At 71.6% G+C, this 57,671-nt stretch carries 52 protein-coding genes and 1 riboswitch (1 of these 53 running past the window's edge); of the genes, 7 read left to right on the top strand and 45 right to left on the bottom strand.

What is annotated here, in order from left to right; genetic code table 11:
* On the bottom strand, window positions 1-551 hold the 5' portion of the coding sequence (locus tag ACFV18_RS28620) for an XRE family transcriptional regulator (protein ID WP_380488091.1). 28 nt of this gene lie to the left of the window's left edge; 551 of the gene's 579 nt are visible here — the first part of the coding sequence; the start codon lies at window positions 549-551; its stop codon lies beyond the left edge, outside the window.
* Between the two features lie 125 nt (window positions 552-676).
* Here ACFV18_RS28620 and ACFV18_RS28615 point away from each other — a divergent pair, with 125 nt between their 5' ends.
* Window positions 677-1,522: an EamA family transporter gene (locus tag ACFV18_RS28615; protein ID WP_380488089.1), complete on the top strand. Its 846-nt coding sequence runs from the start codon at window positions 677-679 to the stop codon at window positions 1,520-1,522.
* A 7-nt stretch (window positions 1,523-1,529) separates the two neighbouring features.
* On the opposite strand, the gene ACFV18_RS28610 is transcribed toward ACFV18_RS28615, so the two are convergent.
* From ACFV18_RS28610 to ACFV18_RS28535, 16 genes are all read right to left on the bottom strand, one after another.
* Entirely contained in the window at window positions 1,530-2,624 is a 1,095-nt protein-coding gene (locus ACFV18_RS28610) for a HoxN/HupN/NixA family nickel/cobalt transporter (RefSeq protein WP_380488087.1), read from the bottom strand.
* A gap of 51 nt (window positions 2,625-2,675) precedes the next feature.
* Window positions 2,676-2,872: riboswitch (cobalamin riboswitch) on the bottom strand.
* Window positions 2,873-2,952: 80 nt separating this feature from the next.
* Window positions 2,953-3,645: a DUF6445 family protein gene (locus tag ACFV18_RS28605; RefSeq protein ID WP_380488085.1), complete on the bottom strand. Its 693-nt coding sequence runs from the start codon at window positions 3,643-3,645 to the stop codon at window positions 2,953-2,955.
* A gap of 96 nt (window positions 3,646-3,741) precedes the next feature.
* Window positions 3,742-4,548, bottom strand: coding sequence for an Fpg/Nei family DNA glycosylase (locus ACFV18_RS28600; protein ID WP_380488084.1), 807 nt, complete (start codon window positions 4,546-4,548; stop codon window positions 3,742-3,744).
* 324 nt (window positions 4,549-4,872) lie between these two features.
* Window positions 4,873-5,706 carry an AAA family ATPase gene (locus ACFV18_RS28595; RefSeq protein WP_380488082.1) on the bottom strand — a complete coding sequence of 278 codons (834 nt, stop codon included), beginning with the start codon at window positions 5,704-5,706 and terminating at the stop codon, window positions 4,873-4,875.
* Between the two features lie 73 nt (window positions 5,707-5,779).
* Window positions 5,780-6,229: a type II 3-dehydroquinate dehydratase gene (aroQ, locus tag ACFV18_RS28590; RefSeq protein WP_380488080.1), complete on the bottom strand. Its 450-nt coding sequence runs from the start codon at window positions 6,227-6,229 to the stop codon at window positions 5,780-5,782.
* Window positions 6,226-7,314: a 3-dehydroquinate synthase gene (gene aroB / locus ACFV18_RS28585; protein ID WP_380488078.1), complete on the bottom strand. Its 1,089-nt coding sequence runs from the start codon at window positions 7,312-7,314 to the stop codon at window positions 6,226-6,228. Before aroB ends, aroQ begins: the two co-directional genes overlap by 4 nt.
* Before the next feature lie 71 nt (window positions 7,315-7,385).
* The gene (locus ACFV18_RS28580) at window positions 7,386-7,907 is read right to left on the bottom strand and encodes a shikimate kinase (RefSeq protein ID WP_380488076.1); all 522 of its coding nucleotides are present in this window, start codon (window positions 7,905-7,907) and stop codon (window positions 7,386-7,388) included.
* A complete protein-coding gene (aroC, locus tag ACFV18_RS28575; protein WP_380488073.1) occupies window positions 7,904-9,088 on the bottom strand; it encodes a chorismate synthase in 1,185 nt (394 codons plus the stop codon). The genes ACFV18_RS28580 and aroC overlap by 4 nt, the downstream gene beginning before the upstream one ends.
* 181 nt (window positions 9,089-9,269) lie before the next feature.
* Window positions 9,270-10,094: a shikimate dehydrogenase gene (locus tag ACFV18_RS28570; protein ID WP_380488137.1), complete on the bottom strand. Its 825-nt coding sequence runs from the start codon at window positions 10,092-10,094 to the stop codon at window positions 9,270-9,272.
* 442 nt (window positions 10,095-10,536) lie between these two features.
* Window positions 10,537-11,361: an ABC transporter ATP-binding protein gene (locus ACFV18_RS28565; protein WP_380488070.1), complete on the bottom strand. Its 825-nt coding sequence runs from the start codon at window positions 11,359-11,361 to the stop codon at window positions 10,537-10,539.
* Between the two features lie 78 nt (window positions 11,362-11,439).
* Complete coding sequence (gene mltG / locus ACFV18_RS28560; protein WP_380488068.1) at window positions 11,440-13,428, bottom strand: endolytic transglycosylase MltG; 1,989 nt, start codon at window positions 13,426-13,428, stop codon at window positions 11,440-11,442.
* 110 nt (window positions 13,429-13,538) lie between these two features.
* Window positions 13,539-14,732 (bottom strand): endolytic transglycosylase MltG, encoded by a 1,194-nt coding sequence (gene mltG / locus ACFV18_RS28555; protein ID WP_380488065.1) that lies wholly within the window; start codon window positions 14,730-14,732, stop codon window positions 13,539-13,541.
* An 88-nt stretch (window positions 14,733-14,820) separates the two neighbouring features.
* Complete coding sequence (gene ruvX / locus ACFV18_RS28550) at window positions 14,821-15,312, bottom strand: Holliday junction resolvase RuvX (RefSeq protein ID WP_380488063.1); 492 nt, start codon at window positions 15,310-15,312, stop codon at window positions 14,821-14,823.
* Window positions 15,309-17,975 (bottom strand): alanine--tRNA ligase, encoded by a 2,667-nt coding sequence (gene alaS / locus ACFV18_RS28545; RefSeq protein ID WP_380488062.1) that lies wholly within the window; start codon window positions 17,973-17,975, stop codon window positions 15,309-15,311. Before alaS ends, ruvX begins: the two co-directional genes overlap by 4 nt.
* Window positions 17,975-18,409 (bottom strand): DUF6167 family protein, encoded by a 435-nt coding sequence (locus tag ACFV18_RS28540; protein WP_380488060.1) that lies wholly within the window; start codon window positions 18,407-18,409, stop codon window positions 17,975-17,977. The genes alaS and ACFV18_RS28540 overlap by 1 nt, the downstream gene beginning before the upstream one ends.
* Before the next feature lie 6 nt (window positions 18,410-18,415).
* Entirely contained in the window at window positions 18,416-18,892 is a 477-nt protein-coding gene (locus ACFV18_RS28535; RefSeq protein WP_380488058.1) for a DUF948 domain-containing protein, read from the bottom strand.
* A gap of 252 nt (window positions 18,893-19,144) precedes the next feature.
* Between ACFV18_RS28535 and ACFV18_RS28530 the strand changes: the two genes are divergently transcribed.
* A complete protein-coding gene (locus ACFV18_RS28530; RefSeq protein WP_380488056.1) occupies window positions 19,145-21,220 on the top strand; it encodes an ATP-binding protein in 2,076 nt (691 codons plus the stop codon).
* 84 nt (window positions 21,221-21,304) lie between these two features.
* On the opposite strand, the gene rpsD is transcribed toward ACFV18_RS28530, so the two are convergent.
* From rpsD to ACFV18_RS28490, 8 genes are all read right to left on the bottom strand, one after another.
* Entirely contained in the window at window positions 21,305-21,919 is a 615-nt protein-coding gene (rpsD, locus tag ACFV18_RS28525) for a 30S ribosomal protein S4 (protein ID WP_035860039.1), read from the bottom strand.
* 318 nt (window positions 21,920-22,237) lie between these two features.
* Window positions 22,238-23,587 (bottom strand): replication-associated recombination protein A, encoded by a 1,350-nt coding sequence (locus ACFV18_RS28520; protein WP_380488054.1) that lies wholly within the window; start codon window positions 23,585-23,587, stop codon window positions 22,238-22,240.
* 123 nt (window positions 23,588-23,710) lie between these two features.
* On the bottom strand, window positions 23,711-24,316 hold the full coding sequence (locus tag ACFV18_RS28515) for a hypothetical protein (RefSeq protein WP_380488052.1): 606 nt from the start codon (window positions 24,314-24,316) through the stop codon (window positions 23,711-23,713).
* 72 nt (window positions 24,317-24,388) lie between these two features.
* Window positions 24,389-25,165, bottom strand: a complete 777-nt coding sequence (gene ppk2 / locus ACFV18_RS28510; RefSeq protein WP_380488136.1) for a polyphosphate kinase 2 — start codon at window positions 25,163-25,165, stop codon at window positions 24,389-24,391.
* 164 nt (window positions 25,166-25,329) lie between these two features.
* Entirely contained in the window at window positions 25,330-25,836 is a 507-nt protein-coding gene (locus ACFV18_RS28505) for a GNAT family N-acetyltransferase (RefSeq protein WP_380488050.1), read from the bottom strand.
* A 178-nt stretch (window positions 25,837-26,014) separates the two neighbouring features.
* Window positions 26,015-27,805 carry an aspartate--tRNA ligase gene (gene aspS, locus ACFV18_RS28500; RefSeq protein WP_380488048.1) on the bottom strand — a complete coding sequence of 597 codons (1,791 nt, stop codon included), beginning with the start codon at window positions 27,803-27,805 and terminating at the stop codon, window positions 26,015-26,017.
* Window positions 27,802-29,073 (bottom strand): histidine--tRNA ligase, encoded by a 1,272-nt coding sequence (hisS, locus tag ACFV18_RS28495; protein WP_380488046.1) that lies wholly within the window; start codon window positions 29,071-29,073, stop codon window positions 27,802-27,804. The genes aspS and hisS overlap by 4 nt, the downstream gene beginning before the upstream one ends.
* Window positions 29,074-29,084: 11 nt before the next feature.
* Entirely contained in the window at window positions 29,085-29,792 is a 708-nt protein-coding gene (locus ACFV18_RS28490) for an MBL fold metallo-hydrolase (RefSeq protein ID WP_380488043.1), read from the bottom strand.
* Window positions 29,793-30,017: 225 nt separating this feature from the next.
* Between ACFV18_RS28490 and ACFV18_RS28485 the strand changes: the two genes are divergently transcribed.
* Together ACFV18_RS28485 and ACFV18_RS28480 are read left to right on the top strand one after the other, a co-directional pair.
* Window positions 30,018-30,767 (top strand): peptidylprolyl isomerase, encoded by a 750-nt coding sequence (locus ACFV18_RS28485; RefSeq protein WP_380488041.1) that lies wholly within the window; start codon window positions 30,018-30,020, stop codon window positions 30,765-30,767.
* Window positions 30,768-30,973: 206 nt separating this feature from the next.
* Window positions 30,974-32,203: a DUF349 domain-containing protein gene (locus ACFV18_RS28480; RefSeq protein ID WP_380488039.1), complete on the top strand. Its 1,230-nt coding sequence runs from the start codon at window positions 30,974-30,976 to the stop codon at window positions 32,201-32,203.
* Between the two features lie 659 nt (window positions 32,204-32,862).
* Here ACFV18_RS28480 and ACFV18_RS28475 read toward each other — a convergent pair.
* From ACFV18_RS28475 to pgsA, 17 genes are all read right to left on the bottom strand, one after another.
* Window positions 32,863-33,654 carry a hypothetical protein gene (locus tag ACFV18_RS28475; protein WP_380488037.1) on the bottom strand — a complete coding sequence of 264 codons (792 nt, stop codon included), beginning with the start codon at window positions 33,652-33,654 and terminating at the stop codon, window positions 32,863-32,865.
* An 88-nt stretch (window positions 33,655-33,742) separates the two neighbouring features.
* Entirely contained in the window at window positions 33,743-36,034 is a 2,292-nt protein-coding gene (locus ACFV18_RS28470; protein WP_380488034.1) for a RelA/SpoT family protein, read from the bottom strand.
* Window positions 36,035-36,237: 203 nt separating this feature from the next.
* Window positions 36,238-36,792 carry an adenine phosphoribosyltransferase gene (locus ACFV18_RS28465; protein WP_380488032.1) on the bottom strand — a complete coding sequence of 185 codons (555 nt, stop codon included), beginning with the start codon at window positions 36,790-36,792 and terminating at the stop codon, window positions 36,238-36,240.
* A 24-nt stretch (window positions 36,793-36,816) separates the two neighbouring features.
* The gene (gene secF, locus ACFV18_RS28460) at window positions 36,817-37,917 is read right to left on the bottom strand and encodes a protein translocase subunit SecF (RefSeq protein WP_380488030.1); all 1,101 of its coding nucleotides are present in this window, start codon (window positions 37,915-37,917) and stop codon (window positions 36,817-36,819) included.
* Window positions 37,918-37,920: 3 nt separating this feature from the next.
* Window positions 37,921-39,702 (bottom strand): protein translocase subunit SecD, encoded by a 1,782-nt coding sequence (secD, locus tag ACFV18_RS28455; RefSeq protein WP_380488027.1) that lies wholly within the window; start codon window positions 39,700-39,702, stop codon window positions 37,921-37,923.
* Between the two features lie 153 nt (window positions 39,703-39,855).
* Entirely contained in the window at window positions 39,856-40,254 is a 399-nt protein-coding gene (yajC, locus tag ACFV18_RS28450; protein WP_380488025.1) for a preprotein translocase subunit YajC, read from the bottom strand.
* Window positions 40,255-40,438: 184 nt separating this feature from the next.
* Window positions 40,439-41,512, bottom strand: a complete 1,074-nt coding sequence (ruvB, locus tag ACFV18_RS28445) for a Holliday junction branch migration DNA helicase RuvB (protein ID WP_380488023.1) — start codon at window positions 41,510-41,512, stop codon at window positions 40,439-40,441.
* Between the two features lie 59 nt (window positions 41,513-41,571).
* A complete protein-coding gene (gene ruvA / locus ACFV18_RS28440; protein WP_380488021.1) occupies window positions 41,572-42,183 on the bottom strand; it encodes a Holliday junction branch migration protein RuvA in 612 nt (203 codons plus the stop codon).
* A 126-nt stretch (window positions 42,184-42,309) separates the two neighbouring features.
* Window positions 42,310-43,011: a crossover junction endodeoxyribonuclease RuvC gene (gene ruvC, locus ACFV18_RS28435; protein WP_380488019.1), complete on the bottom strand. Its 702-nt coding sequence runs from the start codon at window positions 43,009-43,011 to the stop codon at window positions 42,310-42,312.
* Between the two features lie 122 nt (window positions 43,012-43,133).
* Window positions 43,134-43,889, bottom strand: coding sequence for a YebC/PmpR family DNA-binding transcriptional regulator (locus ACFV18_RS28430; RefSeq protein WP_380488017.1), 756 nt, complete (start codon window positions 43,887-43,889; stop codon window positions 43,134-43,136).
* Window positions 43,890-43,980: 91 nt separating this feature from the next.
* Window positions 43,981-44,589, bottom strand: a complete 609-nt coding sequence (pdxT, locus tag ACFV18_RS28425; RefSeq protein WP_380488015.1) for a pyridoxal 5'-phosphate synthase glutaminase subunit PdxT — start codon at window positions 44,587-44,589, stop codon at window positions 43,981-43,983.
* A gap of 123 nt (window positions 44,590-44,712) precedes the next feature.
* Window positions 44,713-45,624 carry a pyridoxal 5'-phosphate synthase lyase subunit PdxS gene (gene pdxS, locus ACFV18_RS28420; RefSeq protein ID WP_380488013.1) on the bottom strand — a complete coding sequence of 304 codons (912 nt, stop codon included), beginning with the start codon at window positions 45,622-45,624 and terminating at the stop codon, window positions 44,713-44,715.
* Between the two features lie 155 nt (window positions 45,625-45,779).
* Window positions 45,780-46,325 carry a hypothetical protein gene (locus ACFV18_RS28415; protein WP_380488011.1) on the bottom strand — a complete coding sequence of 182 codons (546 nt, stop codon included), beginning with the start codon at window positions 46,323-46,325 and terminating at the stop codon, window positions 45,780-45,782.
* Between the two features lie 19 nt (window positions 46,326-46,344).
* Window positions 46,345-46,707 (bottom strand): isomerase, encoded by a 363-nt coding sequence (locus ACFV18_RS28410; RefSeq protein WP_380488009.1) that lies wholly within the window; start codon window positions 46,705-46,707, stop codon window positions 46,345-46,347.
* A gap of 27 nt (window positions 46,708-46,734) precedes the next feature.
* Window positions 46,735-47,907 (bottom strand): glycosyltransferase family 4 protein, encoded by a 1,173-nt coding sequence (locus ACFV18_RS28405; RefSeq protein ID WP_380488007.1) that lies wholly within the window; start codon window positions 47,905-47,907, stop codon window positions 46,735-46,737.
* Entirely contained in the window at window positions 47,904-48,809 is a 906-nt protein-coding gene (locus ACFV18_RS28400) for a phosphatidylinositol mannoside acyltransferase (RefSeq protein ID WP_380488005.1), read from the bottom strand. The genes ACFV18_RS28405 and ACFV18_RS28400 overlap by 4 nt, the downstream gene beginning before the upstream one ends.
* Entirely contained in the window at window positions 48,806-49,462 is a 657-nt protein-coding gene (pgsA, locus tag ACFV18_RS28395; protein WP_380488003.1) for a phosphatidylinositol phosphate synthase, read from the bottom strand. The genes ACFV18_RS28400 and pgsA overlap by 4 nt, the downstream gene beginning before the upstream one ends.
* A 127-nt stretch (window positions 49,463-49,589) precedes the next feature.
* Here pgsA and ACFV18_RS28390 point away from each other — a divergent pair, with 127 nt between their 5' ends.
* A complete protein-coding gene (locus tag ACFV18_RS28390; protein ID WP_380488001.1) occupies window positions 49,590-51,605 on the top strand; it encodes an elongation factor G in 2,016 nt (671 codons plus the stop codon).
* Between the two features lie 4 nt (window positions 51,606-51,609).
* Here ACFV18_RS28390 and ACFV18_RS28385 read toward each other — a convergent pair whose 3' ends face one another.
* On the bottom strand, window positions 51,610-52,032 hold the full coding sequence (locus ACFV18_RS28385) for a thiol-disulfide oxidoreductase DCC family protein (RefSeq protein WP_380487999.1): 423 nt from the start codon (window positions 52,030-52,032) through the stop codon (window positions 51,610-51,612).
* A 165-nt stretch (window positions 52,033-52,197) separates the two neighbouring features.
* Here ACFV18_RS28385 and ACFV18_RS28380 point away from each other — a divergent pair, with 165 nt between their 5' ends.
* The gene (locus ACFV18_RS28380; RefSeq protein WP_380487997.1) at window positions 52,198-53,841 is read left to right on the top strand and encodes a hypothetical protein; all 1,644 of its coding nucleotides are present in this window, start codon (window positions 52,198-52,200) and stop codon (window positions 53,839-53,841) included.
* A gap of 75 nt (window positions 53,842-53,916) precedes the next feature.
* Here ACFV18_RS28380 and ACFV18_RS28375 read toward each other — a convergent pair whose 3' ends face one another.
* On the bottom strand, window positions 53,917-54,474 hold the full coding sequence (locus ACFV18_RS28375; RefSeq protein WP_380487996.1) for an HIT family protein: 558 nt from the start codon (window positions 54,472-54,474) through the stop codon (window positions 53,917-53,919).
* Window positions 54,475-54,606: 132 nt separating this feature from the next.
* Entirely contained in the window at window positions 54,607-56,586 is a 1,980-nt protein-coding gene (gene thrS, locus ACFV18_RS28370) for a threonine--tRNA ligase (RefSeq protein ID WP_380487994.1), read from the bottom strand.
* A 257-nt stretch (window positions 56,587-56,843) separates the two neighbouring features.
* On the opposite strand from thrS, the gene ACFV18_RS28365 reads away from it, so the two are divergent.
* The gene (locus tag ACFV18_RS28365) at window positions 56,844-57,617 is read left to right on the top strand and encodes an exonuclease domain-containing protein (protein WP_380487992.1); all 774 of its coding nucleotides are present in this window, start codon (window positions 56,844-56,846) and stop codon (window positions 57,615-57,617) included.
* Window positions 57,618-57,671 lie beyond the last annotated feature (54 nt).

Raw genomic sequence — 57,671 nt, 5'->3', positions numbered from 1 at the left:
ACCACCAGGGTGAGGCGGCAGTCGGTGGTGCCCTCGTTGCGATAGCTGTGGGCGGTGCCGGCCTCGTAGGAGGCGGTGGAGCCGGCCGGGATGAGGTGGGCGCGGCCGTCGAGGACCAGGGTGAGTTCGCCCTCGTCGATCCGGGCGATCTCGACGGTGCCGGCCGGGTGCGGGTCGGAGGCGTGGGTCTCGCCGGGCCGCAGGTGCCAGGTCCACAGCTCCAGCGGGCCGGGGGCCTCGATGCCGTTCAGCAGGATGCCGCTGCCGCCCTCCGGGCCGCTCCACAGCCGCACGGCCTCCTCGGCGGGGATGATCCGCACCACCGAGGTCTCGTCGTAGTCGAGCAGTCGGGCGATCGAGACGCCGAGGGCGTCGGCGAGCCGGACCACGGTGCCGACACTGGGGTTGGTGCGGGCCTGCTCGATCTGGACCACCATGCCGCGACTGACGCCGGAGCGGGCCGCGAGGGCGTCCAGGGTGTGGCCGCGCTCGGTGCGCAGCCGCTTGAGGTTGCGGGCGAGGGCCTGGGTGACGAGATCGGGTTCCGGCACGCTTGAGTCCAATATTTTAGTTGGGTCGGTTCAGTTGGTTGAACTATGCTGCGGCGGCAGGACAGATCCACCGACTGTACTGCGGAGTCCATCATGCTGCCCCCCGCTCCCCGCCCGACGCCCTCATGAGCGCCGCCTTCGCGCTGCTCGCCAGCCTGCTCTGGGGCGTCGCCGACTACGGCGGCGGCGCGATCACCCGCCGCCTGCCCGCGCTCGGCGTGGTGGTGCTCTCGCAGACCGCGGCGGCCCTGGTCCTCGTACTGGCCGTCACCGCCACCGGCGGCTGGACGGACGCCGGGCCCGCGCTCTGGTACGCCGTCGCGGCCGGGGTGATCGGGCCCATCGCGCTGCTCGCCTTCTACCGGGCGCTGGCGCTCGGGCCGATGGGCGTGGTGTCGCCGCTGGCCACCGTCGGCGTGCTGGTGCCGATCGGGGTGGGCCTGTTCCTCGGTGAACGGCCGGGCGCCGTCCAGGGGTTGGGGATCCTGGTGGCGATCTCCGGGGTCGCGCTGGCCGGCGGCCCGCAGCGCGGCGGACCGGCCGTGAGCCGCCGGGTCCTGGTCCTCACCCTCTCCGCCGCGTTCGCGTTCGGCGCGGTGCTCGCCCTGATCGGGCACGCCGGCGCCGACGGCGGCCTGCTGCTGACGCTGTGCGTGCAACGACTGACCAACGCGGTGGTCGGCATCGGCATGCTGGCCGCCGCCGCCGGCCGGGAGCCGCTCGAACTGCGCGGCGCGGCCCGTTCGTTGCCCTCGCTGACCGCCGTCGGCGTCGCCGACGTGGCCGCGAACGGCCTGTACACCGCCGCCACCCAGCTGGGCTCGGTCGCGGTGGCGGCGGTGCTGGCCTCCCTCTACCCGGTGGTGACGGCGCTGATGGCGCGCGGCCTGCTCAAGGAACGCCTGCTGCGGGTCCAGGTGGTCGGCGCCGGGCTGGCCGTCGCCGGAACGCTGATCCTGGCCGCCGGTTGACGTTCCGTCAGAACGTGCCCGCTCCGGAGAACGCCTTGGAACGGCGGGCGATCCGCCAGTAGCCGATCGCCGCCGCCCACACCACCACGAACAGGCCGACGATCACGAAACCCACGTTGTCCAGGCTCAGTCCGGCGATCCAGCCGGACACCGGATCGTCCAGCCCGAACTTGTCGTGCAGCACCGTGACCAGCTCGATGGTGCCGATCACGAAGGCCACTGCGATCGACAGCCCCGTGATGGTCAGGTTGTAGTACACCTTGCGGACGGGGTTGGAGAACGCCCACTGGTAGGCGAAGTTCATGAACGTGCCGTCCAGGGTGTCGAACAGGCTCATCCCGGCCGCGAACAGCAGCGGCATGCAGGCGATCGCGTACCAGGGCACGCCGGACGCCGCGCCCGAACCCGCCATCACCATCAGAGTGACCTCGGTGGCGGTGTCGAAGCCCAGGCCCAGCACCATGCCCACCGGGAACATCTGGCCGGGCCGGGTGATCGACCGGGTCGCCCGGTTCAGCACCCGGGCCAGGAAGCCCCGGGAGTTCAGGTGCTTCTCCAGCTCGGCCTCGTCGTACACGCCGGCCCGCATCGCCCGGAACACCCGCAGAATGCCCAGCAGGGCCACCAGGTTGAGCGCCGCGATCAGGTACAGGAACGCCCCCGAGGCGGTGGTGCCGATGGTGCCCAGCACCTGATGGGTCGTCGAGTCCTTGTCCATCAGCGTGCCCGCCAGCGCGGCCCCGCCGGCCACCAGCGCGGCCATCAGCACCACCATCGAGGAGTGCCCGAGGGCGAACCAGAAGCCCACCGAGACCGGCCGGCGGCCGTCCGCCATCAGCTTGCGGGTGGTGTTGTCGATCACCGCGATGTGGTCGGCGTCGAAGGCGTGCCGCATGCCCAGGGTGTAGGCGGTGATGCCCAGGCCCACCCCGAACACCTGGGTACCCACCTGGTACTTCTCCGGCACCACCAGGAACAGCAGCGTCCCGAACGCCGCCACGTGCAGGGCCAGGATCACCGCCATCAGGCCGGCCGTGCGCCAGGTGTCCTCGCGACGCCAGCGGAAAGCAGGAAAAGGGGAGCCCGGGACGTTTCCGGGCATGGTCGAATCGGACGCGGTCATCCGCGCATCACGCTCCAGCACCTCGTGGATCACTTCGTGAGATGCCGTGGCCGGTCTCCTGGCTGACGGGGTGTTCGGCGTCGGCGCCCGGCCTTCCCGGCCGCGAACGGCCAGTGGCACGAGGTGGGAGCCGACGACTCCCCGATCACAGTGGCGAGGGCCGCTCCGGACTCCTGTGACGGGCACAGTGCACCGGCTTCCCGAACACCACGGCCCGACCACCGTAGAACCGCCCCGGGCGCAGCGGCAAGACCGGACCCGTCCGCGGGTGTCGCAGATCACTCCCACCCGGCCGGTTGACGGCGCGTCACGCCATCCAGAAGAACACGCAGGTCATCCGCTTCTCGTCCAGCGTGGCGCCGTAGTACTCGGTGGCGGTGTGCATCAAGTTGGCGGTGTACAGCAGCAGCCGGTTGTAGCGGTGCGGGACGGCCAGGTCCTCGGTGAACGAGTCCGGCGGGACGAAACGGGTGCCGAGCGCGTCCACCAGGTTGTTGTGCGGGGCGACCACGGTGTTCCCGCCGAGCCGGCCCCCGGGCAGGCTCTGCCGGTAGAAACTCGTCCCGCACCGCTTCGGCACGTTCGGGTTGAGGTACAGCACGGCGGCGTAGCGGCACAGCGAACGCGAATCGGTGTGCGGGCGCGGCTCGCACTCCCCCGCCCCCACCACCTGCACGCAGTTGTGGTTGAACGTGCCGCCCTCGGCCTCGCTCAGCGCCCAGATCCGCGGCACCTGCACGGTCTCCCGCACCAGCTTCTCGACGTGTGCCAACTCGTCCGGCTCCAGGCCGGGCATCGCCCGCAGCCCCGGCCAGGACTCCGGCTTGTGCGGGTACCCCTCGTCCCAGTCGGTGCGGGCCAGGTGCCGGGCGCGCACCGCGTCCGGGTCCGGGAGGACGTCGTCCAGCACCCAGTAGTCGCGGCCCTTGGTGGGCTTGCGGTACGGCAGGACCGGAAGGGCCGGGGTCGGGCGCGGGCCCCGGAACGGTTGCACGGGCATGGACCCGACAATAGGTAGCGCGCTCCGGGGCCCTCGCCCAAGGGCCGGTCAACCTTGCGTCAAGGCTTTGTCATTACCCTCCGTGATGACGGCCCGTCAGGACTGCTGGCAGCGCGGGCACCAGAACAGGTTCCGGGCCGCCAACTCCTCGGTCCGCACCGGGGTTTCACAGACCAGGCAGGGCTGGTCCTGCCGTCGGTACACATACACCTCACCACCGTGGTCGTCCACCCGCGGCGGACGCCCCATCGCCTCCGGCGTGTGCTCCGGCCGGACGGTGTCGATCCGCCCCGCCGCGACCCCCTCACGCATCAGCGCCACCAGATCCGCCCAGATCGCGTCCCACTCGGCGCGACGCAGATCACGGCCCGCCCGGTGCGGACTGATACCCAGCCGGAACAGCACCTCCGCCCGGTACACATTGCCGACACCCGCCAGCACCTTCTGGTCCATCAGCAGCGCCGCGATCGTCGTCCCGCTCCGCGAGATCCGCTGCCACGCGGCATCCCCCACCTCGCCCGGCCGCAACGGATCCGGCCCGAGCCGCCGGTGCAACGCCGCCTTCTCCCCCGGCGTGATCACCTCGCACGCCGTCGGGCCCCGCAGATCCGCGAACCCGCTCTCGTTCTCCATCCGCAACCGCACCTGCCCGACCGGCTCCGGGGCCTCCCCCACCCCGAACTCGTACTTCCCGTACAACCCCAGATGCACATGCAGCCAGTCGTCCCCGAACCCCAGGAACAGATGCTTCCCGTGCGCCTCCGCCACGTCCAGCACCCGCCCGTCCAGCAGCCCGGCCCCCTCCCCGAACCGCCCCTGCGGCGAAGAAACCCGCACCGCCCGCCCCCCGAACAGCTCCCCGTTCAGCCCGGCCAACCGATGCACCACATGCCCCTCGGGCACCCGCGTCAACTCCTCGATCGATCCCGTCCAACCCCCCTATTCTCCCCGCCCCCACCGACACCCCTTCACCCCAGAGGCCCACCGCCCACCCGCGACGCAACCACCCCACCCAGCACAAGCGCGCGGCGGACGCCCGCACGAGGAGAACCTGCACAGCAGAGACCCATGCGGCAGAGACCCACACACCAAGGCCCCGGCCGCCGAACCTCCGCGCAGCGGAAACCCCGCACCACAGCCCCCCGCACAGCCGGTTTGCCCCGGGCGGCCTCGCGCTGTGCTCGTCTCGGGTCGTGTGGTCGGGTGGAGGGAGCTCCCCGCAGGGGGTCAGCGTTGGTGCAGCCGGCTCAGGATCGCCTGGTCGAGCGCCGCGGCCGTCTCGGGGACGGTGAGGTTGGAGTTGTCGATGATGGGGAGGCCGGAGGTGCGCCAGCCGGCCATGCGGCCGTGGATGCGGGCGACTTCGTCGTCGGAGAGGCGGCGGTTGCCGGAGCGTTGGGCGTTGCGGGCGAGGACGCGGTCGAGGCCGGGGAGCAGGACGACGGGGATCATGCCGGGGCCGATGTGGCGTTTCCAGCCGCCGAGGCCGATCGCGGGGCGGTCGGGGAAGACGGCGTCGTCGATGATGCAGGAGATGCCGTTGGCAAGGTAGTTGCGGCAGGCGAAGCCGCAGGTGCGGCGGGCGAGGCGGTACTGGGCCTCGGAGGCGGTGTTCCAGCCGGACTGCGGGTTGGCGAACCCGGCCTGGACCCATTCGCGGACGTCGTCGAGGCTGATGTGCGCGGTGGGGGTGGGGCGGCGCTCGGCCCAGTAGCGGGCGACGGTGGTCTTGCCGGCGCCGGCCGCGCCGATCAGCAGGACGGCGATCGGTCCGACGGGCAGCGGGGCGGCCGGTGCGGGCATCGGCGGTGGCGCGGCAGGGAGTTGGACGGTGCCGCCGCTGGGGAGCAGGAAGTGCCCGGTACCGCCGGGCGCGACGGCCTTGAGCGGGACGGTCGGCCGGTCGGGGCGGGTGACGATCGGTCCGAGGGTGGGGATGGCCTGGGTGGCGGGCAGTGCCGGTGCGGGGTACGGCTGTTGAGGGGCCGTCGGATACGGGGGCGTCCCCGGGCGGGGTGGCACCTGGCCCCCCGGATGGTGGCTCTGCGCGTACTGGCTCACCGTCACCTCCCTGCGCCGAATGTACACGTCGGCCCGGTGGCGGGCACAAGTCCGCCACCGGGCCGCGCAGCGCTCAGCGGGTGGTCAACTGTTCGGCCAGCGCCCGCAGGGCGAGTTCGTACGAGCCGAGGCCGAAGCCCGCGATGGTGCCGGAGGCGACCGCGGCGATGACCGAGGTGTGCCGGAAGGTCTCGCGGCTGTACGGGTTGGAGATGTGCACCTCGATCAGCGGGGCGGTGCGCTGCGCCGCGGCGTCCCGCATCGCGTACGAGTAGTGGGTGAACGCACCGGGGTTGATCACCACGGGAGTCTTGGCGTCCGCCGCCTGGTGCAGCCAACCGACCATCTCCGCCTCGGAGTTGGTCTCCCTGACCTCCACAGCGAGACCGAGCTGCGCACCCAGTGCGGCACAGCGCGCGACCAGCCCCGTGTACGAGGTGGAGCCGTACACGTCGGGTTCGCGGGAGCCCAGTCGGCCCAGGTTGGGGCCGTTCAGCACCAGCACCGGGACGGGGGCGGTCATCCGGAGACCTCCGCGTACGCGGCGACCAGCAGCGACGGGTCGGGGCCTTCCAGCACGGAGGTCTTGGCGAGACCGTCCAGGACGATGAAGCGCAGCAGGTCGCCGCGGGACTTCTTGTCGATCTTCATGGCGTCCAGCAGCTTCGGCCAGGCGTCCGCCCGGTAGCTGAGCGGCAGGCCGACCGAGGCCAGCACGGTGCGGTGCCGGTCGGCGGTGGCGTCGTCCAACCGCCCGGCCAGGCGGCCGAGTTCGGCGGCGAACACCATGCCGATGGAGATGGCCGCGCCGTGCCGCCACTTGTAGCGCTCGTTGCGTTCGATGGCGTGGCCGAGGGTGTGGCCGTAGTTGAGGATCTCCCGGCGGCCGGACTCCTTGAGGTCGCCGGAGACCACGTCGGCCTTGACCTGGATGGCCCGCCGGATGAGCTCCAGGGTGTGCGGGCCCGCGGGGGTGGTGGCGGCCGCCGGATCCTGCTCGATCAGGTCGAGGATCACCGGGTCGGCGATGAAGCCGGCCTTGATCACCTCGGCCAGGCCGGAGACGTAGTCGTGCTTGCCGAGGGTCTCCAGGGTGCCGAGGTCGGCCAGCACGCCCGCGGGCGGGTGGAAGGCGCCGACCATGTTCTTGCCCTCGGCGATGTTGATGCCGGTCTTGCCGCCGACCGCGGCGTCCACCATGCCGAGCAGCGTGGTGGGCACCGAGATCCAGCGCACCCCGCGCAGCCAGGTGGCGGCGACGAAGCCCGCCAGGTCGGTGGTCGAGCCGCCACCCAGGCCGACGATCACATCGCTGCGGGTGAAGCCGGTCTGGCCGAGCACCGACCAGCAGTACGCGGCGACCTCGGCGCTCTTGGCGTCCTCGGCGTTCGGGACCTGCAGGACGATCGCCTCGTAGCCCTGGTCGACCAGGTCCTCGCGGATCGCCTCGCCGGTGGCCTCCAGCGCCTCCGGGTGGATGATCGCGACGCGCTTGGCCTTCGGGCCGATCAGCGGGGCGAGTTCGCCGAGCAGCTGGTGCCCGATCAGCACCTCGTACGGGGCGTGGCCGTCACTGCCCGCGACAGCAATCCGAACGATGTCACTCATTGCTCCCACCTTCGCTTCGCTCGGCGGTCACTTCGTGACAACAGCCGGTCCAATTGGCTCGTTCGCTTCGCTCACTCACAGGGGTTCTTCAGCTCCAGTGCTTCGAGTACGGCGTCGGCGACCTGCTCGGGGGTGCGCCCCTCGGTGTCGACCACGGCGGTGGCGACCTCCAGGTACAGCGGGCGGCGGGCCTCCATCAGCTCGCGCCAGCGGGCCCGGGGGTTGACCGCGAGCAGCGGACGGGGGGCGTCCAGGCCGACCCGCTTGACCGCGTCGGCCAGCGCGACCTCCAGGAACACCACGGGCAGCGGGGCGAGCAGTTCACGCGTGGCGGGGGCCATCACGGCGCCGCCGCCGAGCGCGAGCACGCCAGGGTGGTCCGCGGCGGCGGCTGCGACGGCCTCGCGTTCCAGTCGCCGGAAGTGCGGCTCGCCCTCGTCCACGAAGATCTCCGGGATGGGCTTGCCGGCCGTCCGTTCGATGTCCTCGTCGGTGTCGCGGAACGGCAGGCCGAGCCGCTCCGCGAGGACCCGCCCGACGGTGGACTTGCCACTGCCGGGCGGGCCGACCAGCACAACCGCCGGGGTGCTCATCGGACGATCAGGTTGTCGAGGTACGACTGCACGTTGCGACGGGTCTCGGAGACGTTGTCGCCGCCGAACTTCTCCGCCACCGCGTCGGCCAGCACCAGCGCCACCATCGCCTCCGCGACGATGCCGGCCGCCGGCACGGCGCACACGTCGGAACGCTGGTGGTGCGCCTTCGCGGGCTCGCCGGTACGCACGTCCAGCGTCTGCAGGGCGCGCGGGACGGTCGCGATCGGCTTCATCGCGGCCCGGACGCGCAGCAGCTCGCCGGTGGACAGGCCGCCCTCGGTGCCGCCGGAGCGGCCGCTGGCGCGCTTGACGCCCTCGGGGGTCGGCAGGATCTCGTCGTGCGCCTGGGAACCGGGGATCCGGGCCAGCTCGAAGCCGTCACCGACCTCGACGCCCTTGATCGCCTGAATGCCCATCAGTGCGGCGGCGAGGCGGGCGTCCAGGCGGCGGTCCCAGTGCACGTGCGAACCGAGGCCGACCGGCACCCCGTACGCCAGCACCTCGACCACGCCGCCCAGGGTGTCGCCGTCCTTGTGGGCCTGGTCGATCTCGGCCACCATCGCCTTCGACGCGTCGGCGTCCAGGCAGCGCACCGGGTCCTCGTCCAGCCGGGCCTCGTCGGCGGGCAGCGGCAGCACCCCGGCCGGGGCCTTGGCGGCGGCCAGCTCCACCACGTGGCTGACGATCTCGATGCCGCAGGTCTCCTTCAGGTAGGAGCGGGCGACCGCGCCGAGCGCGACCCGGGCCGCGGTCTCCCGGGCGCTGGCGCGCTCCAGGATCGGCCGGGCCTCGTCGATCGAGTACTTCTGCATGCCGGCCAGGTCCGCGTGGCCCGGGCGGGGGCGGGTCAGCGGCTCGTTGCGGGCCAGGCCCGCGAGCACCTCGGGATCGACCGGGTCGGCCGACATGACCTGCTCCCACTTCGGCCACTCGGTGTTGCCGACCATGATCGCCACCGGCGAGCCCATGGTCTCGCCGTGCCGGACACCGCCGAGGAAGGTCACCTCGTCCTGCTCGAACTTCATCCGGGCGCCGCGACCATAGCCGAGCCGCCGGCGGGCCAGCGCGTCGGCCACCATGGCGGTGGTGACCGGCACTCCGGCCGGCAGGCCCTCCAGCGTCGCGACCAGAGCGGGGCCGTGCGACTCCCCCGCCGTCAGCCAGCGCAAGCTACCCACCGAAAAGCTCCTTCGTCAGCGGCCCGCACGCCGTGAACGGCGGCCGGTCCGGCGTCTCGTCCTGCCCGGCCGCGGAGCGCGACGGGGCAAGCACCGATCCTTTCACGTCCGCGGGTCCTCCGGGCGCCCGGTCCGCGTGGCGGACAGCGAACGTCCGCAATCGCCGTGCCGAAGCCGCAGCTCAGGACGCCAGCGCCGCCTCGCCCGCGGCCCGCATCTCAGCAAGCGGGCCTCGCTCGACACCGGTGAACCGCTCGAACTGCAGCACCGCCTGATGCACCAGCAGGTCCAGCCCGCCCAGCACCGTGCCGCCACGCTCCAGGCAGGCGGCGGCCAGCGCGGTCGGCCACGGGTGGTACAGCACGTCGAACAGCACCCCGGGGGTACCGGTCAGCTGCGCCGCGAAACCGTCGGTGGCACCGACCGGCGTGGTGGAGACAGTCAGCGGCCCGGCCAGCGCCCGCGCCGAGTCCGCCCAGTCGGCGGTGCGCACCGCCACCCCGAGCCTCTCCCCCAACTCCCGCATCTCGGCAGCCCGTTCGGCACTGCGCAGGTACACCGTGACCTCACCGTCGCAGATCTGCCCGAGCGCCGCCAGCGCCGACGAGGCAGTGGCCCCGGCCCCCAGCACCGCCGCCGACCCGACCCGCTCGACGCCGCGCTCCCGCAGCGCGTTGACCAGCCCGGGCACATCCGTGTTGTCACCGTGCCGCCGCCCGTCCGGCCCGAACACCACGGTGTTGACGGCGTCCACGGCCCGCGCGGTGTCGCTGACGATGTCCAGCAGCGGCAGGATCGCCCGCTTCAGCGGCATGGTCAGCGACAGGCCCGCCCACGTGGCGTCCAGCCCGGTGACGAACGCCTCCAGCCCGGCCTCGTCAACCTCGTACCGGTCATAGCGCCACCCGCTCAGGCCGAGCGCGGCATAACCGGCCCGGTGCAGAGCGGGCGAGAGCGAGTGGGCGATCGGCGAGCCGAGCACGGCGGCCCGGTGCGGACTGGTCACGAAACAGCCTTTCGGGGAGTGGGGGGGACGATGCAGGTTGACGTCGATCGGGCCCTCGGACGCGCACTCGAAGCCGCGCCGCCCGTACAGCCGCCGGACGGGGCCGCCCCGCCGCACAGCCGGCCGGACGGCCGGCCCTGCGGCGTCCAAAGCGGAGCACAGCACGACGGCGCCAAGGCTGCGGCCACGCGGCACCGGCGTGCCGGGCCGCTGCCCGCCCGGGCGGCGCGGCAGACACCCGGCCGGCGCCGGAACGCCGGGCACCTCCAGCGCCGAGGTACGCACGGGCCGGTACCCGTCGCACATCCGGCGCCGGACCCGGTGCTCGCCGTCGCGGGCGAGGCGTTCCGGGCCGGGGCGCATCGCCGCCGCCCTCGGCTCGACCATGCCTCCAGGTCCGCATCCGTCGCGGGGCGCAGCGCCCGAGCCGCGGCCCGGACGGTCACACGGCGCCCCGGCGAGTGCGGGCCGTCCACCGGCCCTCGCTGTGGCCGATCCGGATCGGGTGCCGGAAGCACTCGGAGACCAACTCGGTGGTGAGCACCTCGGCGGCCGGTCCGGCGGCGGTGGCCAGGCCGTCGCGCAGCAGCAGCGCGTGGCTGGTGGTCTCCGGCAGCTCCTCCAGGTGATGGGTGACCAGCACGGACGCCACCTCCGGGAAGCGCCGGCGCAGCTCGTCCAGGCTCTCCAGCAACTGCTCGCGCGCGGTCAGATCCAGCCCGGTCGCGGGCTCGTCCAGCAACAGCAGCCGCGGCGCGGGCATCAATGCACGGGCGATCAGCACCCGCCCGCGCTCCCCCTGCGAGAGCGTCGTCCAGGCACTGTCGGCCCGGTGCCCGACGCCCAGCGTGTGGATCAACTCCTCGGCGTGGTCGAGCTGTTCGGCCGTGGGCTTGCGAAACGGATCCGGCTCGATCGACTGCGTGACACCGGTCAGCACCACCTGCCGCACCGTCAACGGCGAGCGCAGCGGATGCCGCGGATTCACATGCCCGAGGTGCGCCCGCAACTCCCGCACATCCACCCGCCCGAGCTGCCGCCCGAGCACCTTCACACGGCCCGCCGTCGGATGCTGAACCGCCCCCAGCAGCGAGAGCAAGGTGCTCTTGCCCGCCCCGTTGGCCCCGAGCACCGCCCAGTGCTCCCCCGCCCGCACCGTCAGCGACACGTCCTTCAGCAGGTACCGCCCGTCGCGGACCACATCCACACGTTCGGCCTCCAGCAACGGTGCCCCGGCCGGGTGCTCCACGCTCTGCGACGTCTCCATGCGCCTCACGCTACCGGCTGCACCCGACCCACCCGCAAAGCCGTATCGCCTGCCGGACCGGTCGGCGGTGTTCTGCGGTCAGGACGTGCAGGTGACGCTCTTGGCGTCGTACTTCTTGCCCCTGCCGATGCACCACGCCTCGGTGTTCTTGGCGTGCTCCGCGCCGGTCACCGCGAACTTGGTCTCCTGCGGCGAGACGGCCAGCCAGAACACCCAGTCGCCCGGCGTCGGGTTGAGGACGGCGTCGAGCGCCTCCTGGCCGGGGTTGCTGATCGGGGTCGGCGGCAGTCCCGGGTTGATGTACGAGTTGTACTTGTTCGAGCCGTCCTTGATCTCCTGATCGGTCAGCTTGGTGCGGCCCAGCGAGTACTGGAGAGTGGTGTCCACGGCCAGCTTGTGCTGGGTGACGTTGGTGGTCAGCCGGTTGGAGATGGCGCGGGCCATCTTGCCGAAGTCCTCGGAGTTGTTGCCCTCGGCCTGCAGAATGCTGGCCTCGGTCACCACCTCGTACGCGTTCTTCAGGCCGATCCTCTGCGCCGCCTCGTCCAGCTTGAGGTCGTTGTACTTCTGGACGGCGTTCGTCACCATCTGCTTCAGCAGTTCCTCGGGCTTCATGCCGTCGGCGACCGAGTAGCGGGTCGGCCAGAGGAAGCCTTCCAGGTTGTTGTTGGCGTACGCGGGCAGACCCAGACTGCCGGCCTGCTCCTTGGCGATCTTGGCGGTGGTGCCCTTGTCGAGCTTCAGCTTCTCGTCGATCTTGGCGTAGATCTCCACGGCCTTCAGGCCCTCGGGAATGACCAGCGCGTTGCCGCCGTTCGACTCCAGCAGTACCTTGAACGCCGCGGCGGCGGACATCTGGTGCTTCATCGTGTAGACGCCGGGCTGGATGCCTCGCCCCTTGGGGTCCTTCTCGTACGCGACGCTGAACGCCTTGATGCTCTTGACCACGCCGGCGTCCTTCAGGGTCTTGCCGATCGCGTCGCCACCCGCGCCGGAGGCGACGGTGATGTTGACCGAGCCCGTGCCCTCGCCCTCGAAGTCCGGCGGCGGGCCGAACCGCTCCTGGTACATGCCGTAGCCCCACCAGCCGGCGCCGCCGGTCGCACCGAGCAGCACCAGGGCGACCACCAGGCAGGCGCCGCGGTTGCGGCGGCCGGACTTCTTTCCCTTCTCCTTGCGCTTGCGCTCGGCCTCACGGGAGTTGTCCTGCTCGGAGAAGAAGGCGGCGGTCCCGCCCTCCTCCTCGGCGTACTCGTCCTCGGCCCACTGCTCGGACTCGCCCGCATGCTCGTCGTACTCGTCCGGCTCGGCCACGGCGGGCGCCGAACCCGGGTTGTCCAGCGCGGCGGCCTCCGCCTCCCAGTCGATCCCGTCCGGACCGGGCCCACCGGCCGGCTCGGCCACCCGGGCCTGCGGCGCGACCTGCGGCTGCACCTGCTGCGGCATGCCCGGCTGCGGCTGCACCTGCTGGGGCATGCCCGGCTGCGGCATGCCCGGCTGCTGAACGCCCTGCTGGGGCATCCCCGGCTGTATCGGCTGCTGCATCCCCTGCTGGACGAACTGCTGCTGACCGCCCTGCGTCGCCCCGCGCTGCTGCGGGTAGCCCTGCCCGCCCATCGGCATCTGCTGCTGCGGAACCTGCTGCTGCATCGGCTGCCCACCCGGGAAGCCCTGCTGCTGGACGAACTGCTGCTGCGCGAACTGCTGTTGACCGCCCTGCGTCACCCCCTGCTGGGGCACGCCCTGCTGCGGATACCCCTGCGGCTGCTGCTGGACGAAGCCCTGCTGCTGCGGGTAACCCTGGCCACCCATCGGCATCTGCTGCTGCGGAACCTGCTGCACCTGCTGCACCTGCTGGACCTGCTGCTGCGGCACGCCCTGCTGCGGAAACCCCTGCTGCGGCACACCCTGCTGCGGCACACCCTGTTGCGGTACACCCTGCTGCTGCGGGTACCCCTGCGGATACTGCTGGCCGAAGTCCTGCTGGCCGTACGGAGGCTGCTGCTGTTCACCGGGGAACCACGCCTGGTCGCCCTGGGCGCCGTAGCGCCCGCTCTGATCAGTCATCGATCCCCTTACCGCGTCCAGGGTGTCCGTCGAACCGGCGTGCTAGTGCCGCCCGTTCTGGGAGACGTTACCGTACCGCAGCGTAGCCAACGGGCGTCACTCCCTGTTGTTCAGGGAACGGAAGGTGAGGGGCCGGAGTCGGTCGGGGACGGGTTCTGTGCGCGGTGTGCGTTGAACTCGTCGACGTTCTTCCGATGTTGGTCCGCGCTGTCGGTGAACCGGGTGTCCCCGGGTTGGACGGTCACGAAGTACAGCCAGTCACCGTCGGCGGGGTGGATCGCGGCGCGCAGCGCGTCCCGGCCGGGGTTGCCGATGGGGGTGGGCGGCAGGCCGGAGTGGGCGTAGGTGTTGAACGGGGAGTCGAGCTTGGTGTCGGCCACGGTGGTGGTGAGGGTGGAGCGGCCGAGCGCGTAGTTGATGGTGGAGTCGAGCTGCAGCGGCATGTTCCTGGCGAGCCGGTTGTAGACGACCCGGGCGACCTTGGTCATGTCCTCGGGGTTGTCGGCCTCGGCCTGGGCGAGGCTGGCGACGGCGAGCAGGCCGTAGGGCGTGACGTTGTTCGCGGCGGCGGCCTCGGCGACGGCGCCGCTGCCCAGCTCGCTGCCGGCTTCCTTCACCATTTCCTGGAGCAGACCGAGTGCCGTGCTGTCGCCGGTGATGGGGTAGCTGGCCGGGAACAGGTACCCCTCCGGGTGACCAGTCGCGTCGGCGGGCAGCCCGAGTTCGGCGAGGTGCTCCTCGACGGTGGCCTTGGTGGTACCGGCGGCCAGGCCGAGCCGGGTGTCGATGGCGGCGTAGATCTGGGTCGTGCGCCAGCCCTCGGGGATGGTCAGGGCGTTGGCGTTGGCGGGGTCGAGCAGCACGTTGAGTGCGGCGCCGGCCGACATCTTCTCCTTGAGGGTGTAGGTGCCGGGTTGGATCCGGTTGCTGGCCGGGCTCTTGGCGGCGGCCTCGGTGAACGCCCGGGTGGAGGCGATGACGTGTTTGGCCGTCAGGGTCTTGCCGATCTGGGTGATGCTGGCGCCCTGGGCCACCGAGACCTGCACCCGGCCGCTGCCGGCGCCGGTGAAGTCGGGGGCGGGTTTCTTGCCCTCGGGCCAGGCCAGGAACACCGCGACGGCGGCGGCCGTCGCCACCCCGAGCAGGCCGGCCACGCTGAGGCAACAGGCCGCGCCGGTGCGCAGGCGGCCGGGGTCGGGCGGTTCGACACCGTACGGCAGACCGGGCGGGGCGCCCTCGGGTTCGAGGACGGGGGCGCCGAGGTGGCCGGGGGTGAGCCCGGGGGCGGTGTACGGGTCGGTCAAGGCGGGGCCTCCCGGCGGCGGGCAGCGATCGGGGCCCGTGCGGACGCGCGTCCGCACGGGCCCCGGATCGGAACCTAGCCCCGGCCGGTCAGGCCATCGGCTCGACACTCTCGCCGGGTGCGCGTCCGCTCACCCGTTCGGTCTCAAGGGCGGCCTGGAGGATCACCACGGCCGCGGCCTGGTCGATCACCGAGCGGCCCTTCTTCGAGGACCGGCCGGAGGCGCGCAGTCCGGCGGCGGCGGTGACGGTGGTCATCCGCTCGTCCACCAGCCGCACGCCGACCGGGGCGACCAGCGCGGCCAGCCGGCCCGCGTAGTCGCGGACCTTGGCGGCGGCCGGGCCTTCCTTGCCGCTCAGCGAGCGCGGCAGGCCGACGACGACCTCGATCGCGTCGTACTCCTCGACGATCGCCTTGAGCCGGGCCTGCGAGCGACCCCCGGCGGGGACGGTCTCCACGGGCGTGGCGATCAGCCCGTCGGGGTCGCAGACCGCGACCCCGATCCGGGCGTCACCGACGTCCACGGCGATCCGCCGGCCGCGCCGGAAGACCTTCTCTTCGACGCTGTGATCCTCACTCACGCGCGCTCGGCCACCAGTGCCCGCACGGCCTCGATCGCCTCGCCGACCGCGGCCGGGTTGCTGCCGCCGCCCTGCGCCACGTCGTCCTTGCCGCCACCGCCGCCGCCGAGCGTCTTCGCCGCGGTGCGGACCAGCTCGCCGGCCTTGATGCCGCGGGCGCGGGCGTCCTCGCTGGTGGCGATGACGGTCAGCGGGCGGTCGTTGGCGACGGTGAACGCGGCGACCACGGCCGGGCGGTTGCCGAGCCGGGCGCGGACGTCCAGCACCAGCTTGCGCAGCTCGTCCGCACCGGTGCCGTCGGCGACCCGGGCGGCGACCAGGGCCACGCCCTTGACGTCCTCCGCGCCTTCGGCCAGGCCCGCGGCGGCCTGCAGCACCTTCTCGGCGCGGAACTTCTCGATCTCCTTCTCGGCGTCCTTGAGCTTGGCGAGCATGCCGGAGATCTTCTCCGGGAGCTCCTCCGGGCGGCCCTTGACCAGCTCGGTGAGCTGGGAGACCACGGTGTGCTCGCGGGCCAGGAACTTGTACGCGTCAACGCCGACCAGCGCCTCCACGCGGCGCACGCCGGAGCCGATCGAGGACTCGCCGAGCAGCTTCACCAGGCCCAGCTGGGCGGTGTTGCCGACGTGCGTGCCACCGCACAGCTCCTTGGAGAAGTCGCCGATGGTGACCACGCGGACCGAGTCGCCGTACTTCTCGCCGAACATCGCGATGGCGCCCTGCTTGCGGGCCTGGTCCATCGTCATGACCTCGGCGGTGACCTCGAGCTCGCGGGTCAGCACGTCGTTGATCTTCTGCTCGACGTCGATCAGCACGCTGCCGGGCACGGCGGCGGGCGAGCCGAAGTCGAAGCGGAAGCGGCCGGGCGCGTTCTCCGAGCCGGCCTGGGCGGCCGTCGGGCCGAGCGCGTCGCGCAGCGCCTGGTGGGTCAGGTGGGTCGCCGAGTGGGCGCGGGCGATGGCCCGGCGGCGCTCGGTGTCGATGGTGGCGTACGCGGACGCGCCGAGCACCACCTCGCCGAACAGCACCCCGCCAGAGTGCACGATGACACCCGGCACCGGCTGCTGCACGTCGCGGATCTCGACGACCGCGCCGGAGTCCAGCCGGATCCGGCCGTGGTCGGCGAGCTGGCCGCCGCCCTCGGCGTAGAACGGGGTGCGGTCGAGGATCAGCTCGACCTCGTCGCCCTCGCCGGCGGCCGGCGACGGGACGCCGTCCACCAGCAGGCCGACCACGGTGGCCTCGCCCTCGGTGGCGGTGTAGCCGGTGAAGACGGACGCGCCGGCGCTGTCGGCGACCTCGCGGTACGCGGCGACGTCGGCGTGGCCCATCTTCTTCGCCTTGGCGTCCGCCTTGGCGCGGTCGCGCTGCTCCTGCATCAGGCGGCGGAAGCCGGCCTCGTCCACCTGCAGGCCCTGCTCCTCGGCCATCTCCAGGGTGAGGTCGATCGGGAAGCCGTAGGTGTCGTGCAGCTTGAACGCCTGCTCGCCGGAGAGCACCACGCCGCCGCCGGCCTTGGTCTCGGTGACCGCGGCGTCCAGCAGGTTGGTGCCGGAACGCAGGGTCTGGAGGAAGGCGTTCTCCTCGGCGACCACGACCGTCTCGATGCGCTTGCGGTCGGTCTCCAGCTCCGGGTACTGCGGGGCCATCGCCTTGATCGAGATGTCGATCAGGTCCTTGGCGACCGGCTCGGTGGCGCCCAGCAGGCGCATGTTGCGGATCGCCCGGCGCAGGATGCGGCGCAGCACGTAGCCGCGGCCCTCGTTGCCGGGGGTGACGCCGTCGCCGACCAGCATCAGCGCGGTGCGGAAGTGGTCGGTGACCACGCGCAGCGAGACGTCCGACTTGTGGTCGGCGCCGTAGCTGTGGCCGGTGAGCTCGGCGGCGCGGTCGAGGATCATCCGGCTGGTGTCGATCTCGAACAGGTTGTCGACGCCCTGCAGGACGGCGGCGAGGCGCTCCAGGCCGAGGCCGGTGTCGATGTTCTTGCTCGGCAGGTCGCCGAGGATCTCGAACCCGTCCTTGCCGTCGCCGTGGCCGCGCTCGTACTGCATGAAGACCAGGTTCCAGATCTCCAGGTAGCGCTCGCCGTTGACCGCCGGGCCGCCCTCCTCGCCGTACGCGGGGCCGCGGTCGTAGTTGATCTCCGAGCACGGGCCGCACGGGCCGGGGACGCCCATCGACCAGAAGTTGTCCTTCATGCCCAGGCGCTGGATCCGCTCGGACGGGACGCCGATGACGTCGCGCCAGATCTGCTCGGCCTCGTCGTCGTCCTTGTAGACGGTGATCCAGAGCTTCTCGGGGTCCAGGCCGTAGCCGCCGTCCGCGACGGAGCTGGTGAGCAGCTCCCAGGCGAACTTGATGGCGCCTTCCTTGAAGTAGTCGCCGAACGAGAAGTTGCCGCACATCTGGAAGAACGAGCCGTGCCGGGTGGTCTTCCCGACCTCCTCGATGTCCAGGGTGCGGACGCACTTCTGCACGCTGGTGGCACGCGAGAACTGCGGCTTGACCTCGCCGAGGAAGTACGGCTTGAAGGGCACCATGCCGGCGTTGACCAGCAGCAGGGTGGGGTCGTCGGCGACCAGCGAGGCCGACGGTACGACGGTGTGGCCGCGCTCCTCGAAGAAGCGCAGCCAGCGGCGGCGGATCTCTGCCGACTCCATCAGTGGGGGTCCTTCCGATCGGTCGTGCGGCCCGGCAGCTCGCGCTGACGGGGCTTGGCAACGATTGCCTGGGGGGTGGTGCGGCGGGTGCCGCGGGACGTGGGCAGGGCGGCGGCCGGGGAGCCCGGGGCCGCCGAGATAGCTCGGTCCCCGCCCGACCCGGCCGCGCCGCTGAGGGTGCGGCGGCGGGGCGGTTCGACGACCGCGGTGCCGTCCAGGCCGAGGTCGGAGCGCAGCTGCTGCTCGCGCTCGACCATGCCGGCCTTCACGTCGCGGGCGAACTGCCGTGCGGCGTCGCCGAGTTGAAGCGCGCCGCGGGCGGCGCTGCCGGACAGCGAGTCGGGCGTGAGGCGGTGCACCGCCTCGTTGGCCTTGTTCATGGCCCAGACGGTGGCGCCCGCGCCGACCGCCATCCAGAAGATCCTGCGCACCATCGCCGGTCAGCCCCTCACGGCCCGGCGGACCCGGGCCAGCAGCCCGCCGCGCGGCGCGGTCGCGGCCCGTACCTCGGCCCGGATCAGCCGGGCCAGTTCCTCGCGCTCACCGCTCTGCTGCGGCACCGCGGGCCCGGCCTGCTGCCGGTTCACGGCCCGGCGCACGCCGTAGCTGAACGCGGCCAGCTTCACCAGCGGCCCGCCGACGGTGGCGGCCACCGTGGAGGACAGCGCCTTGGCGTCGGCCGCGGCGTCCTGGACGTTGGCGGTGATCTCGTCCACCCGCTCCAGCTGCTCGTGCGCGCTGCGGACGGCGGCGTTCGCGTCCTGCAGCAGCGGCACGGCCTGCTCGGTGACGGCGGAGACCAGGACGGTGGCCTCCCGCAGCACCCTGGACAGCCGGACCAGGACCACGGCGAGCAGGGTGACCAGGACCGCCCAGAAGACGGCGACCAGCAGCCCGGCCAGCTCTCCCACGGACACCTTCGCGCGCTCCCTCGCCTGTGCCAGTCACACTCGTGCAATTTCAGGGTGCAATCCCAGGGTTGAACCCTACCGTGACTGCCGACCGCTCCCCGACCGGATATCGGCAGGTCCGCCCCGGCTCCGAACCGGTCGGATGTGCGAACACGGCGCGTAACCTACCGCCCGGTCACCTCGTTGGGGAGTTGGCTCGCGGAGTACGGGCCCACCGGTCGAACGGGTTCCTAGTGACGGGGGCGTCCCTTGGACGGCATGGCGGCAGCGTCGAGAGGGCCGGGCCGGCTGCCCGCCGAAGCCACCGCGTTCGTCGGCCGGGCCGCCGAACTCGACGCCCTTGCCGCCCTGCTGGGCCGCTCCCGGCTGGTCACCGTGACCGGCCCGGGCGGCGTCGGCAAGTCCCGGCTGGCACTGCGGGCCGCCGCCCGGCTGGCCCCCGGCTTCCCGGACGGCGCGCACCTCGCCGAGCTCGGCCGGCTGCGGGACGGGCTGCTGCTCGGCCGCACCGTGCTGGCCGCACTGGGGCCGGCCGGGCCCACCGCCCGCGCGCCGCTGGAGGCGCTGGCCCACCGGCTCGCCGACCGCCGCCTGCTGCTGGTGCTGGACGGCTGCGAGCAACTGGCCGGAGCGTGCGCCGAACTGGTCGACACGCTGCTGCGCGCCGCGCCCGGGCTGCGGGTGCTGGCCACCTCCCGGCAGTCACTGCGGGCGGCCGGCGAGCACCTGCTGCCGCTGGCCCCGCTGCCGGTGGAGCCGGCCCCCGGCCGGGCCGACTCGGAGGCCGTGCTGCTGTTCGCCGACCGGGCCGCCGCCGCCCGCCCCGGCTTCCGCCTGGCCGCCGCCAACCGCGCCGAGGTGGCACTGCTCTGCCGCCGCCTGGACGGCCTCCCGCTGGCCCTGGAACTGGCTGCCGGCCGCCTGCCCGCGCTGTCCGTGGAGCAACTGCTGGCCCGGCTGGACGACCGCTTCCGGCTGCTCACCGGCGGCGGCCGCACCACCCCGGCCCGGCACCGGACGCTGCGCACCGCGATCGGCTGGAGCCACGAACTCTGCACCGCGCAGGAACGTTTACTCTGGGCCCGCCTGTCGGTCTTCGCCGGCGACTTCGACCTGGACGCCGCCGAGTACGTCTGCGCCGGCGACGGGCTGGACCTCGACGACATCCTCGCCCTGCTCGACTCGCTGGCCGACAAGTCCGTCCTGGAACGCCGCGACGGCGAACCCGCCCGGTTCCGGATGCTCGACACCCTGCGCGACTACGGCGGCCACTGGCTGCGGACCGGCGAGGACCACCGGCGGCTGCTGCGCCGCCACCGCGACTGGTACCTGTCCGTCGCCACCTGGGGCGAGGTCGAATGGTTCGGCCCCCAGCAGGCCGAGACCGCCGAACGCACCCGCCTCGCCCACCCGAACCTGCGCGCCGCCCTGGAGTTCTCGCTCGCCGAACCCGGCGAGGAACAGTCCGCCCTGGCCCTGGCCGGCACCCTCTGGTACTTCTGGCTCGGCACCGGCCGCCTCGGCGAGGGCCGCCACTGGCTGGACCGCGCCCTCGCCCGCGCCCCCGAACCCACCGAAGCCCGCGCCAAGGCCCTCTGGGTCACCGGCCACCTCGCCGCCCTCCAGGGCGACGAGGACCGCGCCCGCCCGGCCCTCGCCGAGTGCCACCGCCAGGCCCTGGACACCGGCGACCGGCGGGCCCTCGCCCACGCCGTCCACCGCCGGGGCTGCGCCGCCCTGCTCGGCGACGACCCGGCCCGCGCCGCCGAACTCCTCGACGAGGCACTGCGGCACTACACCGCCCTCGGCGAACTCGACACCCACGTCCTGACAGCCATGGCGGGGCTCGCCCTGGCCCACCTGTCCCTCGGCGACGGCCCGAACGGCACCGCCTGGGCCGAACGCGCCCGCGAGCACTGCGAGCAGCACGGCGAGCAGTGGGCGCACGGGTACTGCCTGTACGCGCTGGCCCGGGCCCGCCGGCAGTCCGGCCGGCCCCGGGCCGCCAGAGACTTCGCCCGCGAGTCGATCCGCCTCGCCCATCCGCTGCGCGACCCCCTCGGCACCGTCCTCGCGCTGGACCTGCTGGCCCTGCTCGCCGCCGAGGACCCCACCCCCGACCCGTACCAGGCCCGCGTCCTCCAAGGCGCCGCACACCGCCTCTGGACGGACCTCGGCACGCCCTTCTTCGGCTCCCGCACCTTCGGCCGCCCGCACCGCGCCTGCGCCCGGCGCACCCGCGCCGCCCTCACCGGCCAGCAGTACGAGGAAGCCTTCCGCCTCGGCACCGGCCTCGACCTGGACGCCGCCGTCCGCCGCGCCCTCGGCGCCTGAGGCCGTTCGGGGGGCGGCCCCGGGGGCCCGGAAACGGGAAACGCCCCCGCGGTCCGAGGACCGAGGGGGCGTTCCGCTCGCGGGTCAGCGCGAGTAGTACTCGACGACCAGCTGCTCGTCGCAGACAACCGGAACCTCGCGGCGCTGCGGCGCGCGGTCCAGGCGGAAGGCCAGGGCCTTCAGGTTGACCTCGAGGTACTTCGGGGTCTGGCCCTCGCCGGCGTTGCCACCCTCGCGAGCCACCTGGAAGGGGACCTTCTCCTTGGACTTTTCCTTCACCGTGACGACGTAGCCCGGCTTCATCTGGAACGACGGCTTGTTGACCTTCGAGCCGTTGACCTCGATGTGACCGTGCACGACCATCTGGCGGGCCTGGTAGATGGTGCGGGCGATGCCCGAACGCAGAACCAGGGCGTCGAGGCGGACCTCCAGCAGGGCGACGAGCGCCTCACCGGTCTTGCCCTCGACCTTCTTGGCGGCCTCGAAGGCACGCGCCATCTGCTTCTCGCTGAGGTCGTACTGCGCGCGCAGACGCTGCTTCTCGGTCAGACGGACCTTGTAGTCAGAGTTCTGCTTGCGGCCACGGCCGTGCTGGCCGGGCGGGTACGGGCGGGCCTCGAAGTACTTGACGGACTTCGGGGTCAGCGGAACGCCGAGAGCACGGGCGATCTTGACCTTGGGGCGCTTCTGGTTCGCCATGTTTCCTTTTCCTGTTCAGATACGGCTGTCACCAGGTGTTGACGGAGGACGCTTCTCGCGGCCCGGAGAAAAACCGTCCGTCGCCGGATGGTCAGCCGCTCTCCGCGACCGGGCACTATGTGCTTGCACACGAGAGGCCCACCGACCGGGAAAGGTGGTGGGCTGCCCGCGACACCGAAAACCGGTGCGCGCCGCTCCTGGAGAACTCCCTTGCGGGAGGCCTCCGTTGGTTGCCCCGCTGGTGCGGCCGGTCGCTCCTCGCGGAACCCCGGGCCCGGGACACACTGCGAACAGTCTACAGGCTGCGACGACCGGGGTTCACTCGCCCTTGAGCCGGGCCCTGGTCCACTCCGCGATCTCCGCGTACCGGGCCTCTCCCCCGCGCTTGGTCGGCTTGTAGTACTCCTTGCCGTGCACCGCGTCCGGCGCGTACTGCTGCGCGGCGATGCCCTCCGGCAGGTCGTGCGGGTACTGGTAGCCCTTCCCGTGCCCGAGCTTCTTCGCCCCGCCGTAGTGCGCGTCCCGCAGGTGCGCCGGCACCGCGCCCGCCAAGCCCTGCCGGACGTCCGCCAGTGCGGCGTCGATCGCCAGGTACGCGGCGTTCGACTTCGGCGCCAGCGCGAGCGCGATCGCCGCCTGGGACAGGATGATCCGCGCCTCCGGGAAACCGATCAGCGCCACCGCCTGCGCGGCCGCGACCGCCGTCGGCAGCGCCGTCGGGTCGGCCAGACCGATGTCCTCACTCGCCGAGATCATCAGCCGACGCGCGATGAACCGCGGGTCCTCCCCCGCCTCGATCATCCGCGCCAGGTAGTGCAGCGTGGCATCCACATCACTGCCCCGGATCGACTTGATCAGCGCGCTCGCCACGTCGTAGTGCTGGTCGCCGTCCCGGTCGTACCGCACCGCCGCCTTGTTCACCGCCGTCTCGGTCGCCGCCAGCGTCAGCACGCCCCCGCCCTGTTCCAGCGCCGCCCCCGCAGCCGCCTCCAGCATGGTCAACGCCCGCCGGGCATCACCCCCGGCCAACCGCACCAGATGGTCCTCCGCCTCCTCCGCCAGCTCCACACTCCCGCCGAGCCCACGCTCGTCGGTGGTCGCCCGGCGCAGCAGGACGCGAATGTCCTCGTCCGTCAGCGACTCCAGGGTGAGCAGCAGCGACCGCGACAGCAGCGGGGAGATGATCGAGAAGTACGGGTTCTCGGTGGTCGCCGCGATCAGCGTCACCCACCGGTTCTCCACCGCGGGCAGCAAGGAATCCTGCTGCGCCTTCGAGAACCGGTGGATCTCGTCCAGGAACAGCACCGTCTCCCGCCCGGTCATCCCGACCGCCCGACGGGCGCCCTCGATCACCGCGCGGACTTCCTTGACCCCGTGCGTGATCGCCGAAAGTTCTACGAACCGGCCCTCCACCGCCTGGCTGATCACATGCGCGAGAGTCGTCTTCCCCGTCCCCGGCGGCCCCCACAGGATCACCGAACTCGTCGCCGCCGGCCCCTTGGCCCCCGCGACCAGCCGCCGCAACGGCGACCCTTCCTTCAACAACTGCTGCTGCCCCGCCACCTCGTCCAAGGTCCGCGGCCGCATCCGCACCGCGAGCGGGGCGCGCCCCGGCTCGGCACTCTGGCGTTCCTCGGCTGCATGCGTGAAAAGGTCGGGCTCGTCCACGAGACGCAACCCTATACGGCGGGAAAACAGGGGCGCGGGGAACTGCGCGAAGGGGAACGCACCACGTCCGCAAGATCGCGACGCAGGACGGTGACCTGCACGTGGAAGCGCCCCGGCGGACCGTTATTGCGGCCGGTGCAGCAGCACGACGTCGAACTCCTCCATCCCGTAGATCACCGTCCCCGAAGCCCTGCTCGCCGCCGCGCGCACCGCGGCCTGGGCCCCGCGCGAGGCATCGAACGCCCCGCGGTCCGCGAAGATCGTTCCGACCACTCCTACCGACCGCCCGCGGTCGATGAGCATGGCGGCCCCCACGTACCCGTCGATCTCCCTGATCGCCGGCAGGCCGCTCTCCTCGAAGCCCTTCACCACCCCGTCCAGTCGCGCCTCGTCGAACGCGAAGCGGGTCAGCCGGAAGCCTCCGTTCTCGACGGCGGGCCCGGGTTCCGCCGCGGCGACGTCCCAGCGGTTGACGGCGACGGTCGCGGCGAACGGCACCAGCAGCGTGTCCCGGCGGTCGGCCAGCGCGGTGTCACTCGCGGCCTCGTGTTCGGGGGTGTCCCACCAGGAGCCCATGGTGAGGGTGCCGAGTGTCCGGTTGGCGAAGAGCCCGTAGCCGCGATAGCCGGGCTGCGCGGAGAGGAGTTCGACGGACTCGCCGCGCAGCGCGTCGAGGCTGTCCTCCAGCAGGGCAGGGTCTCCGGTGGCGTAGACGGTGCGGACATACATGGAGTGCCTCCAGCCGTTGCGGGATCCCCTCCATCGCAAACCCGCCGAACCGCACCGGTCAACCGGGGGCGGTCACCGCGCGAGCAGGGTCGCGGCGTGGTCGAAGACGTACTTCTGGAGGTCGCGCGGCGGCCGCTGGTAGCCGCGCGGTTCGGGCCGGGGAGGGAGGGTGATCGCGGGGCGGACCACCTCGTGGTACGGGACGGAGGAGAGCAGGTGGGCGATCATGTTGAGGCGGGCGCGGCGTTTGTCGTCGCTGTCAACGACGTTCCACGGGGATTCGGGAATGTCGGTGTGGATGAACATCTCGTCCTTGGCCCGCGAGTACTCCTCCCAGCGGGTGATGGATTCGACGTCCATCGGGGAGAGCTTCCACTGCCGCATGGGGTCGTCGAGGCGGTCACGGAAACGGCGTTCCTGCTCGATGTCGCTGACCGAGAACCAGTACTTGCGCAACACGATGCCCGCCTCGATGAGCATCCGTTCGAAGGTGGGGCACTGGTGGAGGAACTGCCAGTACTCCTCCTCGGTGCAGAAGCCCATCACCTTCTCGACGCCGGCCCGGTTGTACCAGGACCGGTCGAACAGCACTATCTCGCCGGCGGCCGGGAGTTGCTCGACGTAGCGCTGGAAGTACCACTGGCCGCGCTGGCGTTCGGTGGGGGCGGGGAGGGCGACGATCCGGGCGTTGCGGGGGTTGAGGTACTCGGTGACGCGTTTGATCGCGCCGCCCTTGCCGGCGGCGTCCCGGCCCTCGAAGATCACGACCATCCGGATGCCGTCGCTGCGGACCCATTCCTGCATCTTGACCAGTTCCTGCTGGAGCCGGAGCAGTTCGGTTTCGTAGATCCCCTTGGGGACGCGCCGAACGCTCTTGGCGCCGCCGGACTTCTTGCCTCGCTTGGGATCCGCCACTTCGCATGCCTTTCGCTCACCGTGCCGCCGACGATCACTCAGGCTACGGGCCGCCGGTGGTCGACGCAGGTCGGCCGACGGCCAGTGGCGGCATGGAGTCAGAGTTCGTCGAACGGCGCGGGGTAGCGGCAGACTCCGTGCGGGACGCGGTCCGCGCCCGGCAGTGTGAGCACCTGGAAGTACATGTCGGGGACGTCGTACGGTCCGCTGATGCGGTGTTCGGAAGCGGGCGCGAAGCCGAACCGGCCGTAGTAGCCGGGGTCGCCGAGGACCACCACGACGCGCTCGCCGGCCTCCGCGGCGGCGGTCAGCGCGGCCCGCACCACGGCGCTGCCGACGCCCTTGCGCTGCCACTCGGGGGCGACGGCGACGGGTGCGAGGGCAAGGCCCTTGCCGTTGCCGATCTTCAGCCGGGTGAGCAGGGCGTGGCCGATGACGACCTCGCGGGCATCGACGGCGACCAGGGAGAGTTCGGGCAGCCAGGCGGGGTCGCGGCGCAGCGCGTCCACCAGGTCCGCCTCTTCGGGGCCTGGGAAGGCCGCCATGTGTACGCGCCGGGTCTCGGCGGTGTCGCTGGGGAGTTCAACTCTGGTTCGTACGGTCATCCTTGACCCTTCTTGCGCCCTGCACCCCGTCGTGCAGCGTTCCGGCCCCGGGCGGTGCGAGCCTACTCCTGGTGGGCGCGCACCGGCCGGGGCCGGAACGAATCGTGATCTTTGTGATGTTCCGTCAGTTTTCGACGGTGCGTCAGACGGCTTCAGGCGCCGCGCGTCGGACGGTGCGTCAGGCGGTGGGCTCGGCCTCCGCCTTGGCGGCCTCCTTGGCCTTGGGCTTGGCGTCCACACCGGCCTCCCGGCGCTGGGCCGGGGTGATCGGGGTGGGGGCGCCGGTCAGCGGGTCGCCGCCGGTGGAGGTCTTCGGGAAGGCGATGACGTCCCGGATGGTGTCGTAGCCGCCCAGCAGGGTGACCACGCGGTCCAGGCCGAGCGCGATGCCACCGTGCGGCGGCGGGCCGTAGTTGAAGGCGTCCAGCAGGAAGCCGAACTGCGAGGCGGCCTCCTCCTCGGACAGGCCGATCGCGTCGAACGCCCGCTTCTGCACCTCGCGCTGGTGGATACGGATCGAACCGCCGCCCAGCTCCGAGCCGTTGAGCACCAGGTCGTACGCGTTGGAGAGCGCGCTGCCCGGGTCGGTGTCGAAGGTGGCGAGCGACTCGGCGGTGGGCGCGGTGAACGGGTGGTGCACCGCGTGCCAGCCCTGGAACTCGCCCTTGTCGTCCTCGATCGGCTCGAACATCGGGAAGTCCACGACCCAGAGGAAGGCCCACTGGGACTCGTCGATCAGGTTGCAGCGGCGGCCGATCTCCAGGCGGGCCGCGCCGAGCAGCTCCTGCGAGGCGGTCTTCTTGCCGGCCGCGAAGAACACCGCGTCGCCGGGCTTGGCGCCGGCGGCGGCGGCCAGGCCGGCCAGGTGCTCCTCGGACAGGTTCTTGGCGACCGGGCCGCGCAGCTCGCCGGTCTCGGCGTCCACCAGGACGTACGCGAGGCCGCGGGCGCCGCGGGCCTTCGCCCAGTCCTGCCAGGCGTCGAGCTGCTTGCGGGGCTGCGAGGCGCCGCCGGGCATCACGACCGCGCCGACGTACGGGGCCTGGAAGACCCGGAACTCGGTGCCCTTGAAGTACTCGGTCAGGTCGGTGAGTTCCTGGCCGAAGCGGACGTCCGGCTTGTCGGAGCCGTAGCGCGACATGGCGTCGGCGTACGTCATCCGCGGCAGCGGGTTGGGGATCTCGTACCCGTGCACCTCGCGCCAGATCGCGGCGATGATCTTCTCGCCGAGGGCCAGGATGTCCTCCTGGTCGACGAACGAGGCCTCGATGTCCAGCTGGGTGAACTCCGGCTGCCGGTCGGCGCGGAAGTCCTCGTCGCGGAAGCAGCGGGCGATCTGGTAGTAGCGTTCCATGCCGGCCACCATCAGCAGCTGCTTGAACAGCTGCGGGGACTGCGGCAGCGCGTACCAGTGGCCGGGCTGGAGGCGGACCGGGACCAGGAAGTCGCGGGCGCCCTCGGGGGTGGAGCGGGTCAGGTACGGGGTCTCGATGTCGAGGTAGTCGTTCGCCTCCATCACCGAGCGGATGATGTGGTTGACCTTCGAGCGCAGCCGCAGCGCGCGGGCCGGGCCCTCACGGCGCAGGTCGAGGTAGCGGTAGCGAAGCCGCACCTCCTCGTTGACCGAACCCGGCTCGTACTCGGCGACCTGGAACGGCAGCGGCGCGGCCTCGGACAGCACCTCGATGGACTCGACCACGACCTCGACGGCGCCGGTCGGAATGTCCGGGTTCTCGTTGCCCTCGGGGCGGACCCGGACCTCGCCGATCACCTTCACGCAGTACTCGGAGCGCAGCCCGTGCACCGACTCCAGGTCGCGGACCACGACCTGCACGGTGCCGGAGGCGTCCCGCAGGTCGATGAAGGCCACGCCGCCGTGGTCACGGCGGCGGGCCACCCAGCCGGCCAGGGTGACGGTGGTGCCGGCGTGCTCCGGTCGGAGCGTGCCCGCGTCGTGCGTGCGGATCACAGCTGCTTCTCCTTCAGGGTGGTGACGAGCGCCTCCAGGGAGACGGGGGTCTGCTCGCCGGACTCCATGTCCTTGAGCTGGACCACGCCCTCGGCGAGGTCCCGGTCGCCCGCGATCAGGGCGAAGCGCGCTCCGGACCTGTTCGCGGACTTCATGGCGTTCTTGATGCTCTTGACGCCGAACGCGAGGTCGGTGGCGACACCGGCCCGGCGCAGCTCGACGGTCTTCGCGAACAGCACGTTCTTGGCTTCCTCGCCGAGCGCGACCGCGTACACCTCGGTGGTGACGGGCAGGTCGAGCTCGATGCCTTCGGCCTCCAGCGCGAGGAAGGTGCGGTCCACGCCCAGGCCCCAGCCGACCGAGGGCAGCGCCGGGCCGCCCAGCATCTCGGACAGGCCGTCGTAGCGGCCGCCGCCGCCGATCGCGGACTGCGCGCCGAGGCCGCCGTGCACGAACTCGAAGGTGGTGCGGGTGTAGTAGTCCAGGCCGCGCACCAGCTTGGGGTCGTCGACGAACGCGACACCGGCGGCGGTGAGCAGTTCGCGGACCTTCTCGTCGTACGCCTTGCAGTCCTCGCACAGGTAGTCGCGCAGCATGGGCGCGTCCACCAGCTGGGCCTGCACCTCGGGGCGCTTGTCGTCGAGGACGCGCAGCGGGTTGATCTCGGCGCGGCGGCGGGTGTCCGCGTCCAGGTCGAGGCCGGTCAGGAAGTCCACCAGCGCGGTGCGGTAGACCGGGCGGCACTGCGCGTCACCGAGCGAGTTCAGCAGCAGCTTGTACTCGCGCAGGCCGAGCGAGCGGAAGGCGTCGTCGGCCAGGATGATCAGCTCGGCGTCCAGCGCCGGGTCCTCGGCGCCGAGGGCCTCCGCGCCGACCTGCGAGAACTGCCGGTAGCGGCCCTTCTGCGGCTTCTCGTAGCGGTAGAAGTTGCCCGAGTACCAGAGCTTGACCGGCAGGTTGCCGAGCTTGTGCAGGTTGGCTTCCAGCGTCGCCCGGACCACCGAGGCGGTGCCCTCGGGACGCAGCGCCAGGTCCTCGTTGCTCTCGGGGCGCTTGGCGATGCGGAACATTTCCTTGGTGACGATGTCGGTGGACTCGCCGACGCCGCGGGAGAACAGCTTGACGTCCTCGAACACGGGCGTCTCGACGTAGCCGTACCCGGCGCGGCGCAGCGGCGCGGACAGCCGCTCGCGGATCTCCAGGTAGGCCGCGGAGTTCACCGTGGGCAGCAGGTCGTAGGTGCCCTTGGGGGCGGTGAAGGTGCTCAACTTCTCTTCCGTCACATTCCTCGTCGCGGGAAAGCCTGGGCGCCGACCGCCCCTGCTGCCTGCTGGAGGTAGGGGTTGGTGGCGCGCTCTCGGCCGATGGTGGTCTGCGAGCCGTGGCCGGAGAGCACCACGGTCGCGTCGTCGAGGGGCAGGCACACCCGGGCCAGTGAGCGCATGATCGCGCCGCTGTCTCCGCCCGGGAGGTCGGTACGCCCGATGGAGCCGGCGAACAGCAGGTCGCCCGAGAACAGCACCGGAGGAATGTCCTGAGCTGAGGGTGTCCTGAACGTCACCGACCCCTTGGTATGGCCGGGCGCATGATCGACGGTGAGCCGCATGCCGGCGAGTTCCAGCACGCCGCCGTCGGTCAACTCGCGGACGTCGTCCGGTTCGCCGACGGTGATCGAGCCCATCAGCTGCTGCCCGAGGGAGCGCCCGAGGGCCCTCTCGGGGTCGGCCATCATGTACCGGTCCTCGGGGTGGATCCAGGCGGGCACGCCCTGGGCGCCGCAGACCGGGACCACCGAGGCGATGTGGTCGATGTGCCCGTGGGTGAGCAGGACCGCGACCGGCTTGAGCCGGTGCTCGCGGATCAACTCCTCGACGCCGCTTGCCGCTTCGTGCCCGGGATCGACGATCACGCACTCCTCACCGGCGGCGGGAGCGACCAGGTAGCAGTTGGTGCCCCAGGCCCCGGCGGGGAATCCGGCGACGAACACGCGAGTCCTTCGTTTCGTAACGGTGGCGGTCTTGTTTCCCCCGCAGCCTACCGGCGGCACGGGGCCGCGGGCGAACCGGTTCCCGCGCGCGTTCAGGCCTTTCTCATGTGGCATTGATCCCGTACTGACGCGCGGGGTCCCTACACTTGGCCGCCGACGGGTGCGACGATGCGCACACGACAGTCACAAGTCCCACTCCCCACAGTGCAGTAGGAGACACGGCCGGTGGTCAGCAGCGAACAGCGGCGGCGACAGCTCGCCCGCGAGAAGTACGAGCGCCAGATGCAGGCGCGCGCCGAAGCGGCGACCAAGCGCAAGAAGCGCAACGTCGTGGTGGCCTCGGTGGCGGCCCTGGTGGTGCTGGCGGGCGTCGGAGCGACCGCGGCCGGTGTGTTCGGCTCGGACAAGAAGGACGACAAGAAGGCGTCCGCCGCGCCCGCCCCGTCGGAGAGCGGCAAGAAATGGGCGGCCGAGCCGGCCATGTCGATCGACGCGGCGGCGCCGTACACCGCGACGCTGGACACCTCGGTGGGCAAGGTCACCCTCTCGCTGGACGCGGCGAAGGCGCCGCACACCGTCAACTCCTTCGTGTTCCTGGCGGGTCAGCAGTACTTCGACAACTCCACCTGCCACCGGCTCACCACCGACGGCATCTTCGTGCTCCAGTGCGGCGACCCGACCGGCACCGGCCGCGGCGGCCCCGGCTACCAGTTCCAGGACGAGAACCTGACCGGCGCGACCTACCCGGCGGGCACCGTGGCGATGGCCAACGCCGGCCCGAACACCAACGGCAGCCAGTTCTTCCTGGTCTACAAGGACACCCAACTGCCGCCCCAGTACACCCCGTTCGGCAAGATCACCGGCGGCCTGGACGTGCTCCAGAAGGTCGCCGAGGCCGGCGTCAAGGGCGGCCAGACCGACGGCCCGCCGGCCACCCCGGTCGACCTCAAGGCCGTCACCGCGGCCAAGGGCTGACCCGCCGCGAAAATCGACCGGCGCCGGATGCGGACAGCACCGGCGCTGGTCGCCTATGTTGCTGTTGTATAGGGTGCCCAGCACCGTCGGCCGTCACCCTCGGCACGACAACGACGGCTCGGGACGGCGGACTCCATCGGTCCGCCGCACATCAACTGTGGACGACGCTCCCGCCCGTGGGCGTGGCGTCATGTGGAGGAGGCGCTGTGAGCAGCGACCCGTGGGGCCGTGTCGACGAGCAGGGGAACGTCTACGTGAGGACGGCCGACGGCGAACGCCAGGTCGGCTCCTGGCAGGCCGGCTCCCCCGAGGAGGCCCTCGCCTACTTCGAGCGCAAGTACCAGGGCCTGGAGGCGGAGATCGCGCTCCTGGAGCACCGGGTGCGCAAGACCGACCTGGCCGCCAAGGAGGCGCAGACCGCGCTGGAGCACCTGCGTTCGCAGGTCGTCGAGGCGCACGCGGTCGGTGACCTGGAGTCGCTGACCAAGCGCCTGGACACGCTGGCCGGTGAGATCGAGACCCGGCAGAGCGAGCGCAAGGCCGCCCGGGCGAAGGCCCAGGAGGAGACCCGCGCCGCCAAGGAGGCGCTGGTCGCCGAGGCCGAGCAGCTCGCCGACTCCAACCAGTGGCGGGAGGCCGGCGACCGGTTGCGCGCCCTGGTCGACAACTGGAAGGCGCTGCCGCGCCTGGACCGCAAGAGCGACGACGAGCTGTGGCACCGCTTCTCGCACGCCCGCTCGGTGTTCTCCAAGCACCGCAAGGCACACTTCGCGGCCCTGGACTCGGAGCGCGACCACGCCCGCGCGGTCAAGGAGAAGCTGGTCGCCGAGGCCGAGCAGCTCGCGAACTCCACCGACTGGGGCCCGACCGCGGCCGCCTACCGTGACCTGATGACCCGCTGGAAGGCCGCCGGCCGCGCCCAGCGCGAGGCGGAGGAGGAGCTGTGGGCCCGCTTCCGCGGCGCCCAGGACGTCTTCTTCCAGGCGCGTTCCGCGGTGTTCTCCGAGCGTGACGCCGAGCAGGGCGAGAACCAGAAGGCCAAGGAGGCGCTGCTGGTCGAGGCCGAGGCGATCCTGCCGATCACCGACCTGAAGGCCGCCAAGGCCGCGCTGCGCGACATCGCCGAGCGCTGGGAGGCGATCGGTCACGTCCCGCGCGACGCCCGTCCGAAGCTGGACGGCCGGCTGGCCACGGTGGAGCGTGCCGTCCGCGAGGCCGAGGAGGCCGAGTGGCAGCGTTCCAACCCGGAGGCCCGGGCCCGCGCCACCGGCATGACCGCGCTGCTGCAGTCCGCCGTCGACAAGCTGCAGTCCGACCTGGACAAGGCCCGCGCGGCCGGCAACACGTCGAAGGCCGCCAAGCTGGAGGCGGAGCTGGCGGGCCGTCAGGCGCTGCTCGACCAGGCGCAGAAGTCGCTGCAGGAGTTCAGCTCCTGACACGGCTTCGGCAAAAGGGGCCCGGTCGCCGTTCGGCGGCCGGGCCCCTTGTCGTGCTGCCCCGGTTGTCGCTGCCGAGATCGGCGGCGGTGAACGCGTTGTCGCCTTCGGCCTGTCCGATCAGTGCGGTGTCGGGGCTGAGGAGTCGCATGAGGCCGAAGGCCACGGCGTACCGGGGGACGTGCGTCGATCGCGGTCCGGTCGGGGCGGGCGCGATGCCGCGTGCGGATTCCCGGCCCTTGTGGCCGGTGAGGTGTGCGGTGGGGCCGTCCATGTGGCCGGGCTCGGCGATGATCGCCCGGTGCAGGCGTGCGGCGACGCCCCCTTGTTCGGCGGCAAGGACGGGCGGATCGGCGCGGTGCGCGACAGAGCCGTCACCGGCCTGTTCCAGGACCTGTCGGCGGCGCCGACCCGCTGACTCTCGAACTGGCCGGGGCCCTCGACGGCCCCACGGCCGAGGCCGCATTCCGCTCGACGATCCACGCCACGCTGCGCGGATGGACGATCCCCTCGGCCGTCTGCTCCTCCTGAAGGATCACGGCAGGCCCGGGGTGGCGGCCGCCCCTTCCCCCAGCTCGATCCCGCCGAAGCCCGTCCCCCGCACGAGCAGGGACACGCGCCTCCGTGGCGCGGCACGGCCCGCCCAGGACCGCGATCCCTCAGATCGTGGTCGGGCCGGCCTCGGGCTGGAGCTGGTCGATGTCCACGCTCTGGTCGGGGCCGGGGGTGGCGGAGGGCACCGGGGTGCCGAACTCGCTGAATTCGACCGCGCCGACGGACTGCTCCAGCCGCAGCGGCACCGGCGACCCGTCGGTGGCCACGTACAGGGTGGCGGTGCCGCTGTCGGTGCCGCGGGTGAGGGCGATCGCCGGGCGGCCCTGGACGGTGCTGGTGGCGCCCTTGGCGAGGTCGCTCGCGGTGCTGCCGAGCTGGTCGGCGAGGGCGCCCAGGTCGCACAGGCCGGCGATGTCGCCGAAGTCGGGGTCGTCGCTGGTGGTCTTCAGGTAGCGGTCGCCGACCGCGTCGGCCAGCGCGGATCCGCCGTGGCTCTGCCAGAACGCCTGGTCGGGTTTGACCCACAGCTCCTGCCCGGCCTTCACCACCTGGAAGCTGCCCACACCGGCCTGACCCAGCGTGCCGGTGCAGTTGCCCGCGGTGTCCAGCCGCAGGTCCATGGTGATTGCCTGGCCCTCGCCGCCGACCGTGCCGACCGCCCGGACCGCGTGGGCGTCGGTGAGGGCCTGGACGGACTGCTGGAGGATCTCCTCGGCCGATCGGCCGGCCACCCCGTTGTCGCTGCCGGGGGCCGGGGTGGTGACGCTCTGGCCGGCCGCCGCCGGGCTGCCCGCGGCGGCCGGTCCGGCGGAGTGCCCCGAGCCGCCGCAGCCGGCCGTCAGGGCCGCAACAGCCGCCGCGACGGCCACCGCCGTCGTCGTCCGAATCGCGTGCACGGTGCCTCCGGGAATGAGCGGGCCGCCCCCACCCGGCCAGTGTCGGCGGGGCGGGGGCGGCCTGCACGCGGAGTGCTCGCGCGGGGTGCTACTTGTTGCGGGCGGAGGTGACCCGGTACACGTCGTACACGCCTTCGACGCCGCGGACGGCCTTCAGCACGTGGCCGAGGTGCTTGGGGTCGCCCATCTCGAAGGTGAACCGGCTCATCGCCACCCGGTCGCGGGAGGTCTGCACCGCCGCGGACAGGATGTTGACGTGTTGGTCGGAGAGCACCCGGGTGACGTCGGACAGCAGCCGGGAGCGGTCCAGCGCCTCCACCTGGATGGCCACCAGGAACACCGAGGACTGGGTGGCCGCCCACTCGACGTCGATGATCCGCTCGGGCTGCTGCTGCAGGGACTCGACGTTGACGCAGTCCGCGCGGTGCACCGAGACGCCGTTGCCGCGGGTGATGAAGCCGACGATCGGGTCGCCGGGCACCGGCGTGCAGCAGCGCGCCAGCTTCACCCACACGTCGTCCACGCCCTTGACGATCACGCCCGGGTCGCCCTTGGCCCGGCGACGCATCGAACGCGGCTGGTGCGACGGGGTGGTGGTCTCGACGAGGTCCTCGACCGCGCCTTCCTCGCCGCCCATCGCCTGGACCAGCTTCTGCACGATGGCCGGCGCGGCGACGTGGCCCTCGCCGATCGCCGCGTACAGCGAGGAGATGTCCGGGTAGCGCATCTCGTGGGCGAGGGTGACCAGCGAGTCCCCGGTGAGGATCCGCTGGATCGGCAGGCCCTGCTTGCGCATCGCCCGGGCGATCGCCTCCTTGCCCTGCTCGATCGCCTCCTCGCGGCGCTCCTTGGAGAACCAGGCGCGGATCTTGTTCCGGGCCCGTGGCGACTTGACGAAGTTCAGCCAGTCCCGGGACGGGCCGGCGTTCTCCGCCTTCGAGGTGAACACCTCGACCGTGTCGCCGTTCTCCAGCGTCGACTCCAGCGGCACCAGCCGGCCGTTCACCCGGGCGCCGATGGTCCGGCAGCCGACCTCGGTGTGCACCGCGAACGCGAAGTCCACCGGGGTGGCCTTCGCGGGCAGCGCTATCACGTCGCCCTTCGGGGTGAAGACGAACACCTCGTTGCTGGACAGGTCGAAGCGCAGCGACTCCAGGAACTCGCTGGGGTCCTCGGTCTCCTTCTGCCAGTCCAGCAGCTGCCGCAGCCAGGCCATCTCGTTGACCGCGTCGGCCTTGTCGTGCTGCCGCTTGTGGGTCGGGGTGTCGGTGCGCACCTTGGACGCGCCGGCCACCGCCCGCTGCTTGTACTTCCAGTGCGCGGCGATGCCGTACTCGGCGCGGCGGTGCATGTCGAAGGTGCGGATCTGGAGTTCGACGGGCTTGCCGCCGGGACCGATCACCGTGGTGTGCAGCGACTGGTACATGTTGAACTTGGGCATCGCGATGTAGTCCTTGAACCGCCCCGGCACCGGGTTCCACCGCGCGTGGATGGTGCCCAGCGCCGCGTAGCAGTCGCGGACGGTGTCGACCAGGACCCGGATGCCCACCAGGTCGTAGATCTCGGCGAAGTCCCGGCCCCGGACGATCATCTTCTGGTAGACCGAGTAGTAGTGCTTCGGGCGGCCCGTCACCTGCGCGGTGATCCGCGCCCCGCGCAGGTCGCCCTGCACCTGGTCGATCACGGTCGCCAGGTACTCGTCGCGCTTCGGGGCACGCTCGGCCACCAGCCGGACGATCTCGTCGTACATCTTGGGGTAGAGGATGGCGAAGGCCAGGTCCTCCAGCTCCCACTTGATGGTGTTCATGCCCAGCCGGTGCGCCAGCGGGGCGTAGATCTCCAGCGTCTCGCGGGCCTTCTTCTCCTGCTTCTCCCGCTTCAGGTAGCGCATGGTGCGCATGTTGTGCAGCCGGTCGGCGAGCTTGATCACCAGGACCCGCGGGTCCTTGGCCATCGCGACGACCATCTTGCGGACGGTCTCCGCCTGCGCCGCCTCGCCGAACTTCACCCGGTCCAGCTTGGTGACGCCGTCGACCAGCAGCGCCACCGAGTCGCCGAAGTCGTGCCGCAGCGTCTCCAGGCCGTAGTCGGTGTCCTCGACGGTGTCGTGCAGCAGGCCCGCCATCAGCGTCGGCGCGTCCATGCCCAGCTCGGCCAGGATGGTCGCCACCGCCAGCGGGTGCGTGATGTACGGGTCGCCGCTCTTGCGCTTCTGCCCGCGGTGCCACTTCTCGGCCACCGCGTACGCCCGCTCGATGTCCTTGAGCAGGGCCGGGTCGGCCTTCGGGTCGTTGGCCCGGATGGTCCGGAACAGCGGCTCCAGCACCGGGTTGACCATCGAACTGCGCTGTCCGCCCAGCCGAGCGAGGCGAGCCCGCATCCCGCCGGGCGAAGGGCGGGAACTGGCAGTCGCAGACGTGGGCACAACCTCGTCGGGCAAGGACACTCCTACGTGCAGACGGATCAACCTTCATCGTACCGGCGGCACGGTGGCCTTCCGCGCCCGGCCGACCCCTCCCCACATGGAAAGCCGCCCGGGAACAGGATCTGTTCCCGGGCGGCTTTCCATCGCGGTCTTCTCGCTCAGACCACGACCAGGGTCTCCAGCGGCGCACCGTGCAGGTGCGGGGTCAGCCGCTCACGGCCCGGCAGGAACCCGAGCTCCATCAGCACCACGACGCCCACCAGCTCGGCGCCGGCCTCCTGGACCAGGTCCAGCGAGGCGGAGATGGTGCCGCCGGTGGCCAGCACGTCGTCCACCACCAGCACCTTCTCGCCGGGGGCGAACGCGTCGCACTGCACCTCCAGCGTCGCCGACCCGTACTCCAGGTCGTACGAGCGGGAGAACACGGCGCCGGGCAGCTTGCCCTTCTTGCGGATCGGGACGAACCCGATTCCGGCCGCGACCGCGGCGGGCGCGGCCAGGACGAACCCCCGCGCCTCCAGGCCGACCACCTTGGTGGCGCCGAGTTCCTTCGCCCGCTCGGCCAGCGCCCGGGTCAGCGCGCCGAACGCCTCGGCGTCGGCCAGCAGGGGGGCGATGTCCTTGAACAGGACGCCCGGCTTCGGGTAGTCCTGCACGTCCCGGATCCGGCTGTTGAGCAGCTCGGACAGGGCGGGGTCGGTGGTGGAGGTCACGGGGGTTCCTTAACTGACGCGGATTCAGCGCTTGCCGGAGGGCCGTCCCTTGCCACGGGAGCGGCTGGTCGGCTGGTTGCGCTGTCCGACCATACCTGCCGCGATCTCCTCCTCGATCATCCCGTCCTCGCCCCGGGCCTCGGCCTCCTCGGCCGCCTTGGCCTCGGACGCCCGGCGCTGCAGGACCCGCTTGGCCAGCGCCTTCATCTCCGGGGTCTGCTCCTTGAGCTGCGCGAGCAGCGGGGTGGCGACGCAGATCGAGGAGTAGGCACCGGCGGCGAGGCCGATGAACAGGGCCAGCGAGATGTCGTTGAGGGTGCCCGCGCCGAGCAGGCCGCCGCCGATGAACAGCAGGGCGGAGACCGGGAGCAGCGCGACGACCGTGGTGTTGATGGAACGCACCAAGGTCTGGTTGAGGCCGTGGTTGGCGGCCTCGCTGTAGGTGCGGCGGGACTGCTTGGTCAGGCCCCGGGTGTTCTCCTTCACGGTGTCGAAGACGACGACCGTGTCGTAGAGCGAGTAGCCGAGGATGGTCAGGAAGCCGATCACGGTACCCGGGGTGACCTCGAAGCCCACCAGCGCGTAGACGCCGATGGTGATCAGCAGGTCGTGGATCAGCGCGACCAGCGCGGCCAGCGCCATCCGCCACTCGAACGCGATCGCCAGGTAGACGGTCACCAGCACCATGAAGATGACCAGGCCGGTCAGCGCCTTCTTGGAGATGTCGGCACCCCAGGAGGGGCCGATCACCTGGGCGTTGACGTCCTTCTCCTCGACGCCGACGGCCTGCGAGAACTCCTTGGTGAAGCTCGTCGCCGACACCGACTCCTCGGCGCTGATCTGGATCCGGACGTCACCCTTGTCCGTGGTCTGCACCAGCGCGGTGTTGGAGCCGGTGATCTTGTTGGCGGCGTCCTTCGCCTGGGACACCGTCAGTCCGGGCTTGTGCACGGTGTAGACCGAGCCGCCCTTGAACTCGATGCCCAGGTGCAGGCCCATGGCCAGGCCGATCGCGGCCACCAGGACGATCACCGCGGAGATCGAGTACCAGATCTTCCGCTTGCCGACGAAGTCGAACGAGACCTCGCCCTGGTAGAGGCGGTGACCGATGTTGCGGAGCGACATGGGTCAGACCTCCTGGGTCTGCTGGGAGGGGGCGGGACGGCGGCGGGAGCCGCGGATCGGCGGACGGGCGCCGAGCCGCTTCGGGTCCAGGCCGGACCACGGGTGACCGCTGGCGAAGAACTTCGTACGGGCCAGCAGGGTGATCAGCGGCTTGGTGAACAGGAAGATCACCACGACGTCCAGCAGCGTGGTCAGACCCAGGGTGAAGGCGAAGCCCTGCACCTTGCCGACCGACACCAGGTACAGCACCGCGGCACACAGGAAGGACACGAAGTCCGACACCAGGATGGTGCGCCGGGCCCGCGGCCAGGCACGCTGCACGGCGGGACGCAGCTGGGCGCCCTCGCGGACCTCGTCACGGATGCGCTCGAAGTACACGATGAACGAGTCGGCGGTGATACCGATCGCGACGATCGCGCCGCAGACCGCGGGCAGGTTCAGCGCGAAGCCGATACCGGCGCCCAGCAGGCTCATGATCGACCAGGTCAGAATCGCGGAGACCGCCAGGCCGGCGATCGAGACCAGGCCCAGGCCGCGGTAGTAGACCAGCGAGTAGACGACGACCAGCATCATGCCGATCAGACCGGCGACCAGACCGGCCTTCAGCTGCTCGGAGCCGAGCTGCGGGGAGACGGTGGTGACGTCGCTCTTCACGAAGTCCAGCGGGAGCGCGCCGTAGCTGAGCACGTTGCCCAGCGACTTGGCGTCGGCCTGGGTGAAGGTGCCGGAGATGACCGCGCTGCCGCCGGTGATCGACTCGGACACGTACGGGTGCGAGACCACCTGGCCGTCCAGCACGATGGCGAACTGGTTGCCCGGGCTCTGCTGGGTGGCGAGCTTGCCGGTGGTGGCCGCGAAGGCCTTCGAGCCCGCGTCGTTGAACGACAGGTCGACCATCCAGCCCTTGGCGCTCTGGGTATCGTACACGGCCTGCGCCTTGGTGACGTCCTGGCCGTTCACGGCGACGCCGCCGAGCGCGAACTTGTACCAGAGGCCCTGCTCGGCATCGTACGAGCAGGCCACGGTCGGCTGGGCCGGGTCGGTGGGCTGGTAGTTCTTCCGCTGCTCCTTGACCGAGCAGTCCAGCGCGGCGAACTGCTTCTGAAGCTCGGCCGGGGGGGTGCCCTGGGTCAGCGCGGCGGTCATGTCCGCCTGGGAGGGGGCACTGGCGCCGGAGCTCGGGGCGGCCGAGCCGCTGGCCGGGGCGGAGGCGGAGCCGCTCGCGGAGGAGGTCGGGTCGGCCTGCAGGGCGCCGGAGACGGCGCGGCCGGCCTTGCTCGACGAGGCGTTCGGCGAGGCGGGCGCGGAGGCGCTGCCCGAGGCGGACGGGCTGGCCGAGCCGCTGGGCGCCGAGGAGGGCGAGCCACTCGGCTGCGGCTGGGCGCTCACGCCGCTCGGCGCGGCGGCCAGGACCGGGCGGAAGTACAGCTTGGCGGTGTCACCGACCTTGTCGATGGACTGCTGCGTGTTACCACCGTCGGGGATGTTGACGATGATGTTGCTGTTGCCCTGGGTCTGGACCTCGGCCTCGGAGACGCCCATGCCGTTGACGCGCTTCTGGATGATGCCGACCGCGGTGTCAAGGTTTGCCTTGTTGATCGCGGAAGGATCGTCCGACTTGGCGGTCAGCGTGACGCTGGTGCCACCGGCGAGGTCGATACCGAGACGCGGCTTGGTGTAGCCCGTCCCGAACATGAGGGCCACCAGGCCGACGGTGACCACCAGGATGAGCGCCAGCGCCCGCCCCGGGTATCCGTCGCGCGACCGCGACTTGGGTGTTGCCACCTTGTTCGTTTCTCCCTGTCCATGCCGCCCGGCGGCCGGCCCCGGGCCCCCGCGCACGGCGGGGGCCCGAAGGAGACGGACGCACGGCGGCCCAAGAGGTCCTGTGGGCTTGCGGCGGATGCCGCTGGTCGGGGAGAGAGCCCCCCGGCCGTACTACTTGCTCTCGGGAGCCTCGACGGCGGCCTTCGCCTCGTCCTTGGACAGGCTCAGCGGCTTCTCGTCGGCGTCCGTGCCCTCGACGGCCTCGGCCTCGCCATCCTCCGACTCGTCCTCGGCGGGACGGCCGTTGATGATCGCGTCGTACTCGAGCGGCTCCAGGACGGCCGCGATGGCGCCCTTGGTGTAGTGGGCCACCACACCCGGGGCGATCTCGAGCTCGACCGTCTCGTCGTTGACCGCCTTGATCAGGGCGTACATGCCACCGATGGTGCGGACACCCGACCCCGGCTGCATCGAGCTCTGCACGCTCTGCATCTGGTCCTGCCGCTTCTTCTGCGAACGGAACAGCAACAGCATCAGCAGCAGCGGAAGAACGAAAAGGATGAGTTTCACAGCCAGGGTCCTTAGTCGGCCACCGGTCGGATGGCCAGTGCGTGTACGTCGGCCCGTCGGGCGAGAGGGGCGGTCCGGCGGAGTCTAGGCGACCCGCACTGAACGGACAACGCCAAGCATGCCAGTGTGGCGCCGAAAGTGGCGAGCCTTGGCATGGACATAAACCGCCGATAAACAAACCCGGTTACGCCTGGCCGTCCGCCCACAGTTCGGGCTGCGCCCCGCGTGGTGCCCGGGCCGACTGCGGAGGCGTCAGCCCCAGGTGCTGCCAGGCCGCCGCTGTCGCGATCCGCCCGCGCGGGGTGCGGGCGAGCAGTCCCTCCCTTACCAGGAAGGGCTCGGCGACCTCCTCGACGGTCTCGGCCTCCTCCCCGACGGCGACCGCCAGCGTGGACAGACCGACCGGTCCGCCGCCGAAAAGTTTCAGCAGCGCCTCCAGCACCGCGCGGTCCAGCCGGTCCAGTCCGCGCGCGTCAACCTCGTACACCTCCAGCGCCCGCGCGGCGATTTCCCGGGTGATCAGACCGTCGTGACGGACTTGCGCAAAATCCCTCACCCGGCGCAACAGTCGGTTGGCGATGCGGGGCGTGCCGCGCGAGCGGCCGGCGATCTCCGCCGCGCCCGCCGGGTCGATCTCGACGTCCAGCAGGCCCGCCGAACGGTGCACCACCCGCTGCAGCTCGGCGGGCGCGTAGAACTCCATGTGGCCGGTGAATCCGAACCGGTCGCGCAGCGGCGGCGGCAGCAGACCGGCCCGGGTGGTCGCCCCGACCAGCGTGAACGGCGGCAGCTCCAGCGGGATCGCGGTCGCCCCCGGCCCCTTGCCGACGATCACGTCGACCCGGAAGTCCTCCATCGCCATGTACAGCATTTCCTCGGCGGGCCGGGACATCCGGTGGATCTCGTCGAGGAACAGCACCTCGCCCTCGCTCAGCGAGGACAGGATCGCCGCCAGGTCGCCGGCGTGCTGGATCGCCGGGCCGGAGGTGATCCGGATCGGCGCGTTCAGCTCCGCCGCGATGATCATCGACAGCGTGGTCTTGCCCAGCCCGGGCGGGCCGCTCAGCAGCACGTGGTCCGGCGCGGCGCCGCGCTGACGGGCCGCCTGCAGCACCAGCGAGAGCTGCTCGCGCACCCGCTCCTGGCCGATGAACTCCTCCAGCAGCCGCGGCCGCAGCGCCGCCTCCACCGCCTGGTCCTCGCCGTCGGCGGACGCCGTCACCAGGCGGTCAACGGGCTCGGACTCGTACGGATTCATCGGAAAAGGGCTCCCCATTGTCGATTTGGTGACGGATCGTCAGATCGCTTTGGCGCTGTTCAGCGGGCGCGGTTCAGCCCGCGCAGCGCGAGCCGCAGCAGCCCGCCCACGTCCGGCGTGGCCTGCGCCTCGGCCTCCGGCGTCACCCGGGCCACCGCCTCGTCCGCCTCCCGCGGAGCGTAGCCCAGGCCCACCAGCGCCGAATGCAGCTGCTCGTGCCAGGGCGCCGGGCCGGTCACGACCGGCTTCTGCGCCGGGACCGTCCCGTGCGGGGCGCCCAGCTTGTCCTTGTACTCCAGCAGCAGCTTCGCCGCCTTCGCCTTGCCGATCCCCGGCACCGCGATCAGCGCCTTCTCGTCGCCGCTCGCCACCGCGACGCGCAGTGCCTCCGGCGAGTGCACCCCCAGGATCGCCTGCGCCAGCTTCGGCCCCACGCCCGGCGCCGCCTGCAGCACCTCGAAGGTCGCGCGCTCGTCGTCGTCCGCGAAACCGAACAGCGTCAGCGAGTCCTCGCGGACCACCAGGGACGTCGCCAACCGCGCCACCTCCCCGACCCGCAGGGTCGCCAGCGTGTTCGGCGTGCACTGCACGGCCATCCCCACCCCGCCGACCTCCACCACGGCCACCCCGGCCCCTACCACGGCGACAGGCCCCTGCACAAAGGCGATCACGGCGTCGTACTGTCCTTTCGATGCTTGGAGGTGCGAGCTCCGAAAGTCGTTTTGCGGAGCTCGTCGGGGGCGCGGCCACGCGAAGCATTCACGCTTCCCCGCAGGGCAGCCCATGTTCTGCGCCCGTCAGGGGCGCGAGGAACTGCGCGACCGGCCCGGCACTCTGCCGTACGCCGCCCGGGGTGCGACTGGCTGCTGCTCGGGCGGATCTTGCCCTGTGACGTCTTCCGCTTCGCGCGGTTCCGCCCCCTCGCTTCGCAGGGGGGACCCCCAGCGCCCCTGAACGCGCGCCCCTCCGCCGCTGTGCCACCGGCCACTCTCGTGGGCCCGGATGGCCGCCGTCAGGCGGTTGGTCGTGCCGCCGCGCCAGATGTGGCAGATGGCGAGGGCCAGGGCGTCCGCCGCGTCGGCGGGCTTGGGCGGGGCGTCGAGCCGGAGCAGGCGGGTGACCATGGCGGTGACCTGGGCCTTGTCGGCCCGGCCGGAGCCGGTGACGGCGGCCTTGACCTCGCTGGGGGTGTGCAGGGTGACGGGGATGCCCCGGCGGGTCGCGCACAGGACGGCGACGGCCGAGGCCTGCGCGGTGCCCATCACCGTACGGACGTTGTGCTGCGCGAACACCCGCTCGACGGCGACGAGTTCGGGCGAGTAGCGGTCGAGCCACTCCTCCAGCCCGCGTTCGACGGCGAGCAGCCGCGGCCCGAGGTCGTCCCCCGGCGGCGTCCGCACGACGCCCACGCCGAGCATCGTCAACTGCCGCCCGGGCAGCCCCTCGACGACTCCGACGCCGCACCTGGTCAGCCCAGGGTCCACACCCAGCACTCGCACGAGCCCTGCCCCACCTCTCTCCGACCTGCGAAGGCTACCCCTGGCCACGGACAAGCGTCCCCGGACACGCCTCCGCCCGGCGGCCGCGAGCAGCCACCGGGCGGAGGTACCGAAGCCGGAACTCAGGCGTCCAGCTCGGCCATGATCTCGTCCGAGACGTCGAAGTTGGCGAAGACGTTCTGCACGTCGTCGCTGTCCTCCAGCGCGTCGATCAGCTTGAAGATCTTGCGGGCGCCGTCGGCGTCCAGCTCGACCTGCATGCTGGGCACGAAGTTGGCGTCGGCCGAGTCGTAGTCGACGCCCGCGTCGACCAGGGCGGTGCGGACGGCGACCATGTCGGTGGCCTCGGAGATCACCTCGAAGGCCTCGCCGAGGTCGGTGACCTCTTCGGCGCCGGCGTCCAGCACGATGTCCAGGATCTTGTCCTCGTCCACGCCGTCGGCCTTGGGGACGATCACGACGCCCTTGCGGTTGAACAGGTAGGACACCGAGCCCGGGTCGGCCATGCTGCCGCCGTTGCGGGTCATCGCGACGCGGACGTCGGAGGCCGCGCGGTTGCGGTTGTCGGTGAGGCACTCGATCAGGACGGCCACGCCGTTCGGGCCGTAGCCCTCGTACATGATCGTCGAGTAGTCGGCGCCGCCGGCCTCCGCACCGGAGCCGCGTTTGACGGCCCGGTTGATGTTGTCGATCGGGACGGAGCTCTTCTTCGCCTTCTGGATGGCGTCGTAGAGCGTCGGGTTGCCCGCGGGGTCGCCGCCGCCGGTACGCGCCGCCACCTCGATGTTCTTGATCATCTTGGCGAAGAGCTTGCCGCGCTTGGCGTCGATCGCGGCCTTCTTGTGCTTGGTGGTAGCCCACTTAGAGTGGCCGGACATCGCCAGCTCCTTTTCGTCGCCAATGGGAAATGAACAGGGGAGATCTTACCGGTGCCGCACCACGGGGTGGCACACGGTCACAACGTCGCGCCTAGCGCGCGGCGGCCTCGACCATGCGGACGAAGTACTCGTGGACGCGGTGGTCGCCGGTCAGCTCCGGGTGGAAGGAGGTGGCCAGCAGGTTGCCCTGGCGGACCGCCACGATCCGGGCGTCCGGGCCGTCGGCGGCGGGCACCTCGGCCAGCACCTCGACGCCCGCGCCGACCGACTCGACCCAGGGGGCGCGGATGAACACGCCGGTGACCGGCTCGGCCATTCCGGAGAACGGGATGGCCGTCTCGAAGGACTCGTTCTGCCGGCCGAAGGCGTTCCGGCGGACCGTCATGTCGATGCCGCCGACGGTCTCCTGGTCGTCCCGGCCGTCCAGGATCTTGTCCGCCAGCATGATCATGCCGGCGCAGGTGCCGTAGACCGGCATGCCGGCCCGGACGCGCTCGCGCAGCGGGTCCATCAGGTCGAACAGCACGGCCAGCTTGGAGATGGTGGTGGACTCTCCGCCCGGCATCACCAGGGCGTCGACCTCGGCGAGCTCCTCGGGACGGCGGACCGGCCGGGCCAGCGCGTCGGCGGCGGCCAGCGCCACCAGGTGCTCACGGACGTCGCCCTGCAGGGCGAGGACACCGATGGTGGGGGTGCTCACGGTTTGTCACTACCTCTTCATCTCGAACTACGGGCCGGAAAAGCCCACGGAGCGGCCCGCCGCGCCGATTGCTCGCGCGGCGGGCCGGAGCCGGGAGGTACGGGCCGGGAAGGCCCGCGAGTCTTACCAGCCGCGGTTGGCGTAGCGCTCGGACTCCGGCAGGGTGTCGCAGTTGATGCCGACCATGGCCTCGCCCAGGTTGCGGGAGGCGTCCGCGATGATCTTCGGGTCGTCGAAGAAGGTGGTGGCCTTCACGATGGCGGCGGCGCGCTTGGCCGGGTCGCCCGACTTGAAGATGCCGGAGCCGACGAACACGCCCTCGGCGCCCAGCTGACGCATCAGCGCGGCGTCGGCCGGGGTGGCCACGCCACCGGCGGAGAACAGCACGACCGGCAGCTTGCCGAGCTCGGCGACCTCGCGGACCAGCTCGTACGGGGCGCGCAGCTCCTTGGCGGCGGCGTACAGCTCGTTGTTGTCGAAGCCGCGCAGCTTGGCGATCTCGTTCTTGATCTGGCGCAGGTGGCGGACGGCCTCGACCACGTTGCCGGTGCCGGCCTCGCCCTTGGAGCGGATCATGGCCGCGCCCTCGGCGATGCGGCGCAGGGCCTCGCCCAGGTTGGTGGCGCCGCAGACGAAGGGGGTGGTGAACGCCCACTTGTCGGAGTGGTTGATCTCGTCGGCCGGGGTGAGCACCTCGGACTCGTCGATGTAGTCGACGCCGAGCGACTGCAGGACCTGGGCCTCGACGAAGTGGCCGATGCGGGACTTGGCCATCACCGGGATGGAGACCGCGTTGATGATCTCCTCGATCATGTTCGGGTCGGACATCCGGGCCACGCCGCCGTCCTTGCGGATGTCGGCGGGCACGCGCTCCAGGGCCATCACGGCGACCGCGCCGGCGTCCTCGGCGATCTTCGCCTGCTCGGCGTTGACCACGTCCATGATCACACCGCCCTTGAGCTGCTCGGCCATGCCGCGCTTGACCCGGGCGGTACCGATCTGCGGCTGGTCTGCGGTGGTGGGGGTGGTGGACACGTAAGACCTCACTCAGGGATGAACCGGTGCTATCGACCTATCGTAGGCCCGAGGGGGTCCGGACCCATACGCCACATGGTCCAGCGCCAAACACGGCATACGACAAACAGGCCAGAGCACCACGGGGGAAACAGTGGGCGGACCCGGTGCCCAGCCTACGCGGGAGCACCTTCCGGCGTGAGCGCCGTCGGCGGCTCGTCGTCCATCTCGAAAGCCATCGGGAACGGCGCCCGCCCCGCCAGCCGGAAGTAGCGCACCAGCCGGTGCTCACGCACCGCGCGGGCCGCCCGTACCGCGTCGTTGTGGAAACGCCGCGCCATCGGCACCCGGCGCACCGCCTCCACCAGGTCGCGCACGGCCTCCTCGCCGCCCGGCGCCGCCCGCAGCGCCGCCACCTGCTCCGGCTCGTCCAGCACGGCGCGCAGCGCGATGCTCAGCTCGCTCTCCGCCACCTCGCGCTGCTCGTCCTGCGCCTGCCGCGCCCCGTGCGCGGCCTCCAGCAGCAGGATCGACGCGGCCGGGTCGAGCAGCGAGGAGGTGGCCAGCTCCATCGCCACCGAGGCCCGGCGCAGCAACTGGGCGTCCAGCGAGGCCTTGGCGGCGTCGATCCGGGCGTGCAGACGGTCGAGCCTGCCCGCCGTCCAGCTCAGATAGACGGCGAACAGTACGACGGCCGCGAGGGCCCAGATCCAGGTAGTCACGGGGCGTTACGGTACCGGCTCAGCCGCCGAAGACCGCCGAGCGGTAGGAGTCCCGGTCGGTCTCGGTGACCGACACGGCCGCCTGCACCGCCCCCGGATCCGCCCCCAGGTACTCCGGCAGCGCGGCCACCGCCGCCTCCGCGAGCGCCGCCTTGGCCTGCGGCGAACGCCCCGGGAAGATCTCGAACTCGATCACCACCAGCGCGAAGGTCTCCGCGTCCGCGCCGACCACCGCCTCCTCGGTCCGCCGGAAACGGGTCTTGCAGGCCTCCGGCTTGGCGTCGATCAGCTTCACGGCCAGCCGGTTCAGGGCCAGGCCGAAGCCGCGCCGGTCCAGGCAGTCGGCGAGCCGGTCGGTGTAGTCGACGGTGATCAGCGGCATGGTGGTACCTCTCGCGAGCAGGGTGGTTCAACGACCAAGACGCGAACGCCAGCCGGACGGTTCGGCCTCGGCGACCGGCGGACGACCGTCCGTGACGGTCTCGTACACCGACAGCACCTCCGCGCCGACGGTCTCCCAGTCGAAACGCCGCACGTGCCGGGACGCGGCCGCGCGCAGCGCCTGCAGCCGCTCGGGGCTGCCGAGCAGCTTGACCGCCGCCGCGGCCAGCGCGTCCGCGTCCTCCACCGGGAACAGCTCACCGGCCGCGCCGCCGTCCAGCACCTGGCGGAACGCGTCCAGATCACTGGCCAGCACCGGCGCACCCGCCGACATCGCCTCGACCAGGATGATGCCGAAGGACTCGCCGCCGGTGTTCGGCGCCACGTACAGGTCGACACTGCGCAGCAGCCGGGCCTTGTCGTGGTCGGAGACCATGCCGAGGAACTCGACCTGGGCCCGCACCTCGGCGGGCAGCCCGGCCACCGCCTCCTCCTCGTCGCCCTTGCCGGCCACCAGCAGCCGCACCCCGGGGCGCTCCTCCAGGATCCGCGGCAGCGCCGCCAGCAGCGTCGGCAGGCCCTTGCGCGGCTCGTTGATCCGGCCGATGAAGCCGATGGTGCCCGGCCCGCCGGCGTCCGCCCGGCCCTGCCAGCGCGGCTCCGGCTCGGCGTCCGCGAAGAACCGCACGTCCACGCCGTTCGGGATCACCACCGCGTCGCCGCCCAGGTGCTCCACCAGGGTGCGCCGCGCGTACTCCGACACCGCGATCCGCGCCGACATCTTCTCCAGCCCCGGCTGCAGGATCGGCGAGGCCGCCAGCATCGCCCGCGACCGCGGGTTCGAGGTGTGGAACGTCCCGACCATCGGCCCGGACGCCGCCCAGGCCGCCAGCATCGACAGCGACGGCGAGTTCGGCTCGTGCACGTGCAGGATGTCGAACCGGCCCTCGCGCAGCCAGCGCCGCACCCGCGCCGCCGACAGGATGCCGAAACTCAGCCGCGCCACCGACCCGTTGTACGGCACCGCGACGGCCCGCCCCGCGGACACCACGTACGGCGGCAGCGCCTCCTCGTCCTCCGCCGGAGCCAGCACCGACACCTCGTGACCCAGCCGGATCAGGTGCTCCGCCAAGTCCCGGATGTGGAACTGCACACCGCCCGGCACGTCCCAGTCGTACGGGCACACCACGCCGATCCTCACGACTCGGCCCTCCGCGGCGTCAGATCCGCCAGCCACAGCTTCTGCAGCATGTGCCAGTCCACCGCGTGCTCACGGATCGACTCCGCCCACACATCGGCCATCTCCTGCGTCATCACCGCGACCTGCTCCTGCCGCTCCCCCTGGCCGGACGGCACCACCTCCGGGTGCACCTCCGCACGCAGCACCGGCCCGTCGTACCAGAGCGTCACCGGGAACAGCGCCGCACCCGTACGCTGCGCGAGCGCCGCCGGGCCGGCCGGCATCCGGGTCGGCTCACCGAAGAAGTCCACCTGGATCCCGGCCTCCGACAGGTCCCGGTCACCGACCAGGCACACCAGCTTGCCCTCGCGCAGCCGCCGCGCCAGCGTCCCCACCACCGACACACTGGAGCCGGTCAGCGCCAGCACCTCCATGCCGAGGCTCTCCCGGTACGCCACGAACCGGTCGAACAGCGACTCCGGCTTCAACCGCTCCGCGACCGTGGTGAACGGGAACCCGCCCGCCGACGCGATCCACGCGCCCGCCAGATCCCAGTTCGCCATGTGCGGCAGCGCCAGCACCGCGCCGCGCCCCGCCGCCATCGCCTCGTTCAGCTGGTCCAGGCCCTTGACCGTTATCGCCTGCGCGACCCGCTCCCGGCTCCAGGTCGGCAGCCGGAAGGACTCCATCCAGTACCGCATGTACGAGCGCATCCCGGCCCGGGACAACTCCCGCAGCCGCGCCGCGTCCGCATCCGGACGGACCCGCGCCAGGTTGGCCTCCAGCTGCCGCACCCCCTTGCCCTGCCGCCGCCACGCCACATCGGCGATGACGTTGAACAGGCCGCGGGCCATCGGCTCCGGCAGGTGCTTCAGCCCCGCCCAGCCGGCCGCGTAGGCCGTGTCGACCAACCGCTCCTTCATTCGCCCCCCTTGACGGCGCCCGCCGCCTCCAGCTCCGCCGACTCCCGGCGCACCGTCAGCATCCGCTGCGCCACCGTCACCAGGCTGCCCACCGCGACCACCCACAGGGCGACCGGCAGCAGCCACTCGATGTACGGCACCCCGAACTTGTGCAGGCCCGCGAAACCGGCCGCCACCAGGCTGATCACCAGCCGCTCGGCCCGCTCCACCAGCCCCGACACGTTCACCGGGAATCCCAGGGACTCGCCGCGCGCCTTCGTGTACGACACCACCTGGCCACTGGCCAGACAGAACATCGCCACCGCGCACAGCAGGTTGTTGTCACCCTTACCGGCGTACCACATCGCCAGGCCGCCGAAAATCGCCGCGTCGGCGACCCGGTCGAGCGTGGAGTCCAGGAACGCCCCCCACTTGCTGGACCGGCCCGCCTGGCGGGCCATGTTGCCGTCCACCAGGTCGGAGAAGATGAACAGGGTGATGGTGATCGTGCCCCAGAAGAACTCCCCGCGCGGGAAGAACACCAGGGCGCCCGCCACCGAACCGGCCGTTCCGATCAGCGTGACCGCATCCGGACTGACACCCCACCGCAGCAGCATCGCCGCGAACGGGGTGAGGACACGTGTGAAGAAGCCACGCGCGTACTTGTTGAGCATGGCCTTCCGGTCCGCTCCGCTCCTCGGATTGGCACCCGCGAGCCGCTTGCCCGCCGGGCGGCCGCGCGGATGGCCCCGCCCGGCTGGACAATGGTATCCACGCTGATCGAGCGGCAGGAGGCCAGCCATGCCGGACCGGACAGCCCACTCCCCCGCCACGCCCGCCGACCGACCCGGCCGGCTCCGCAACCTCGCCCTGGTCGGGGCGGCCGGAGCCGGCAAAACCACCCTCGCCGAAGCCCTCGCCGTCACCGCCGGCGCCCTGACCAGGCCCGGAAGCGTCCCCGACGGCACCACCGCCGCCGACTGGGAGGACATCGAGCACCAGCAACAGCGCTCGATCCAGTTCGCGCTGCTCCCGCTGCCCTGGCAGGACCTCACCGTCAACGTCCTCGACACACCCGGCTACGCCGACTTCGCCGGCGAACTCCACGCCGCCCTGCGCGCCGCCGAAGCCGCCGTGTTCGTGCACTCCGCCGCCGACGAAACCGTCGCCCGCCCCGTCCAGGCCCTGTGGCAGCAGTGCGAAGCCGCCCACCTGCCGCGCGCCCTCGCCCTCACCCACCTCAACACCACCCGGGTCCGCCTCGACGACGTCCTGCGCATGCTCCAGGACACCCTCGGCACCCCCGATACCGTCCGCCTGCTGCACCACCCCGACCTGCGCGACGGCCACCTGCACGGCACCACCGACCTGCTCACCGGCCACGCCTACGGCCACCCCGAGGACCCCGGCGACCTCACCGCCGAACGCGCCCGGCTGGTCGAAGCCCTCGCCGGCGAGGACGACACCCTGATGGAGCGCTACCTCGACGGCGCCGACCTCGACACCGCCGCCCTCACCGCCGGACTGCGCCGCGAATTCCTGGCCGGCACCCTGCACCCCGTCCTCGCCACCGCCCCCGACGGCACCGGCTGCGACGCCCTGCTCGACCTGGCCGCCACCGCCTTCCCCTCCCCCGCCGACCGCGCCGACGACCTCCCCGCCGCCGACCCCGACGCCCCCCTCACCGCCCAGATCGTCCAGACCGGCGAGGACCCCTACCTCGGCCGCCTCAGCCTGCTGCGGATCTTCACCGGCACCCTGCGCCCCGACACCACCGCCCACCTGCCCGACGGCACCGACGAACGCCTCACCACCCTGCACAGCCCCTTCGGCCACCAGCTGCGCCCCGTCCCGCAGGCCGTCGCCGGCGACCTCGTCACCGTCGTCAAACTCGCCACCGCCCGCACCGGCGACACCCTCGGCACCGACCACACCGTGCTACCGCCCTGGCCCCTGCCCGAAGCCCTGCTGCCCACCGCCGTCCAGGCCCGCTCCAAGGCCGACGAGGACAAGCTCTCCCAGGCCCTCGGCCGGCTCACCGCCCAGGACCCGGCGCTGCGCGTCGAACAGAACCCCGACACCCACCAGCTCGTCCTGTGGTGCACCGGCGAGGCCCACCTCGCCGTCACCCTCGACCGGCTCGCCACCCGCCACGGTGTCCACGTCGAGACCGTCCCCTACGAGGTCGCCCTGCGCGAAACCTTCGCCGCCCCCGCAAGCGGCCACGGCCGGCACGTCAAACAGTCCGGCGGCCACGGCCAGTACGCGATCTGCGACCTCACCGTGGAACCCCTGCCCGGCGGCGGCTTCGAGTTCGTCGACCAGGTCGTCGGCGGCTCCGTCCCGCGCAACTTCATCCCGTCCGTCGAGAAGGGCGTCCGCGCCCAACTCGCCCACGGCCTGCACGGCCACCCGATGACCGACGTCCGGGTCACCCTCACCGACGGCAAGGCACACTCCGTCGACTCCTCCGACGCCGCCTTCCAGACCGCCGCCGCACTCGCCCTCAAGGAAGCCGCCGGCCACACCGACGTCCGGGTCCTGGAACCCGTGGACGAAGTCCGGGTGCTGCTGCCGGACGAGTACCAGGGCGCCGTCCTGACCGACCTGTCCGCCCGCCGCGGCCACGTCCTCGGCACCGAGATCGGCGGGCCGGGACTGAGCCTGGTCCGCGCCGAAGTCCCCGAACTCGAACTCACCCGCTACTCGCTCGACCTGCGCTCCCTGTCGCACGGAACCGGCCAGTTCACCCGCAGCTACCTGCGCCACGCGCCGATGCCCGCCCACCTCGCCGCCGAGTACGCCGCGGCGGGCTGAGCCGCTACGAACGGCGCGGCAGCGCACACGCCTTGGTGCCGCCCGGCATCTGGTCCCGGTGCCGCGCCACCCAGCGGTAGGCCACGTCCGCGAGCGGCCGCACCGGCGCCAGCGCCAACAGGCCGCCCGCCCACGCCCACAGCCCGCCCGACCGCATCAACAGCCGCGCCACCGCCTGCGCACCGCCGTACACCTTGCGGTCCGGCGTGATCCACAACACCTCGCGGGAGGCCCGCTCCTGCGACACCTGCCCGCCGGTGAACTCCGCCAGCGCCTCCAGATCCGCGAACTGGAACGCCACCGCCTCCCACCCCGCCGAGGACAGGCTCTGCCGCGGGTAGCGCTCCGCCCACCGCACGCAGCTCGAACAGAACGCGCAATCACCGTCGAAAACCAGCACCGGCTCCGGTGCGGAGGCACTCGTCATGGCGCGATCCTAAACCCGTGCGTCGAAGTCCCCCCGGCAGGGCAACATCTTCCCGAAACCAGCCTTGACGGCCGAGATGTGACCAAGGATCAGTTGATGATCCGCACAGCCGGGCCGCCACGCGGTAACCTGCCGCAGACCATCAGGGGAGGAGGAGCTGCTCAGGTGACTCAGCTCGACATGACGCCGGGCGCACAGGTACCACGGACGGACGTCGGTCATCAGACCGCGGTCACCCAGGCGTTCTCCTCCGCCGCCTATCGCACCGGCGACTACAACGAACTCGAAGCGCTCGCCGGAGTCTCGGTCAAGCCCGGCAAGTTCGCCCTGTTCCGGCCCAGCGCCGGCGAGGCGTTCAGCCGCGCCCTGATCGACCGCACCCTCGGTGGCGGCCGCAAACCCATCGTGCCCTCGCACGGCACCGACGTCCGCATGGTCGTCGAGCACTGCCTCGCCGCCCAGGACCTGCGCGAGGCCCGCGACCGCCGGCTCGCCACCCTCAGCGTGGTCTGCGGCCTGCTCTTCCTGCCCGGCACGCTGATCTGGCTCGCCGCGTACCAGGCCCGGGCCTGGCTCGGCACCAAGAAGTCCGCCGCCAAGGACGGGTTCATCGGCACGCTCGCCCTGCTGGTCGCCGCCGGCCTCGCCGTGCTGCTGGCGATCCGGCCACCGGCCCACGGCCTGCTCGGCCTCTACTGCCGCGTGATGATGATCGGCCCGGTCCTCGGCTGGTACCTCGCCAGGCGCACCGTGGTCACCTCCGTCATGCAGCAGCGCGCCCGCTGGGGCGACCTGGTCGGCGGCAACGCGGTGGCCGCCATCGTCCCCAAGGCCGTTCCCAAGGACGACCTCGACAAGAAGGCCAACGAACTCCGGGCCGGCCTCGAGCGTCTCAACCGCGAACAGAACACCAACGTCCAGCACTACGCCAACACCAAGGGCATCCTCGGCATCGGCGCCCGCTGGGCCGAGTGGTCACTGCGCGAGGACCTCCGCCCCGCCGAGGGCCACCCCGACTTCCGTACCTTCCACGTCTGGGACCTCGCCCGCCGGATCACCGACCGCCTCGGCGCCCTCAGCGGCAGCGAAGTCCCCAACGGCGGCCTGCCCAAGCCGCAGATCAGCCACTGGGCGGTGCTGGACATCGGCGAGGGCGCCGACGAGATCGGCCGCCCCTCCGGCCCCGAGATGGACGGCGACCGGATGCGCGACTTCGCCGTCTCGGAACTCGCCAACAAGCAGAGCGTCGGCAACGACACCCGGCACCGCATCGCCGTCCAATTCGTGCTGCACAAGGGCCAGTTGGTCACCACCGTGGTGGTCAGCATCATGGTCCTCTCGCACAGCCTCCAGGTCACCGCCACCGCGCACGCTCTCGGCCCGATCGCCGGCTACTTCGGCGCCAAGCCCAAGACCCCCGAGAAGGACGTCCCCAAGACCCTCCGGTTCTGGGAGAACCGCACCGTCCAACTCCCCATCGTCACCGACGACGAGATCGTCCGGCAGGCCGTCCGCGCCCCCTTCCACAAGATTCCCAGCCTGCAGAAGTGGCTCGGCGGCTCCATCGGCCTCCCCGAACCCCTGTGCCTGCGCCAGGCCTGGGCCGACCCCGCCTGGAACAGCCGCTTCAAGTCCGACGACGCGCTGTACATCCCCACCCCCGTGGTCGGCCTGATCCACGCCGCCGTCGTCGAGTTCCTCGACGAGCACGACGTCGCCACCGACCGGATCGCCAACCGCTCCAACATCATCCGCGCCGAGATGCAGGGCACCCGCCCGTTCCGCGCCGACAAGTACGACGCCGGATAACCCGCGGACACACAGACGGCAGGGGCCGGGCGGGAACATCTCCCGCCCGGCCCCTGCCGGTTGCTCATCACCGCATCAAACCGGCCAGACCTCGGCCAGCACCTTCCGGGTGTCCGCCAGCAACTGCGGCAGCACCTTCGTGTGCCCCACCACCGGCATGAAGTTGGTGTCCCCACCCCAGCGCGGCACCACATGCTGGTGCAGGTGCGCCGCGATCCCGGCCCCCGCCGCCGCGCCCTGGTTCATCCCGATGTTGAACCCGTGCGCGCCCGACGCCGCCCGCAGCGCCGTCATCGCCTTCTTGGTGAACTCCCCGAGCTCCACCGTCTCCGGCCCGTCCAACTCGGTGTAGTCCGCGACGTGCCGGTACGGCACCACCATCAAGTGCCCACCGTTGTACGGGTACAGGTTCAGCACCGCGAACACCGACTCGCCGCGCTGCACGATCAGCCCGTCCTCGTCGCTCAGCTTCGGGATCGAACAGAACGGACAACCGTCGTCCGGAGCCGGCCCGGTGGGCTTGTTCTCGCCCTGGATGTACGCCATCCGATGAGGTGTCCACAGGCGACGGAAGCCGTCCGGCTCCCCCACGCCCCGCTGCAGTTCCGGCTCACTCGTCATGCCCGCCAGCATATGCTCCACACCTCGCGAACCAAGCAGTACGGGGCAGACTCCCGAAGGAGACTGCCCCGCACCGTGTCCCACCATTCAGCTGGAACTCAACCTGCCAGAGCGTGGATCACCCCCGTTCACACGGGGACAGCATCACACCTGGATCCGGCTCCGCACCGCTTCAACGATCTCGGCGATCGCCTGGTCACGCGGCACGCCGTTCTTCTGCTCGCCGTTGCGGTAGCGGAACGACACCGCGCCGGCCTCGACGTCGTCGTTGCCCGCGATCAGCATGTACGGAGTCTTCGCTCGCTGAGCATTCCTGATCTTCTTCTGCATCCGGTCGTCCGAGGTGTCGACCTCGACCCGGATCCCGTGCTTCTTCAACTCGGCCGCCACGTCCAGCAGGTACGGGACATGCTCGTCGGTGATCGGGATGCCGGTCACGGTGACCGGGGCCAGCCACGGCGGCATGGCGCCCGCGTAGTGCTCCAGCAGCACCGCGAAGAAGCGCTCGATCGAGCCGAACAGCGCACGGTGGATCATGACTGGCCGCTGCCGCGAGCCGTCCGCCGCCGTGTACTCGAGATCGAACCGGTTCGGCAGGTTGAAGTCCAACTGCACGGTCGACATCTGCCAGGTGCGGCCGATCGCGTCCCGAGCCTGCACCGAGATCTTCGGGCCGTAGAAGGCCGCGCCGCCCGGGTCCGGCACCAGCGGGAGGCCCTGCTTCTCGGCCACGCTGGCGAGGACCGCGGTGGCCTCCTCCCAATCCTCATCCGATCCGACAAACTTCTCCGGGTCCTTGGTGGACAGCTCCAGGTAGAAGTCGTTCAGACCGTAGTCGCGCAGCAGGTCCAGGACGAAGGTCAGCGTGCGGTCCAGCTCGTCGGCCATCTGCTCGCGGGTGCAGTAGATGTGCGCGTCGTCCTGCGTGAAGCCGCGGGCGCGGGTCAGGCCGTGCACCACGCCGGACTTCTCGTACCGGTACACGGTGCCGAACTCGAACAGGCGCAGCGGCAGTTCACGGTACGAGCGGCCGCGCGCGTCGAAGATCAGGTTGTGCATCGGGCAGTTCATGGGCTTGAGGTAGTAGTCCGTGCCCTCGTCGAGCTGCATGGGGGGGTACATGCCGTCGGCGTACCAGTCGAGGTGGCCGCTGGTCTCGAACAGCTTCCCCTTGGTGGCGTGCGGGGTGTAGACGAACTCGTAGCCCTCTTCCTCGTGCCGCTTGCGCGAGTAGTCCTCCATGGTGCGGCGGATGATGCCGCCCTTGGGGTGGAAGACGGCGAGGCCGGAGCCGATCTGCTCGGGGATGGAGAACAGGTCGAGCTCGGTGCCGAGCTTGCGGTGGTCGCGCTTGGCGGCCTCCTCCAGGAAGTCGAGGTGGGCCTTCAGCTCTTCCTTGGTGGGCCACGCGGTGCCGTAGAGGCGCTGCAGCATGGGGTTTTTCTCGCTGCCGCGCCAGTAGGCGGCGGCGGAGCGCATCAGCTTGAACGCCGGGATGTGCCGGGTGCTGGGCAGGTGCGGGCCGCGACAGAGGTCGCCCCAGCAGACCTCGCCGGTCTTGGGGTCGATGTTGTCGTAGATGGTGAGTTCGCCGGCGCCGACCTCGACGTCGGCGCCCTCACCGGCGGTGGCAGCGGAGCCCTTGAGGCCGATCAGCTCCAGCTTGTAGGGCTCCTTGGCGAGCTCCTCGCGGGCGGCCTCGTCGGTGACCACGCGGCGGGAGAACTTCTGCCCCCGCTTGATGATCTCCTGCATGCGCTTCTCGATGGTCTTGAGGTCGTCCGGGTGGAACGGCTTCTCGACGTCGAAGTCGTAGTAGAAGCCGTCGCGGACGGGCGGGCCGATGCCGAGCTTGGCCTCGGGGAAGACCTGCTGGACGGCCTGGGCCATCACGTGCGCAGTGGAGTGCCGCAGGATGTCGAGGCCGTCGGGGCTGGAGATCTCGACGGGCTCGACCTCGTCGCCGTCCTGGACGGCGTAGGCGAGGTCCTTGAGCTGGCCGCCGACGCGGGCGGCGATCACGGCGCGGTCGTCGGCGAAGAGCTCGGCGGCCGTAGTGCCCGTGGTCACCACGCGCTCTTCCCGATCGGGTTCGCGGTTGATGATGATCCGGACGTCCGTCACCGGTCTCTCCTGACGTTCTGGCTATGGGGTGCAGCACAACCGCTGCGTTGTGCATGGTACCGAGCCGTGCCGGGTCCCTGTCGCCAAGGCCCGTGGCGGCCGCGGTGATCGTTCGATCACTTTCTGCCACAAAGATGGCGCCGGGCACGGTTGACTTTCCATCAACTGCGGTATCACTTGGACACGGCGCGGCGCTCCGCCGGTCCTCGGTGGCAGCGCCGCCCGGCAAGGGTTCGCGCGGCGTCTGAGGGGGCGTCATGCCACAGCTCGGTTCCTGGTTTCACGGTCCGCTGGCGTCTTTCGACACCGAGACCACGGGTGTGGATGTCGAGCGGGACCGGATCGTCTCGGCCGCCCTGGTCGTGCAGCCCGCTCCGGGTGGGGCGGCGGCCGTTCGCAGCTGGCTGGCGAATCCGGGGGTTCCCATTCCGGCGCAGGCCCGGGCCGTGCACGGTATTTCCGACGAGCGGGTGCGGGCGCACGGCCGTCCGCCGCGCACGGTGGCGGTGGAGGTGGCGCTCGCGCTGGCCGAGCAGTCCCGGGCGGGGGTGCCACTGGTGGTGATGAACGCCCCGTACGACCTGACGCTGCTGGACCGGGAGTTGCGCCGGCACGGGGCGGGTTCGCTGGCGGAGGTGCTGGGTGGCGCGGAGTTGCTGGTGCTGGATCCGCGGGTGCTGGACAAGCAGGTCGACCGTTACCGCAAGGGCCGGCGCACGCTGACCGATCTGTGCGGGCACTACGGGGTCTCGCTGGTGGGTGCGCACGACGCGGCGGCGGATGCGCTGGCGGCACTGGAGTTGGTGCGGGCGGTGGCGTCCCGGCATGCGGAGCGGCTGGGTGGGTTGTCCCCGGCGGAGCTGCATCTGCGGCAGGCGGTGTGGCACGCGACGCAGGCGCGCGGCCTGGAGCGCTGGTTCGAGCGGGCGGGCACGCCGGAGCGGGTGGACACGGCGTGGCCGCTGCGGCCGGCCCGCTGCCGGTGCGGTGAGCGTCTGGAGCCGGGCCACGCTTGCGAGTTGGCGGCCTGACGGGACGACAGCAACGACAGCAACGCGGAAGGCCCCGACCATCAGGTCGGGGCC

Source organism: Kitasatospora sp. NPDC059673 (assembly GCF_042734215.1).
Classification (GTDB): domain Bacteria; phylum Actinomycetota; class Actinomycetes; order Streptomycetales; family Streptomycetaceae; genus Kitasatospora.
Note: the sequence above shows the minus strand (reverse complement) of the source record. Positions and strands in the feature narration are given on the sequence as shown.

Coding starts and splice junctions, on each gene's coding strand:
- ACFV18_RS28615 (WP_380488089.1), top strand. CDS start 677: ATGAGCGCCGCCTTCGCGCTGCTCGCCAGCCTGCTCTGGGGCGTCGCC.
- ACFV18_RS28610 (WP_380488087.1), bottom strand. CDS start 2,624: ATGCCCGGAAACGTCCCGGGCTCCCCTTTTCCTGCTTTCCGCTGGCGT.
- ACFV18_RS28605 (WP_380488085.1), bottom strand. CDS start 3,645: ATGCCCGTGCAACCGTTCCGGGGCCCGCGCCCGACCCCGGCCCTTCCG.
- aroQ (WP_380488080.1), bottom strand. CDS start 6,229: ATGACCGCCCCCGTCCCGGTGCTGGTGCTGAACGGCCCCAACCTGGGC.
- aroB (WP_380488078.1), bottom strand. CDS start 7,314: ATGAGTGACATCGTTCGGATTGCTGTCGCGGGCAGTGACGGCCACGCC.
- ACFV18_RS28580 (WP_380488076.1), bottom strand. CDS start 7,907: ATGAGCACCCCGGCGGTTGTGCTGGTCGGCCCGCCCGGCAGTGGCAAG.
- ACFV18_RS28565 (WP_380488070.1), bottom strand. CDS start 11,361: ATGGAGACGTCGCAGAGCGTGGAGCACCCGGCCGGGGCACCGTTGCTG.
- mltG (WP_380488068.1), bottom strand. CDS start 13,428: ATGACTGATCAGAGCGGGCGCTACGGCGCCCAGGGCGACCAGGCGTGG.
- alaS (WP_380488062.1), bottom strand. CDS start 17,975: ATGGAGTCGGCAGAGATCCGCCGCCGCTGGCTGCGCTTCTTCGAGGAG.
- ACFV18_RS28540 (WP_380488060.1), bottom strand. CDS start 18,409: ATGGTGCGCAGGATCTTCTGGATGGCGGTCGGCGCGGGCGCCACCGTC.
- ACFV18_RS28530 (WP_380488056.1), top strand. CDS start 19,145: ATGGCGGCAGCGTCGAGAGGGCCGGGCCGGCTGCCCGCCGAAGCCACC.
- rpsD (WP_035860039.1), bottom strand. CDS start 21,919: ATGGCGAACCAGAAGCGCCCCAAGGTCAAGATCGCCCGTGCTCTCGGC.
- ACFV18_RS28515 (WP_380488052.1), bottom strand. CDS start 24,316: ATGTATGTCCGCACCGTCTACGCCACCGGAGACCCTGCCCTGCTGGAG.
- ACFV18_RS28505 (WP_380488050.1), bottom strand. CDS start 25,836: ATGACCGTACGAACCAGAGTTGAACTCCCCAGCGACACCGCCGAGACC.
- ACFV18_RS28470 (WP_380488034.1), bottom strand. CDS start 36,034: ATGCGGGCTCGCCTCGCTCGGCTGGGCGGACAGCGCAGTTCGATGGTC.
- secF (WP_380488030.1), bottom strand. CDS start 37,917: ATGTCGCTCCGCAACATCGGTCACCGCCTCTACCAGGGCGAGGTCTCG.
- ruvB (WP_380488023.1), bottom strand. CDS start 41,512: ATGAATCCGTACGAGTCCGAGCCCGTTGACCGCCTGGTGACGGCGTCC.
- ACFV18_RS28430 (WP_380488017.1), bottom strand. CDS start 43,889: ATGTCCGGCCACTCTAAGTGGGCTACCACCAAGCACAAGAAGGCCGCG.
- ACFV18_RS28410 (WP_380488009.1), bottom strand. CDS start 46,707: ATGCCGCTGATCACCGTCGACTACACCGACCGGCTCGCCGACTGCCTG.
- ACFV18_RS28400 (WP_380488005.1), bottom strand. CDS start 48,809: ATGAAGGAGCGGTTGGTCGACACGGCCTACGCGGCCGGCTGGGCGGGG.
- pgsA (WP_380488003.1), bottom strand. CDS start 49,462: ATGCTCAACAAGTACGCGCGTGGCTTCTTCACACGTGTCCTCACCCCG.
- ACFV18_RS28390 (WP_380488001.1), top strand. CDS start 49,590: ATGCCGGACCGGACAGCCCACTCCCCCGCCACGCCCGCCGACCGACCC.
- ACFV18_RS28385 (WP_380487999.1), bottom strand. CDS start 52,032: ATGACGAGTGCCTCCGCACCGGAGCCGGTGCTGGTTTTCGACGGTGAT.
- ACFV18_RS28375 (WP_380487996.1), bottom strand. CDS start 54,474: ATGCTGGCGGGCATGACGAGTGAGCCGGAACTGCAGCGGGGCGTGGGG.
- ACFV18_RS28365 (WP_380487992.1), top strand. CDS start 56,844: ATGCCACAGCTCGGTTCCTGGTTTCACGGTCCGCTGGCGTCTTTCGAC.